The organism is Methanosarcina sp. 2.H.A.1B.4, assembly GCF_000979385.1.
Classification (GTDB): Archaea; Halobacteriota; Methanosarcinia; order Methanosarcinales; family Methanosarcinaceae; genus Methanosarcina.
The window spans coordinates 115,344-173,014 of the sequence record NZ_JJOV01000031.1; the positions used below are offsets into that span (position 1 = coordinate 115,344).

General features: G+C 44.7%; 56 protein-coding genes and 1 pseudogene (2 of these 57 cut by a window edge). 34 read left to right on the forward strand and 23 right to left on the reverse strand.

All coding sequences use genetic code 11. The features are described 5' to 3' along the window. The 4 genes from EO92_RS04910 to EO92_RS04925 form a co-directional block, all read left to right on the forward strand. Positions 1-34 carry the 3' portion of a translation initiation factor IF-2 subunit beta gene (locus EO92_RS04910; RefSeq protein WP_048169729.1) on the forward strand. It extends 578 nt beyond the left edge of the window, so only the last 34 of its 612 coding nucleotides appear in the window; its start codon lies off the left edge, out of view; its stop codon occupies positions 32-34. A 317-nt stretch (positions 35-351) separates the two neighbouring features. Next, positions 352-1,566: a radical SAM protein gene (locus EO92_RS04915; RefSeq protein ID WP_048169731.1), complete on the forward strand. Its 1,215-nt coding sequence runs from the start codon at positions 352-354 to the stop codon at positions 1,564-1,566. A 258-nt stretch (positions 1,567-1,824) separates the two neighbouring features. After that, entirely contained in the window at positions 1,825-3,138 is a 1,314-nt protein-coding gene (locus EO92_RS04920; RefSeq protein WP_200896736.1) for a tryptophan--tRNA ligase, read from the forward strand. A gap of 78 nt (positions 3,139-3,216) precedes the next feature. After that, positions 3,217-4,695: a phenylalanine--tRNA ligase subunit alpha gene (locus tag EO92_RS04925; RefSeq protein ID WP_048169734.1), complete on the forward strand. Its 1,479-nt coding sequence runs from the start codon at positions 3,217-3,219 to the stop codon at positions 4,693-4,695. Positions 4,696-4,943: 248 nt separating this feature from the next. On the opposite strand, the gene EO92_RS04930 is transcribed toward EO92_RS04925, so the two are convergent. After that, positions 4,944-5,810 (reverse strand): SAM-dependent methyltransferase, encoded by an 867-nt coding sequence (locus EO92_RS04930; RefSeq protein ID WP_048169735.1) that lies wholly within the window; start codon positions 5,808-5,810, stop codon positions 4,944-4,946. Positions 5,811-5,889: 79 nt separating this feature from the next. Between EO92_RS04930 and EO92_RS04935 the strand changes: the two genes are divergently transcribed. From EO92_RS04935 to EO92_RS04945, 3 genes are all read left to right on the forward strand, one after another. Then, positions 5,890-6,114, forward strand: a complete 225-nt coding sequence (locus EO92_RS04935) for a hypothetical protein (RefSeq protein ID WP_048134887.1) — start codon at positions 5,890-5,892, stop codon at positions 6,112-6,114. Between the two features lie 61 nt (positions 6,115-6,175). Beyond that, positions 6,176-7,522 (forward strand): MFS transporter, encoded by a 1,347-nt coding sequence (locus EO92_RS04940; RefSeq protein WP_048169833.1) that lies wholly within the window; start codon positions 6,176-6,178, stop codon positions 7,520-7,522. Positions 7,523-7,695: 173 nt separating this feature from the next. Further along, positions 7,696-7,914, forward strand: a complete 219-nt coding sequence (locus tag EO92_RS04945) for a PLDc N-terminal domain-containing protein (RefSeq protein ID WP_048134886.1) — start codon at positions 7,696-7,698, stop codon at positions 7,912-7,914. A gap of 131 nt (positions 7,915-8,045) precedes the next feature. Here the strand turns inward: EO92_RS04945 and EO92_RS04950 are convergent, their stop codons facing one another. After that, positions 8,046-8,582: a cytochrome c gene (locus EO92_RS04950; RefSeq protein ID WP_369793120.1), complete on the reverse strand. Its 537-nt coding sequence runs from the start codon at positions 8,580-8,582 to the stop codon at positions 8,046-8,048. A gap of 302 nt (positions 8,583-8,884) precedes the next feature. Next, entirely contained in the window at positions 8,885-11,215 is a 2,331-nt protein-coding gene (locus tag EO92_RS04955; protein ID WP_235283190.1) for a heavy metal translocating P-type ATPase, read from the reverse strand. 572 nt (positions 11,216-11,787) lie between these two features. Here EO92_RS04955 and EO92_RS04960 point away from each other — a divergent pair. After that, the gene (locus EO92_RS04960) at positions 11,788-12,492 is read left to right on the forward strand and encodes a hypothetical protein (protein WP_235283191.1); all 705 of its coding nucleotides are present in this window, start codon (positions 11,788-11,790) and stop codon (positions 12,490-12,492) included. Positions 12,493-12,590: 98 nt separating this feature from the next. Here the strand turns inward: EO92_RS04960 and EO92_RS18065 are convergent, their stop codons facing one another. Further along, the gene (locus tag EO92_RS18065; protein ID WP_082098587.1) at positions 12,591-12,827 is read right to left on the reverse strand and encodes a hypothetical protein; all 237 of its coding nucleotides are present in this window, start codon (positions 12,825-12,827) and stop codon (positions 12,591-12,593) included. Between the two features lie 318 nt (positions 12,828-13,145). Beyond that, the gene (locus EO92_RS04965; protein ID WP_048169737.1) at positions 13,146-13,373 is read right to left on the reverse strand and encodes a DUF2892 domain-containing protein; all 228 of its coding nucleotides are present in this window, start codon (positions 13,371-13,373) and stop codon (positions 13,146-13,148) included. Between the two features lie 218 nt (positions 13,374-13,591). Between EO92_RS04965 and EO92_RS04970 the strand changes: the two genes are divergently transcribed. Both EO92_RS04970 and EO92_RS04975 read left to right on the forward strand, forming a co-directional pair. Further along, on the forward strand, positions 13,592-14,866 hold the full coding sequence (locus EO92_RS04970; protein ID WP_048169738.1) for a YcaO-related McrA-glycine thioamidation protein: 1,275 nt from the start codon (positions 13,592-13,594) through the stop codon (positions 14,864-14,866). Beyond that, complete coding sequence (locus EO92_RS04975; protein ID WP_235283192.1) at positions 14,863-15,522, forward strand: TfuA-related McrA-glycine thioamidation protein; 660 nt, start codon at positions 14,863-14,865, stop codon at positions 15,520-15,522. The genes EO92_RS04970 and EO92_RS04975 overlap by 4 nt, the downstream gene beginning before the upstream one ends. A gap of 128 nt (positions 15,523-15,650) precedes the next feature. Here EO92_RS04975 and EO92_RS04980 read toward each other — a convergent pair whose 3' ends face one another. After that, positions 15,651-15,908, reverse strand: a complete 258-nt coding sequence (locus EO92_RS04980) for a hypothetical protein (protein ID WP_048169743.1) — start codon at positions 15,906-15,908, stop codon at positions 15,651-15,653. Then, positions 15,905-16,870: a hypothetical protein gene (locus tag EO92_RS04985; protein WP_235283193.1), complete on the reverse strand. Its 966-nt coding sequence runs from the start codon at positions 16,868-16,870 to the stop codon at positions 15,905-15,907. The genes EO92_RS04980 and EO92_RS04985 overlap by 4 nt, the downstream gene beginning before the upstream one ends. 151 nt (positions 16,871-17,021) lie before the next feature. On the opposite strand from EO92_RS04985, the gene EO92_RS04990 reads away from it, so the two are divergent. From EO92_RS04990 to EO92_RS05005, 4 genes are all read left to right on the forward strand, one after another. Beyond that, positions 17,022-17,474: a universal stress protein gene (locus tag EO92_RS04990; protein WP_048169746.1), complete on the forward strand. Its 453-nt coding sequence runs from the start codon at positions 17,022-17,024 to the stop codon at positions 17,472-17,474. Between the two features lie 138 nt (positions 17,475-17,612). Further along, complete coding sequence (locus EO92_RS04995; RefSeq protein ID WP_048169749.1) at positions 17,613-18,074, forward strand: universal stress protein; 462 nt, start codon at positions 17,613-17,615, stop codon at positions 18,072-18,074. Positions 18,075-18,108: 34 nt separating this feature from the next. Continuing rightward, positions 18,109-18,546 (forward strand): universal stress protein, encoded by a 438-nt coding sequence (locus EO92_RS05000; protein ID WP_048169750.1) that lies wholly within the window; start codon positions 18,109-18,111, stop codon positions 18,544-18,546. 55 nt (positions 18,547-18,601) lie between these two features. Next, a complete protein-coding gene (locus tag EO92_RS05005; protein WP_048169752.1) occupies positions 18,602-19,117 on the forward strand; it encodes a ferritin in 516 nt (171 codons plus the stop codon). Between the two features lie 237 nt (positions 19,118-19,354). On the opposite strand, the gene EO92_RS05010 is transcribed toward EO92_RS05005, so the two are convergent. The 3 genes from EO92_RS05010 to EO92_RS05020 all read right to left on the reverse strand — a co-directional run bounded on the left by EO92_RS05010 (position 19,355) and on the right by EO92_RS05020 (position 21,387). Next, on the reverse strand, positions 19,355-20,335 hold the full coding sequence (locus EO92_RS05010; RefSeq protein WP_048169754.1) for a radical SAM protein: 981 nt from the start codon (positions 20,333-20,335) through the stop codon (positions 19,355-19,357). Between the two features lie 71 nt (positions 20,336-20,406). Beyond that, positions 20,407-20,829, reverse strand: coding sequence for a DUF5320 domain-containing protein (locus EO92_RS16990; protein ID WP_048169756.1), 423 nt, complete (start codon positions 20,827-20,829; stop codon positions 20,407-20,409). 81 nt (positions 20,830-20,910) lie between these two features. Further along, positions 20,911-21,387, reverse strand: coding sequence for a DUF134 domain-containing protein (locus EO92_RS05020; protein ID WP_048169758.1), 477 nt, complete (start codon positions 21,385-21,387; stop codon positions 20,911-20,913). A 171-nt stretch (positions 21,388-21,558) separates the two neighbouring features. Between EO92_RS05020 and EO92_RS05025 the strand changes: the two genes are divergently transcribed. The 5 genes from EO92_RS05025 to pylD all read left to right on the forward strand — a co-directional run bounded on the left by EO92_RS05025 (position 21,559) and on the right by pylD (position 27,591). Beyond that, on the forward strand, positions 21,559-22,275 hold the full coding sequence (locus tag EO92_RS05025; protein WP_048169760.1) for a hypothetical protein: 717 nt from the start codon (positions 21,559-21,561) through the stop codon (positions 22,273-22,275). A 581-nt stretch (positions 22,276-22,856) separates the two neighbouring features. After that, entirely contained in the window at positions 22,857-24,449 is a 1,593-nt protein-coding gene (gene pylS, locus EO92_RS05030; protein ID WP_048169762.1) for a pyrrolysine--tRNA(Pyl) ligase, read from the forward strand. Between the two features lie 175 nt (positions 24,450-24,624). Beyond that, on the forward strand, positions 24,625-25,677 hold the full coding sequence (gene pylB, locus EO92_RS05035) for a methylornithine synthase PylB (protein WP_048169764.1): 1,053 nt from the start codon (positions 24,625-24,627) through the stop codon (positions 25,675-25,677). 1 nt (position 25,678) lies between these two features. Next, the gene (gene pylC, locus EO92_RS05040) at positions 25,679-26,770 is read left to right on the forward strand and encodes a 3-methylornithine--L-lysine ligase PylC (protein ID WP_048169765.1); all 1,092 of its coding nucleotides are present in this window, start codon (positions 25,679-25,681) and stop codon (positions 26,768-26,770) included. 41 nt (positions 26,771-26,811) lie between these two features. After that, positions 26,812-27,591, forward strand: a complete 780-nt coding sequence (pylD, locus tag EO92_RS05045) for a 3-methylornithyl-N6-L-lysine dehydrogenase PylD (protein ID WP_048134870.1) — start codon at positions 26,812-26,814, stop codon at positions 27,589-27,591. 361 nt (positions 27,592-27,952) lie between these two features. Here the strand turns inward: pylD and EO92_RS05050 are convergent, their stop codons facing one another. Further along, positions 27,953-29,578, reverse strand: coding sequence for a methylamine methyltransferase corrinoid protein reductive activase (locus EO92_RS05050; RefSeq protein WP_048169767.1), 1,626 nt, complete (start codon positions 29,576-29,578; stop codon positions 27,953-27,955). Between the two features lie 610 nt (positions 29,579-30,188). Here EO92_RS05050 and mtbA point away from each other — a divergent pair. The 6 genes and pseudogenes from mtbA to EO92_RS05085 all read left to right on the forward strand — a co-directional run bounded on the left by mtbA (position 30,189) and on the right by EO92_RS05085 (position 36,446). After that, the gene (gene mtbA / locus EO92_RS05055) at positions 30,189-31,208 is read left to right on the forward strand and encodes a methylcobamide:CoM methyltransferase MtbA (RefSeq protein WP_048169768.1); all 1,020 of its coding nucleotides are present in this window, start codon (positions 30,189-30,191) and stop codon (positions 31,206-31,208) included. Between the two features lie 982 nt (positions 31,209-32,190). Continuing rightward, positions 32,191-32,844 carry a methyltransferase cognate corrinoid protein gene (locus EO92_RS05060; RefSeq protein WP_048169770.1) on the forward strand — a complete coding sequence of 218 codons (654 nt, stop codon included), beginning with the start codon at positions 32,191-32,193 and terminating at the stop codon, positions 32,842-32,844. Positions 32,845-32,864: 20 nt separating this feature from the next. After that, a pseudogene (locus tag EO92_RS17520) lies at positions 32,865-34,241 on the forward strand (monomethylamine:corrinoid methyltransferase). Between the two features lie 292 nt (positions 34,242-34,533). After that, the gene (locus EO92_RS05075; protein ID WP_048169774.1) at positions 34,534-35,940 is read left to right on the forward strand and encodes an APC family permease; all 1,407 of its coding nucleotides are present in this window, start codon (positions 34,534-34,536) and stop codon (positions 35,938-35,940) included. Then, a complete protein-coding gene (locus EO92_RS05080; protein WP_235283194.1) occupies positions 35,924-36,196 on the forward strand; it encodes a monomethylamine permease in 273 nt (90 codons plus the stop codon). Before EO92_RS05075 ends, EO92_RS05080 begins: the two co-directional genes overlap by 17 nt. Positions 36,197-36,209: 13 nt before the next feature. Further along, positions 36,210-36,446 (forward strand): efflux RND transporter permease subunit, encoded by a 237-nt coding sequence (locus EO92_RS05085; RefSeq protein WP_048128719.1) that lies wholly within the window; start codon positions 36,210-36,212, stop codon positions 36,444-36,446. A 651-nt stretch (positions 36,447-37,097) separates the two neighbouring features. On the opposite strand, the gene EO92_RS05090 is transcribed toward EO92_RS05085, so the two are convergent. The 3 genes from EO92_RS05090 to EO92_RS05100 all read right to left on the reverse strand — a co-directional run bounded on the left by EO92_RS05090 (position 37,098) and on the right by EO92_RS05100 (position 40,810). Continuing rightward, the gene (locus EO92_RS05090; protein WP_048169777.1) at positions 37,098-38,123 is read right to left on the reverse strand and encodes an AAA family ATPase; all 1,026 of its coding nucleotides are present in this window, start codon (positions 38,121-38,123) and stop codon (positions 37,098-37,100) included. 66 nt (positions 38,124-38,189) lie between these two features. Next, on the reverse strand, positions 38,190-39,908 hold the full coding sequence (locus tag EO92_RS05095; protein WP_048169779.1) for a preprotein translocase subunit SecD: 1,719 nt from the start codon (positions 39,906-39,908) through the stop codon (positions 38,190-38,192). Next, on the reverse strand, positions 39,905-40,810 hold the full coding sequence (locus tag EO92_RS05100; protein ID WP_048132054.1) for a protein translocase subunit SecF: 906 nt from the start codon (positions 40,808-40,810) through the stop codon (positions 39,905-39,907). The genes EO92_RS05095 and EO92_RS05100 overlap by 4 nt, the downstream gene beginning before the upstream one ends. Before the next feature lie 394 nt (positions 40,811-41,204). On the opposite strand from EO92_RS05100, the gene EO92_RS05105 reads away from it, so the two are divergent. Further along, complete coding sequence (locus tag EO92_RS05105; RefSeq protein ID WP_048160477.1) at positions 41,205-41,684, forward strand: cytidine/deoxycytidylate deaminase family protein; 480 nt, start codon at positions 41,205-41,207, stop codon at positions 41,682-41,684. Between the two features lie 59 nt (positions 41,685-41,743). Here EO92_RS05105 and EO92_RS05110 read toward each other — a convergent pair whose 3' ends face one another. Further along, on the reverse strand, positions 41,744-42,508 hold the full coding sequence (locus tag EO92_RS05110) for a coenzyme F420-0:L-glutamate ligase (protein ID WP_048169781.1): 765 nt from the start codon (positions 42,506-42,508) through the stop codon (positions 41,744-41,746). Positions 42,509-42,979: 471 nt separating this feature from the next. Between EO92_RS05110 and EO92_RS05115 the strand changes: the two genes are divergently transcribed. Then, positions 42,980-43,372: a hypothetical protein gene (locus EO92_RS05115; protein ID WP_235283195.1), complete on the forward strand. Its 393-nt coding sequence runs from the start codon at positions 42,980-42,982 to the stop codon at positions 43,370-43,372. Positions 43,373-43,574: 202 nt separating this feature from the next. Here the strand turns inward: EO92_RS05115 and EO92_RS05120 are convergent, their stop codons facing one another. Continuing rightward, complete coding sequence (locus tag EO92_RS05120; protein ID WP_048132046.1) at positions 43,575-44,036, reverse strand: Hsp20/alpha crystallin family protein; 462 nt, start codon at positions 44,034-44,036, stop codon at positions 43,575-43,577. A gap of 330 nt (positions 44,037-44,366) precedes the next feature. Continuing rightward, positions 44,367-45,560: a cofactor-independent phosphoglycerate mutase gene (locus EO92_RS05125; protein ID WP_048169838.1), complete on the reverse strand. Its 1,194-nt coding sequence runs from the start codon at positions 45,558-45,560 to the stop codon at positions 44,367-44,369. A gap of 477 nt (positions 45,561-46,037) precedes the next feature. On the opposite strand from EO92_RS05125, the gene EO92_RS05130 reads away from it, so the two are divergent. Then, a complete protein-coding gene (locus tag EO92_RS05130) occupies positions 46,038-47,456 on the forward strand; it encodes an aspartate kinase (protein ID WP_048132072.1) in 1,419 nt (472 codons plus the stop codon). Positions 47,457-47,478: 22 nt separating this feature from the next. After that, positions 47,479-48,486, forward strand: a complete 1,008-nt coding sequence (purM, locus tag EO92_RS05135) for a phosphoribosylformylglycinamidine cyclo-ligase (protein ID WP_048169840.1) — start codon at positions 47,479-47,481, stop codon at positions 48,484-48,486. A 170-nt stretch (positions 48,487-48,656) separates the two neighbouring features. On the opposite strand, the gene EO92_RS05140 is transcribed toward purM, so the two are convergent. After that, a complete protein-coding gene (locus EO92_RS05140; protein ID WP_048169782.1) occupies positions 48,657-49,037 on the reverse strand; it encodes a DUF1894 domain-containing protein in 381 nt (126 codons plus the stop codon). Beyond that, positions 49,034-49,468 carry a DUF1890 domain-containing protein gene (locus tag EO92_RS05145; protein WP_235283196.1) on the reverse strand — a complete coding sequence of 145 codons (435 nt, stop codon included), beginning with the start codon at positions 49,466-49,468 and terminating at the stop codon, positions 49,034-49,036. The genes EO92_RS05140 and EO92_RS05145 overlap by 4 nt, the downstream gene beginning before the upstream one ends. Positions 49,469-50,009: 541 nt before the next feature. On the opposite strand from EO92_RS05145, the gene EO92_RS05150 reads away from it, so the two are divergent. Continuing rightward, positions 50,010-50,312: a DUF1894 domain-containing protein gene (locus EO92_RS05150; RefSeq protein ID WP_048169783.1), complete on the forward strand. Its 303-nt coding sequence runs from the start codon at positions 50,010-50,012 to the stop codon at positions 50,310-50,312. A gap of 215 nt (positions 50,313-50,527) precedes the next feature. Here the strand turns inward: EO92_RS05150 and EO92_RS05155 are convergent, their stop codons facing one another. From EO92_RS05155 to EO92_RS05170, 4 genes are all read right to left on the reverse strand, one after another. Further along, positions 50,528-51,094: a hypothetical protein gene (locus tag EO92_RS05155; RefSeq protein WP_048169785.1), complete on the reverse strand. Its 567-nt coding sequence runs from the start codon at positions 51,092-51,094 to the stop codon at positions 50,528-50,530. Positions 51,095-51,146: 52 nt separating this feature from the next. Beyond that, positions 51,147-52,334, reverse strand: coding sequence for a hypothetical protein (locus tag EO92_RS05160; protein WP_235283197.1), 1,188 nt, complete (start codon positions 52,332-52,334; stop codon positions 51,147-51,149). Positions 52,335-52,610: 276 nt separating this feature from the next. Continuing rightward, positions 52,611-53,663: a hypothetical protein gene (locus EO92_RS05165; protein ID WP_048169786.1), complete on the reverse strand. Its 1,053-nt coding sequence runs from the start codon at positions 53,661-53,663 to the stop codon at positions 52,611-52,613. A gap of 153 nt (positions 53,664-53,816) precedes the next feature. Beyond that, the gene (locus EO92_RS05170) at positions 53,817-54,899 is read right to left on the reverse strand and encodes a hypothetical protein (RefSeq protein WP_048169787.1); all 1,083 of its coding nucleotides are present in this window, start codon (positions 54,897-54,899) and stop codon (positions 53,817-53,819) included. Between the two features lie 331 nt (positions 54,900-55,230). On the opposite strand from EO92_RS05170, the gene EO92_RS05175 reads away from it, so the two are divergent. The 4 genes from EO92_RS05175 to EO92_RS05190 all read left to right on the forward strand — a co-directional run. After that, entirely contained in the window at positions 55,231-55,713 is a 483-nt protein-coding gene (locus tag EO92_RS05175) for a PUA domain-containing protein (protein ID WP_048169788.1), read from the forward strand. 417 nt (positions 55,714-56,130) lie between these two features. After that, a complete protein-coding gene (locus tag EO92_RS05180) occupies positions 56,131-57,117 on the forward strand; it encodes a hypothetical protein (protein WP_369793123.1) in 987 nt (328 codons plus the stop codon). Between the two features lie 138 nt (positions 57,118-57,255). Beyond that, positions 57,256-57,480 (forward strand): hypothetical protein, encoded by a 225-nt coding sequence (locus tag EO92_RS05185; protein WP_048169790.1) that lies wholly within the window; start codon positions 57,256-57,258, stop codon positions 57,478-57,480. Positions 57,481-57,654: 174 nt separating this feature from the next. Beyond that, positions 57,655-57,671, forward strand: partial view of an acetylornithine transaminase gene (locus tag EO92_RS05190; protein ID WP_048132067.1) — the 5' portion only. The gene runs 1,171 nt beyond the window's last position; 17 of the gene's 1,188 nt are visible here — the first part of the coding sequence; it begins with the start codon at positions 57,655-57,657; its stop codon lies off the right edge, out of view.

Consider the following 57,671-nt stretch of genomic DNA (forward strand, 5'->3'; position numbering starts at 1 on the left):
CGGAAACCTTGCCTTCTCAGAAAGGGCGGCATGAGGTTCAAGCTTTTTTAATAATTAAAGAGGCAATCCGGACCGACTACTAATTTTGTCCTCGCGTCCGGACAGCCGAAGTTCTCATTTTCAAGACTGAGATTCAACATAATTTCGTGTTCAGTATTACATTCAGGCACTGCCTATTTTTAAAGAGTTAATGGTTCTATGAGGCTGGTTTAAAGTATATTTTTTGAAAAAAACGCCTCCGTTTAGCCCGGTAAACCAGGAATGATTTAAACGAGCGGTTTAAACCAGAGACGATTTTAAATATTTTCCAGTCAAATCAGGAACCCGTAAGAAAATCACCTGTGAGGAAAAATGACTCCTGAAAAAAAGACTGTACTGGACCCTCCTGTAAGGGACAGAAATATAGAACTGTTCTCCATGCCAGGGCTGTCTGTGAACCTTCAGCAGTATGAAGGGAAAGCCCTGAAACTTACAGCAAGCGGGACCCTGAAAGCAGCCTGCGGCCCTATACTGAAAAAGATGAATTCACGCCTTCAGGAGGAGAAAGCGGCTCTTATACAGGAGGACAGGGTTGTTCCTTCAGCATGGCTGCCTCCCATTCCAGGCCCCGTTTTCAAGCGCCTCATTTTTGCAGAAATTCAGATAGCTCTGGGAAAATATATCCCTGAAACCGTCTCCATTGAGCTCACCCGCCAGACCAGTTCAAGGTACCCGCCAGGAACAGCCGCTGACGAACTGGATACCGGCACAATTAAAAGAATAATAGACGAAGCCCTGGAACTTGGGTCCCTAATTATCACTTTTACCGAGAATGACCCCCTGCTGAAGGAAGATGTCTTCGAGCTTATCGAGTATGTGGACAAAAACCGCGCTATAGTGAACTGTTCCACCTGGGGTACGGATTTTTCAAAAGAAACTGCCCTTAAACTGAAAGAAGCCGGACTTCATTCCCTCATGGTTGGCGTTTATTCAACTAATCCCGAAAAACACGATGCTGCCCGAAAATCCCCAGGAGCGTACGACCGGGCGGTCTCTGCCATAAAACTGGCTCTGGAAGCCGGGCTTCTGGTTGTAATGACAACTCACGCCTCCCCGTCAAACATGCAGGAACTTCCTGCCCTCTATACCCTTGCATCGGAACTCGGGGTACATGAGTTTTCAGTCTGGGAATCAATGCCAAAAAACAGAGACGAACCTGTGATTACAGACCGGGACCGGAGAATAATCCTTGAAATGTACCACAGGATTAACTCGGATCCGGAAGGCCCTCGCATGTTTTCAAACACTTATTTCGAAGGGCAGATGATGGGTGCAATGGCAGGCCGGCGCTGGATGCATGTAACCGCCGATGGTGATGTAAAACCAAGCCCTTACCCCCCTTTCAGATTCGGGAATGTAAAAGAAGTACCCTTAAAAGAGATCTGGCAGAGGATCAGGAGCTATCCGTATTTCCAGCGGCAGAAAAGTTTGAGCCCCATGCACGACCCCGAGTTTATGGAATTCGTTGACAAGATCCCTGAAGAGGCAAAACTGCCCTATCCTTTTGAAGAGATTTGCGAGAAATAACCGGGGCATATAAACAGAATTGCTCAGAATTTACTGGCAGCCGGATGAGAATATTAAAGGAACAAAAGCAGATAGATAACAGGTAGATGACAGTATCCAGGGCTGCCAGAAGATAAACATTTACATATGAGCAGGTATTTTTAAAGAGCAATTTAGCCGGAGCGGGGTTTACACCCTTATTTACGTCACCCTTATTTATGTAGCAAGAAAAAGCTGCCTGCGGCAACTTTCCGGAAAAGGCAGCCTATGAGGGACTTTATGAATACTAAACTTGACCCCTGGAATTCAAGCGAGATCACTGACTATTCCAAGTTATTCGAAGAATTCGGGATTTCTCCTTTTGAAAACGTACTTCCGGAAATCCCTTCCCCGCATATGTACATGCGGAGGAAAGTTATCTTCGGGCACCGTGATTACGAACAGATTGCAGAGGCCATGCGGACAGGTGCCCCATTTTCAGTCATGGACGGCTTTATGCCCTCCGGAAAGGTCCACCTTGGGCACAAGATGGTCATGGACCAGATAGTCTGGCACCAGGAAATGGGAGCTTCCGCCTTTGTCGGGATTGCAGACAGAGAAGCTTTTTCGGTACGCGGCTTTTCCTGGCAGAAGTGCAGGGAAATCGGGGTAGAAGAATACATATTAAGCCTGATTGCCTTCGGATTCAAACCCGACGGCCTTATCTATTTCCAGTCAGGCTGTGGAAGCGTCAAAGACCTGGCATTTGAACTCGGGGTCAAGGTTAATTTCTCGGAACTGAGCGCCATCTACGGTTTTTCAGGAGAGACAGGCCTCTCCCATATGATAAGCGTAGCAACCCAGGCTGCAGATATCCTCCAGCCCCAGTTAGAAGAATTTGGGGGACCAAAACCCATTGTAGTACCAGTGGGCCCGGACCAGGACCCTCACCTCCGCCTTACAAGGGGGCTTGCCGGCAAGATGAACATGTTCAGGGTAGAGAAACGGGCAGACGTAAAGACAGAAAGGAAATACCTGAGCGTCAGGGGAAAAGGAGCCCCGAAAGAGGCCCTTCAGGAGCTCAAGAAACGCATTCCCGGGAAAGTAAAACTCTATGAAGAGCACATTGACGTACTCGAATATCCCGATCTTGCAGGACTTGAAAAGCTTGTCAGGGACGTAGCAGTCGAGTTCGGAGGCTACGCTTTCATTCCTCCTGCATCCACCTACCACCGCTTCATGAGCGGGCTGCAGGGCGGAAAGATGTCCAGCAGCATTCCTGAAAGCCAGATCGCCCTTACGGACGACCCAAAGGAAGGGGCAAAAAAGGTAAAGAAGGCAAAGACCGGAGGCTGTGTAACCCTCGAAGAGCAGAAAAAGCTTGGCGGTAAGCCCGAAGAGTGTTCTGTCTTCGAACTGATGCTTTTCCATCTGCTTGATGATGACAAAGAACTGCTGGAAATCAGGCAGGAATGTGTCTCAGGAACAAGGATGTGCGGCTCATGCAAACAGCTTGCAGCCGAAAAGATGCATGATTTCCTTAAAGACCATCAGGAAAAGCGGGAACTTGCCAGGGAACAGCTTGACGAGTACAGAATTATTTACAAAAATTAAATTAAAAATATACTTATTAAATTCTTATAACCTATCAAATTCTTAATCATTTCAGGAAGATCAGGACGTGGTTACAATATGAGTGCTCAGGATAACCTCACAATCAACGAGAAAAAAGTCTTGCTCGCCCTTGAGGAACTGGGGTCGGCGGCCCCCGATAAACTGGAAGAGAAGTCCGGGCTTCAGGTGGATGCGGCAATGCAGGCAGCCTTCATGCTCCAGGAAAAAGAACTTGCATCCATTTCCGAAAAAGTGCTCGAACGCTACTCCCTTACAAAGGAAGGAGAAAAATATTCAAAAACAGGACTTCCGGAGCGCCAGATAATTGACGCCCTGAAAACTCCTACCTCCCTTGAAGAACTGAGGAGCCGTTTTTCCCCTCAGACCATGGGAATTGCAACCGGTTGGCTTGTAAAAAAAGGGTGGGCGAAGGTTGAAAACGGGATGATGGTGCCTTCGGGAAAAGCTCCTGCTGGCAAAGATGAAGAAGCCCTTACATCTTTCGCAGGCAAGATAAAGACTCTCGAAGAGCTTGCAGCCGATGAAGGGACTGTAAAGGACCTGCTCAAGCGCAAACTCGTCATAAAACACGAAGAGAAGTTCAGGACTGTTTCCATAACAGGTGCAGGAAGCGCCCTTGCAGCGCAGGGCATTGTCCTTGAAGAAGAAATTGCCCAGATCACATCCGAACTGCTGAAGAGTGGAGCCTGGAAAGGGAAAAAGTTCAGGCCTTACAGGCTCGACATCACTCCAAAGCCCCTCTACGGAGCAAAAATCCACCCTTACAGGCGCCTGATTGAACAGATGCGCCAGATCTTCCTGGAAATGGGCTTTACAGAGATCAAAGGCGGCATCATCCAGAGTTCTTTCTGGAACTTCGACGCCCTCTTCCAGCCCCAGGACCATCCGGCCAGGGATATGCAGGATACCTTCCACCTCGGCAGTACCTGCCAGCTCCCGGCTGAATATCCGGAGAAAGTGGCAGCAATGCACGAGAACGGAGGGGACATTGACTCCTGCGGCTGGGGCGGGATATGGGACAGGGAACTTGCCGGGCGCAATGTGCTCAGGACCCATACCACTTCAGTAACCATAAAGTACCTCGCAGACCATCCCGAACCGCCTGTAAAAGCCTTCTGTATTGACAGGGCTTACCGCAGGGAGACAATTGACCCGACCCATACCCCTGAATTCGAGCAGCTTGAAGGCGTGGTCATGGACAAGGACATGTCTTTTGCAGACCTGCTCGGGCTCCTGGCAGAATTCTACCACAGGATGGGATTCGAAGAAATCCGCTTCCGCCCCGGCTATTTCCCCTATACCGAACCGAGTGTGGAACCTGAGGTTTACGTGGAAGGCCTCGGCTGGGTTGAACTCGGAGGCGCAGGCGTCTTCAGGAAAGAAGTTACAGAACCTTTCGGGATCAAAGAACCCGTCCTTGCCTGGGGGCTCGGGGTAAGCCGGCTCGCCATGCTGAAACTTGGGCTTAAAGACCTGAGGCTCCTCTACCAGTCCGATATTGACTGGCTCAGGAAAAGCGAAGTATGCAAGATCTGAAAACTTAAAGCTAATTTCAAGCTTTAAAAACTTAAGTGACTCATGGGCTGTAAAAACTGCCTGTCCCAGCCCGCAGGCAACTTCTTTTTTTCACATTTATGATCTCACGTTATCAGACGGTTGACATTTTGAGATTCAATTTTACCGGCGCGACCGGAGATTGCTCATCAATTTGCTCAAAACAGGTTGGCTAAACCGTTCCGTGGAGTGAGAAGAAGTTAGTTGTGCATACGCGCAATAGGACTCGATTAGACTTTCTCTGCGTAGATTATCCTTTCAACCGGTGTAGAAGCAAGTTCCCGACCTGACGGCCTGATATACCACTCGGCAAGCTCCTCGTAACCGACATGCTCGACTACCTGCCAGCCGTACTCCTCAAGAAAATCCGGCCACTCTTCCGGGTTCATCCCGAAAAGCCAGATCTTATCCCTTACGTACTTTTTGTAGATATTCTCCCAGCCGTACATGACCCGGCCATCGAGAAAGTCTTTGCGAATATATGTGAAAACCAGAAGGCTGCCATGCTCGGCTTTGGCCAGAAAATCAAAAGTCGCTCTAATTCCGGTTTCAGTCAGATACTGCGTGACAGCCTCCCAGATGAAAAATGTCCGCCTGTCCTCGGAATAGCCATAAGACGCAAGAACAGGGCCCAGCTCTTCTCGATCGAAATCGATCGGCACAAGCCTTACATGGGCCGGGACTGCTCCGAATAACTTACACAGCCGGGTCTGCTTGGACTTAATGTTTTCAGGCTGATCGACCTCCCAGACTGGCATGTTAGATAGAGCTGGTAACCGGTATGCCCGGGTGTCAAAGCCAGCACCCAGATTCACGACCGCATTAACCTTATTGACCGACTCGATCAGCTTCTCGTCTATGTACCTTTTTCTGCACAACATACCAACCCGGAGACCGGGAGTGTCATTCCTGGTAACTCGGATCATCCAGGTTCTGAACAAATTAAACCGCATCAGCCATACAAGAGATCTCATGCCTAACGGAAGTATTCGATAGGCAAGGTCATCTTCGATGATGCGTTGCTCCGCAGGAAAATACTGTTCAATAGCAACCAGTGCTGTTGGACTCACGCCTGTTTTAGCTGCAGCTTTTGTCATAATTCTTCTCTATTTACTTTAGTGCAGCATATACGTTTAATTTTGTTACCATCGGATTTCATAGAAATATTAAGTAAATATGGAGCCTTATTTTTGGCATAAAACTTCAAAACAGAAAAACTGGAACGGGGTTATGAACGTAAAAAGTATCTCAAATGCCCGAAGTGCGGGAAGCGGGACTGGGCTGAGATCCTCAGGATTAAAAAATAAATTGTTCTCAGGGAGTAAACTGTTATCTGAAAAGCAACCTTTATTTGATAAGCCTGAAATATCGTTTGAAAAAGGGAGAGGGGAAGATTCCTGAAGATTCAAAGGAAAAGGCTTCCGGAAATAAGCCGGTAAATATGAAAACCAGCCCGGAAAATATGGAAACAGGTCAGGAAAGCAGGAATCAGGAAAATAGTCCTGACCCTCTGACAGGAGAGAGTGTTCACCTTCTCCCCCTCCTTACTGTCAATTTCATAGGTACACTCGGGTTCAGTATCGTTCTCCCCTTCCTTGTATTTCTCGTGAGCCGGCTTGGAGGCAATGCCTTCATTTACGGGCTTGCAAGTTCCATGTACCCTGCTTTCCAGCTCATAGGCGCCCCTATTCTTGGCAGGTGGTCTGACATTTACGGGCGTAAAAAGATCCTGCTTTTAAGCCAGCTTGGAACTCTGCTTTCCTGGATTATCTTTCTCGGAGCTCTTTTTCTTCCGGTTGTAACCCTTTTTAAAGTTGACTCCGAAATCCTGGGAGCTTTTACATTCACCCTGCCCCTTGCAGTGCTCTTCTTTGCCCGGGCTCTTGACGGGCTGACGGGGGGAAATGTGTCCGTAGCCAACGCTTACCTGGCAGACATTACCGAAGAAAAAGACAGGAACCGAAATTTCGGAAAAATGTCGATTTCCTCAAACCTCGGGTTCATAGTGGGCCCTGCCCTTGCCGGGCTTTTGAGCATAACAGCATACGGAGAAGCGGCTCCTGTACTGGGAGCAGTAGTAATATCACTTATAGGGACCGCACTTATCGTATTTTATATCCCTGAAAACAAAGAGTGTTCTCTTGAAGGACCTGCCGATGCTGAGGACATACGAAAAGTCTTTGGCTACGAGATAAAGGAATGCAGGACTACGCGGGAAACCGGGAAGCCTTCCTTTCGGGAAGTTTTAAAGCTTCCGAATATCCCTTATATGCTCGGCCTTTACTTTCTCATCTTTCTCGGCTTCAATATATTCTACACCGCTTTTCCACTGCATGCAATCGCAGCCCTTGACTGGGGCATCGCAAAAATGGGGGTCTACTTTACGGTCCTGAGCGGCCTTCTGATAATTGTGCAGGGTTCTATACTCCCAAAGCTTTCAAAAAGATATTCAGATGCCTCACTTATAATATTCGGAAGCCTGATGCTCGGCACAAACTTTCTGCTGCTTATCCCCGGAAACCTATTCCTGACCTATCTTGCAACAGGGTTTTTCGCACTGGGTGACGGGCTTATGTGGCCTTCTTTCCTTTCCCTTTTATCAAAAATTGCAGGGAAGAACTACCAGGGAACTATACAGGGGTTTGCCAGCAGTTTCGGGGGGCTTGCAAGCATAACCGGGCTGATCCTCGGCGGGCTTTTATATGAACTGCTTGCAGGAAGAGCTTTTTTACTCGCAGGTATGGTAATTTATACCGTATTTTTACTCAATTTCAGGCTCAGGCAATTTGAAAAAGAGCTGAAGTACTGAGAAAATAATTTGAAACCATAGAACGATGGAATGAAAAAAAGCGAAAAACCAAACTGTTTAAGTAAATAGGGCTGTATATTGAAAATAGAAAAGGGCTGAAAAAATCCAGACTAATAAAATCCAGATTAATAAAAACTCCGGACTAATAAAAAACCAAAACAGGAAACAGTAAAATGTACGGTAATTCCCTTATTCTCATTATCTTCGGATTTATGTTTCTTCTTTCTTTTATCCTCTGGGCCTGGACCCTTGTTGACTGCCTGCGAAAAGAAACGGATAAAGGGAATACGCGCCTTATCTGGGTTATTGTTATCGTTTTTACTTATATTGTAGGTGCTTTTCTTTATTACCTTATCAGACAACCTAAAAGAGTCAAAGAACTCGGCAGGTAATTCCAGAAAGAATCAAGGTGGTTCATGCGAGGTCGTTTAAAGATATGAAAGCATATTTGAAGGCCTGAAAAGATCTTATTTGAATGATTGGACCTCAAAATGTCCGGAGAAAAAGGAGAGGGAATTTCCCCTCAAAGTGTTTTAAGGTATTCAACAACATCGCCCACATCTTTATCGGTCATCTTCCACCTGGGCATGGTAAGGTCAAGAGGCTCACCTGAAGGATCAATTCCCTCCCTGATTGCCCTTTTGATGGTTTCATCCGTGTATGGAGGATGTTCTTCCTCTTCTTCGTGCTCTTCAGAAACAAGGCTTTCATACCTGATATCCGGAGGGACCTCAAAACCCATCATTACCGGATAGCCTCCTCTACCGTCAGTCCCATGGCAGTCAACGCAGCTCCCTCCGTGAACGTACAGCCAGTGAGGACCATACTCGGTTTCAATAAGCTCATCGCTTTCGTTAAATCCGGTATAATAGATTAACTCCCCGTTTGACTCAAAATCACTTCTGTTATAGGAAGTAGAAATCCTTCCCGGATACATTCCACTACCGGGATACATTCCGCCGCCTGGATACATACCTCTTCCAGGATAGGAAGTCCAGTTTTCCGAATAAATATCAGACCGCCCGTAGAAACCGTCCCCAGTACGATAAAGACCTCCCATAGCCCAAAACATAAAAATAAGGACAGCTATTCCTGCGACTACCAGAACCAGCAGAATAATCAGGAACGGATTGCTTTTGCTTTCCCCGTCTGCGATGCTTTAACCCCCTTTAAATCAGACCTGAGTTTATCTGTGAAAATAATCAGTCAAAATGATCAGTCAAAATGATCAGGCTTCCTGTTCACTGTTTATTATTTTATTCTTTTTCCCCTACATGCTTTAAGACGAATCTGACTCCTGCAGAAACCAGTGCTGCCAGAGCCAGCATTTTCATCAAACCACGAATTATTCCAAACATAAAATTACCCCATCTTTAAAGCTCTTGCATTTATAGCTACGATCACGGTACTCAAGCTCATGAGAACCGCACCCACGGCAGGGCTCAGTAAGATACCGTATCCATAGAGTACTCCTGCTGCGAGCGGAATTGCAAAAACATTATACCCGGTTGCCCAGAGAAGGTTCTGGTACATCTTGGAGTAAGTTTTTCTGGAAAGCTCAATAATGTACAGCACATCTCCGGGATCGTTTTTAACCAGCACGATATCGGCGGTTTCGATTGCAACGTCCGTGCCTGCTCCGATAGCGATTCCCACATCCGCCTGGGCAAGGGCAGGGGCGTCATTGACCCCATCTCCGACCATTCCGGTAACGTACTGCTTCTGGACTTCCATGACCTTTGCTGCCTTTTCGTGAGGAAGGACTTCCGCAAAGTAGTCATCAAGCTCCAGCTCCCGCGCTACCCAGGCAGCGACATAGCGGTTGTCCCCGGTGAGCATCAGGCATTTTATGCCCATTCCTTTGAGCTTTGAGATTGCTTCCCTTGACTCTTTCCTGATAATATCGGCAAGTGCAAGGGCTCCGAGCACTCTCTCTCCTTCAAGCAGAAATACAACGGTTTTTCCCTGCTCCTTAATTTCTTCAATTTTCTCAGATTCAATTTTCCCGCCATTCAGGCTGATTCCTTTTTCTTCAAGGTAGCCCGGGCTTACTAACAGGAATTTCTTGCCATCAATTATGCCCTCTATTCCTTTTCCTGGAATGGAACTGAACTTTTCGACATGAGAAGGCTCGATTCCTTTTTCCCTGGCACTCTCAAGGATTCCTCTTGCAATCGGGTGTTCTGAACTTGCTTCAAGGGAAGCTGCGAGGCTGAGGATCTTTTTATCATCCATTTTGTCATTCTTTTTGTCATTCTTTTTGTCATCTTCACCTGAGAGAGAAACTAAATCCGTTACTCCAAACCGGCCTTCAGTGAGTGTACCAGTTTTATCAAAGATTACAGCTTCAAGGCTGCGGGCTTTTTCAAACGCCTGCCGGTCCCTGATCAGAAGCCCGGATTTTGCGGCAATAGATGTTGAAACTGCAACCACCAGAGGAATTGCAAGCCCAAGGGCATGCGGGCAGGTAATAACCATTACAGTAACTGCCCTCTCCAGGGCAAAAACAAGTTCCTGACCGGAGAAGCTCCAGAGGATAAATGTGAGAGCTCCCGCAGTCAGGGCTATGATCGTAAGGTACATAGCAGCCCTGTTTGCCAGGTCCTGAGTTTTTGATTTGCTCTCCTGGGCTGTTCTGACAAGTTCGACAACCTGGTTGAGGTAGGTGTCCTTTCCTGTTTTTTTGACCTCCACAACAAAAGCCGCCTCCCCGTTAATCGAACCGCCTATGACCCCATTTCCCGGCTTTTTCGTGACAGGTTTTGACTCCCCGGTAAGCATTGATTCGTTGACGCTGCTTGTCCCTTCTACCACAGTCCCATCAACAGGAATCTTTTCCCCTGGCTTGACCAGCACCCAATCTCCAATTTTTAACTGGTCAACACTCACGTCAACAGTTTCGCCGTTTTTCTTCAGGTGGGCAACCGACGGCATTATTATAACCAGCTCTTCAAGGGCTCTTGAAGCCCCCATTACCGAACGCATCTCCAGCCAGTGCCCGAGCAGCATAACATCGATAAGGGTCACCAGTTCCCAGAAAAAGACTCCGCCGGGAAGCCCGAAAACCACAGCAGAGCTGTAAAAATAAGCCACACTGATAGCAACGGCTATGAGGGTCATCATTCCCGGAGATTTCTCTGCAAGCTCGTCTTTTATCCCCTTGAGAAAGGGGTACCCGCCGTAGAAATAAACGACCGATGACAGCAAAAAGGTAAGAATATCCGCAACGGGGACGCGAAGCTCAAAGCCAAAAAAACCCTGAATCATGGGAGAGAACAGCAAAACCGGGAAGGTCAGTATAAAAGAAACGATGAACCTTTTTCTGAAATCTGCAAGCATATGAGCATGATGATCTTCATGACCTTTTCCCCCGGACATTTCATGTCCCTCATGCTTCATTCCTTCGTGCTGGTCATGACCTTGAGGTTGAGGTTTCATTCCTTCAGGCTGCCCATGTTTCATCTCTTCGTGCTGCTCATGGGTTTGGGTTTTCTCTCCGGCATGCCCTGTTTTATCTTCCGGATGGTCCTCATGAATCATATTTTCAGCAGGCTTATTCCCATTTTCGTCGTGAAATTCATGGGAATTTCCTGACATTTCCCTTCCGGAGTTATGTTCTTTATTGGAAAGAGAAGGCTCATTTACCTGAATTTTAGAACTATCAGTGTCCAGTCCATTCCCTTCAGCCTGCATATCCCCAATGCCCCCGAATTTTAAAATTATTTAAAATATTATAATCTCTAATATATTTGAAAATAAAAGAATCAAATATCCTGAATCGAAAAATAATAGAATTGATTTCAAAAAGGTATATGGAAATAAAAGAAAACATAAAAATGTAATAAAAGAAAACTTTAGTGATTTTGTTTACTCTTAATACCCCGACGCACATTGAATATCAAAAAATAGAGCATAATGAAGCAAACGACCCCGAGGAAAACGGTAGACCAGAAAGCTACATTCGCAGGAATATAACTAATGGCCCCAAAGTCTTCAAACAACGTCGACATATTATAATATAGATACACAAATCTGATAAATATATCTGATCACCTTATAAAAGAAAAAGAAAGACGAGCGAGTTCATTAAGGCAGATAAAAATATAAAAATGCAGCATATGATACACCGAAACCGGGAGTCATACAGGACCTATTTTTCCAGAAACTTCTGAGACTTATTTTCACTTTATGGCCTGCTGCACACTAAGGATGAGCAGATAGAAAAACTAAACGAGAATAAGCATAAGCAAACGGTCTATATTCAAATGTTGATCCAGGAGAACAGCAGGTTAAACATTAAGCTGCTGTCGGAGATCCGAAAACAAAAAAACCATGGTGAAAGTTCTGGTGAGATCACAGAAATTGAAGATGTGTTGAAAATATTTAAGAATGTGCAGGTCGTTTATCTTAAGGGGCAGCACATGTTGGATAAACAAAAAGAAATTGAGTGCGAACTATTTGAAATATATAATAAAAATCTAGAGCGCTTTTTTTCACAAATAAAATTTATGTTTGTAATATTTGGATTCTATACTTTAACATTCTCTAACGTATACGGTAAACTCAATATACACGCATTCGACAACGTACCAATCATTTCAACTTATTCTCTTCTTGCGTGTTTACTATTCATCGGCATAGCACTTATTGTCCCATTTTCACAGCTGGTGCTGCCAAAGGAACGCAAATTCAAACAAATGGAGAGCTCGATTCAATTTAGAGAGGAAGACGAACTTAAGGCACATAATAAAAGATTATATATAATAGTCAAACAGCAAGAGAATTATTACATATTTTCATTTTTGCTAATTTTGCTTTCGCTTAGTTTTTTCTGTAGTTATTTTATACCTTTTGCAATTTGTATTTCAATTACGGTTTTCACAATCTCCATTTTATACTATCTTACATTTTCCGAATGGATTAAAAAAGAAAACGCGTGCATAAAAAGAATGCAACCTCGCGAAGGATGAATAAGCTTCGAGAGGCTGAAAATAAAGAAGTAAAAATATATCAGGCAATTCAGTTAAAATTAATGGAGATTTGTAATTTCGGAGGATTTCTACAGAGCTTAAAAATTATATATGCACCTGGTTTCTTTAATGACTTTACCACTACTATCTTTTTCTAAGAATCTCATGATTTCTTTGTCGTGAGAAACCATTGTATCACAGTATGGGCATGGTTCTGCATTTTTGTACAGTACAGCGTGCAGAAATGTTTCTGCCTCTTCAAACTGAACAATTTGTGAGCGGAACCATTTTCTACAATTTGTACACCTGACTTCACAGCTTTTTGTCTCGTTCATTTTTCCATCATCTTTTGAGTTAATTTCACATTGTACGGAATATTATTAAACATATATATAAAGCAACGTGGCCGAAATTATTCCCGTGTTCGTATAAAAAATATAGGCTTGCGCAATATATTTATAATGATTAAAAAACAACGGACTGATGCATAATATATACAATGTATCAAAGAAAAAAAAGATCAGGGAAAATCAAAGAGAAATCAGCCAGAGTTTAACAATTTAATTTTGAGCCGAAATATCTGCTGAAAAAGAAATCAGAGAATTAATTTCTCTGATGCACCGCTAATGAGGATAAACTCCTCAACTCTTTTTTTATTTTGTCTTTGCAGTATTGATCCCGAGAATAACATAGGGAGTGCAGTGCCTGGTTATCGAAGTGAAAAGTCCCGTAAAAGCTATCAGGGCAACGATCCATTTCAAAGGAGAACTTTTTACGAGATTCAGTGCCAGAGCAGTAATTCCAAGTACCCCGAGCAAGGTTCGGAGAATCAGATCAAAACCCCCTACATTTTCTTCCAGAAACAATTTTTTGAGATCCATCGGACAAAAACCCCTTATAAACCCTCTTACATACTTATAGATCCCTTCAATATATAGCGTTATTCTGTATGTATTCTGTTTGTATTCTGTTCATATTCTGTTAATATTCATTTGTCAAAAAAGTCCTGCACAGGGAAAGCTGAAAATCCCTGTAAATAGTCCGTAAATTCCCAAAAAAATCACAAAATATATAACAAGAGATGAGAAGGTTTCTAACTATGCCCGAGATAAAAATTGACAGGTCACTCTCATACCTCGAAGGCACACAGCGTGTGTATGATGAAGCCACGACCCTTGAAAACACCAAAGATCAGATAAAAAAGATAGGTGTCACCCGAATTGCAGATATTACAAACCTGGACAGGCTCGGAATTCCGATCTTCTCGGCAATCCGCCCCAGTGCCGCTTCGGGAGCGATAAGCATCTACTCAGGCAAGGGCTCAACCGAGCAAAGGGCCCGGATTTCGGCAATAATGGAGAGTTTTGAGCGCTGCCTGGCAGAAAGGCCCGGTATAAACGCAAACATTGGAGGCGGGATTTCTGCCCCGGCTCTTGTTGAATCTTACTTAAATGCCAGGGAAACCTGCAGCGTGCTTGACCCAAGTTCCCTGCTTCTGGCCCAGCCTTTTAATCCCAGCTCCCTTATAGAGTGGGTCGGAGCATATGATTTAATGAGCGGGGAAGAGGAATTCGTAAGCGCCAATGCGGTTTACCATCCCTACGATGCACCCGGGCAGTGCCAGAAACTTTTCCTGAGCAATACCAATGGGCTGGCTTCAGGAAACACCCTTGAGGAAGCTATCCTGCACGGGCTTCTTGAGGTTATAGAAAGAGATGCCATCAGCACAGCTCAGTTTTCCCGTGACCTTGGAAAGGAGATAGTGCTGACCGAAGAAGACGGGTACCTTTACGAGCTTGCCCAAAAATTCAAAGATGCCGGAGTCGAACTCAAGATCTGGCTTGTCCCGACTGACACCGGAATCCCGACAGTTATTGCAGCAACTGATGACGCAAAACTGAAAGACCCCGCTCTTCTGGTCATGGGAGCAGGCTCCCACCTTAAACCTGAGATCGCAGTTGCAAGAGCAATAACGGAAGCTGCACAGTCGAGGGTTGTCCAGATTCAGGGCGCAAGGGAAGACACGGACAGGGAGGGCTTTATCAGGAGCGTAGGTTATGACCGCATGAAGCGTCTGAACTGGTTCTGGTTCGAAGAAGGAGAAAAAATTTCCCTTTCCGAAGTGAAGGACCTCTCCGGAAAGAGCCCCTCAGAAAACATCGACGTAATACTTGAAAAGCTAAAGGGCCTTGTCGAAAAGGTGCTTGTCGTTGACCTCTCAAGAGAGGAAATTGCAGTACCTGTAGTCAGGGTAATCATTCCGGGCTTTGAACTTTTCACTATCGACCGTGACCGTAGAGGAAAAAGAATTACCGCCGGGAAGAAGAAAGAATTTTCCAGAAACAAAAACGAAAAGCCGTGGAAAAGAAGATGAAAGAAAGAGCAGTTATCTTTACCGGTAACAGCATAAGCCATGAGGATGCGAAAAAAATCCTCAGGGCAAACTACCAGCCCCCTGTACGCAGGTTCCAGCTTGAAAAATTTGTCCAGCAGGGGTATAAGGTCATGGGAATTATAGACGGGATTTTCTTTGACCGGGCTGCAGTAGGGCACAGAGAGATCATATCTGCCCTTAATGCAGGAGTAAAGGTTGTGGGTGGTGCCAGTATGGGAGCCCTGAGGGCTTCTGAACTGGACACACACGGCATGATAGGCGTTGGAAAGGTTTATGAGTGGTACAGGGACGGGGTTATCGAGTCTGACGACGAGGTGGCTGTAAGCACCAATCCTGATACGTTTGAACCCATCTCCGTCCCCCTGGTAAATATCCGGGAAACCCTTAAAGCAGCTCTCGCTACCGGGCTTATAAGTGAAAAAGAGCATGATAGCCTTCTGGAACTTGCAATCAACACTTACTATCCTGATCGGAGCTACCTCGGGCTTACAAAAGAAGGGGCAAAAAAAGGCCTGATACAGGAAGAAAAAAGGAAGAGCCTTCTTGATTTTTGCATTAACAGCGAAGTTGATTTAAAAAGGCAGGATGCGGTTCTTGTGCTGGAAACCGTAAAAAAATTAATTGAAGAGGCCTGAGACTTAAGGTCTCCTCAAATCAACGGTTTCGGCTCTTCAAACCTTTTTTTTCAGATATCTTCAATGGATCTCCTTTTATATTTCAGGGCTATTTTTTTCAGGGCTGTGTTCAGCTTTTCAGGCAAATTTCAGCGCTTTATTATGTACAGCCTAGTGATGTACAGGCTGACGAGCAGGACAATGAAATTATAAACAGCCGTGAAAATGGGGATATACTGATACTCGAACCAGATCTCGATTACCCGCGTTATGGAGAAATAGAGCTGGAAGGTTGCCACAAGCAGAAGCAGCATGGCAATCAAAAAAACTCCTTTCTTGAAGTTCTCCCCGAGGTCAGACCCCTTTGCATCTTTTGTCTCTGAGTTGAGCTCTTCTGTTTCACTCATCCAAACCGCCTCCTTAGAACTACTGCCGAACAGAGAAGGACTGCTGACAGGAACAGGCTGAATCCGGGAGTCGCTTCTTCTTCGGCGTATTCCTCTTCAGGGACCATTTCATTTTCATCGACAATTTCAAATTCGCTGGTCTGAATCTTCCTGGTTTCCGTGGAAGTCTTATCTTTAACCTCAATTTCCGTGTTGAGCTGGATATAATCTTCTCCGCGCCTGACAATAGTATCATTGTTCCAGATCAGCACTTCGACAACGTAGTTGTACTGGTCCGGCATGGTCAGATTGACACTCCGGATAACTGTTGTTTCGGGCTTGATTTTCCCTGTCCGGATCCAGACCTTATCTGCAAGGAGCCCCGCGTCCATTTCCCGGACCTTGACAAGCATACGGAGATCCTGACTGGTTTTCTTGCCCTCGTTTGTCAGATAGAGATCGCTTTCAATGAGGACTTTTCGGTCTTCCACCTTCCTGACCCTGAAATCCATTTCGGAAATTTCAAGCCCTATGTCCTGCACGTCAGCAGGCAGAAAATCCAGGTTGTAGACATTGATTTCTCCGCTGCCCTTCTGGGTATCTTCTTCGAAGAGAACTGAATGTATATTATATCCGCCGGTCTTAGGCAGGCTCAAGCTCTGGCTTACGGCTTTTGTTTCCCCTTTTTTCAGCTTCCCGAGCTTTACTTCCTCCTGTACTTCAAGCAGCCCGCTCTCCCTGCTGTAAACTTTCAGAAGAAGAGAGGCATTTTTCTCTGTACCTCCCTGGTATTTTTCTACGTATGTCGTAACATTGAGGTCTACAAAAGAAGTCCCTGCACGGTCTGCTGAGATGTCCATATCTTTGATGTTGTAATAGCTTTCCTCCTCAAAACTCCGGATGCAGCCGCTTCCTGAGGCAAAAAGGAGGATAATGGACATCAAAATTAGCATTTGGGTTAGTTTAATTCCCTGTTTTCCCAAGGTATATCCTCCTCTTCATTAATTGTATTGAGAAGTATATACTTTTTGTCTTTATGGCCAGCTATCCCTTTTCCTGAAAATTATTGGATGAAAATTATTAATATGAACGCACTTATATTCAGATAGGGGATAAAATATAGAGGGCTGGATTATGGAGAGCAGACTTTATAGAAAAATTATGATTGCAACCGATGGCTCTGAAAGTGCCAGAAAAGCTGCAGATACCGCAATTGAGCTCGCTCGCCTGAGCGGAGCGAAAATTTATGCTGTCTGCGTTATAGACAGATCGATTTATTCTTCGGCTCCTGAAGATATGGAGTGGGAAGAGGCAATGTATGACCGGTTCAGGGAGCTCGGAGAAGAAGCCGTTTCTTACGTGGAAAAAACTGCAAAAAACGCAGGCTTGCAGGTAGAACCCACCCTTCTCGAAGGGCATCCAGCAGAAGAAATTGTCAATTTTGCAGAAAAGAACGGAGTAGACCTGATCATCGTTGGTTCTCTTGGAAAAAGCGGAATAGAACGTTTCCTGATAGGGAGTGTATCCGAAAACGTATTCAGGAACGCAAAAGGCCCGGTCCTGGTTGTCCGGGGACGGGATACATGAGAAGAGAAATTCCAGAGAGGAATTCCAGAGAGGAAAACAGAGAAGAAAATAGAAAGAAAAAAGGACGGTCTGATGTCCATAGACCAGAAAGCAAAGTTAAAGCATTGAGGAAATGAGTTAAATGGGGGAGAAGAGGGAATGAAAAGCGATTTTTACAAAAAAATCCTGATAGCAACTGACGGCTCGGAAAACGGGGCGCAGGCAGTAAGTGCCGGGATGGAAATTACAAGGCTGAGCCAGGGAAAAGCGTATGCCCTGTATGTTATTGATAATACCTGCTATCCAGCCGGAAAATGGGACCCTAAATTGAAAACTGCAATGGAAGACCAGTTTAAGACTTTCGGGCTCGAAATGACCGCTGCAGTGGAGGAGGCTGCAGAAGCAGCAGGCGTTGATGTGGAATTTGCAATCATGGAAGGGCATCCGGCTGAAAAAATCCTTAATTTTGCAGAAAAACAGGGCGTTGATATGATTGTCGTGGGCTCGCTCGGGAAAACAGATGCTGAGCGCTTCCTGCTCGGGAGCGTCTCCGAAAAAGTCGTCAGGAACGCAAAAGTCCCGGTGCTTGTAGTACACGGGAAGGGACAGGGAAAAACCTGAGTCCACAATAAGGGAACTACACAGGGGGAGGCTTATGAAACGAAAACCCTACAGGAAAATTCTGCTTGCAACCGACGGCTCGGAAAACGCAAAAAGTGCAGCCTGCTCAGGGCTTGAAATTGCAAGGAATACCGGAGCTGAGATCTATGCCGTATATGTAGCCGGCATTTCCTGCTGTTCTCCTATTATGCCCGAAAGTTATGACTGGGAGATAGGAAAAGAAGGGAGTGAAGCTGTTGCTGAAATAGAGGAAATGGGAAGAGAAAACGGCGTTACGGTGAATTCGGTCCTGCTGCAGGGTAACCCTGCTCAGGAAATTCTGGATTTTGCGGAAAAGAATGACATTGATATGATTGTGATGGGAACACAGGGAAAAGCCGGAATTGACCGGTTCCTGCTCGGAGGAGTTACGGAAAAGGTCGTAAGGCATGCAAAAGCCGAGGTGCTGGTCGTGCGTGCGCCCTGCCCCTGAAAAGGATGACAGGCAAAACATAACACCGAATAGGATTCAAAGTGAGGGGAAAATATTGCTGAACGAAAAGATGGAAGAAGCACTGAATGAACAGATTAACAGGGAACTGTACTCGTCTTACCTTTACCTTGCTATGTCGGCATACAGCTCGTCCATTGGACTGCCAGGGTTTTCCCACTGGTTCAAGGTCCAGGTCCGGGAAGAGACCATCCATGGGATGAAACTCTTTGATTACATCAACAGGCAGGGAGGAAGAGTGAAGTTAAAGGAAATCAAGGAACCACCTATGGAATTTGGAACACCGATGGAAATGTTCCAGAAGACCCTGCAACACGAACAGTTCGTTACCCGCTCAATCAACGACCTGGTGGACCTTGCCCGTTCGGAAAAAGATGAAACAACAGTTTCTTTCCTGCAGTGGTATGTCAAAGAGCAGGTCGAAGAGGAAGAAAACGACAACGAGATTATTGATAAATTGAAAAATGCCGGTGAAAACAAAGAGGCTCTGTCAACACTTGATGCTGAACTGGCAAAGAGGCTCCCTCCAAATGATGAGGAAGAAAGTATCTGAGAACAAAAATCGGAGCAAAAAAGCAGGAGAAAAACTTAAGAAAATCTGAAAGATATCAAAGGTTAACATAAAATAGTCTGAGACATTCCTCGTTCTTAGATAACCTTAACAACGGTTCCGAATACGGTAGCTGCGATCGATTTTCCCGCAGCCAATCGCATTTTCCTTTTATCCACACTTCCCCAGTCCTCTTTACATGCAACTTATTGTATTCTGCAAATTATTTTGCCCGGAAAATTATTTTGCCCTGTAATACTCCCCGGTTTCAGAGGCTATTATCTCTATTTTGCCTTCAGCAAGCAATTTTTTGAGGACAGGATAAAGGCTTCCGGGACTCATACTTAGACCCTGCCATGTCTGTTCGAAGGTACAGGGTCTTCTAAGAAGAAGTGCATAAACCTCCGCCTCCGGATCCCGATGTAAAACTTTTCCCCTCTTATTTTTTCCCTTTAAAACCAGCCTTACTTTTTCGTCTCCAAACTCTGAAACAAAACGCTTCGCAATTTCCCTCAACCTCTCCTCAGAGACTGGCTTCACCCATTTTTCTGCAGGGGGGCGGCTGACTGTCAGAACCTCGATCTCATCAGGGCATATATACCTGATTGTTTGCACCAGTTTTTCGACCTCTTCATCAGTACTATTCAGAGGCTTACCGGTTTCACTTTCGAGAAACATGACCTCAAGGGCAAGCTTTTTTCCGGCACCGGTTTTTGCAAGTTCCCTCAGGCCCTCGATTATTTCCTGCAGGGCTATGTCGGGGGCAGGCCTGTGTATCCTTCTCCAGGTATTTTCATTTCCGGAAACCAGGGTTGCAACAACCAGATCTGCCTGAGCCAGGTTCTTCCGGACATCCTCTCTTCCCACAAGAGAAGAATTCGTAATTACGCAGACAGGGACACCACTTATTTTCCTGACGACCTGGATCATCTCCCCAAGAGAAAGGTTCAGGGAAGGTTCACATGTCCCGGAGAAGGTTACATAATCCAGGTTATCGATATCTTTATAGAAATTCTGGAAGCTTTCGGAGACTTCTTCGGGAGCCACTGCTTCCTTCACATCTTCAGGACTTCTGAGTTTTAGCTCAACGTGCCCGAGCTGGCAGTAGATACAATCGTAGTTGCAGTTCTTTTTCGAACCTGCATTCTTTATTACATCGACTCCCAGAGATCTTCCAAGCCTTCTTGAAAGAATTGGCCCATAAACGATTCTTGAGTTCATTTTTTAACTCTTCCTTTTTGCAAAATAAGGGAAGAAAGAAGTGAAAAATCCATCAGATTCTATCCTTAGAATTATTCTTCTACATTGCTTCCCTGAGGCAGAAGGGCCTTAAATTTCCAGGAAAGGGTTTTAAGTTCCTGTTTCAGCAGATTTCTCTTATTTTCAAGGAAATCGGTTTCAGACCAGGTCTTTGGCTGAGAAGGTGCGGAGTAATAGTATCCAGGAGATGTATCCAGAACAGCAGACTCCTCGGAATTCACAAACTCGGGGGCACTCCTGCACCTGAAACCCCTGCCCTTCCTGGCACACCCCATCCCACGGCCACCTCCAGATCCGGATTTGCGTCCTCCGGAATTATGTTCTCCAAAGTTCCTTCCTGCCCCTGAGGGAACTCCTTTTGTGTAGCCAGGGGAATCACTACCCTTAAAATAACCCAGGTTTCTTCCTGTCTTTGACCCGGAGCCCATGGGCCCTGTCCTATTTCCATTTGGCATTTACCTTCAACTCCTTTATATTACATTCACACATTCAAATTATTATAAAATCTTCATTAAATTCAAAACCATTATCATAGGTCACTTCCTGACCATTGGAGTTCCGCACTTCTCACATTTCATCTCAATACAGGGAACTCCTGGCTTGTGGGGCACCTCATATCCACACCCAGGGCATATGCATATCCCTTCCGGGCCACCAGTTCCTCCTCTACTCCTGCATTGCCCTCTACCTTCCCGGCTTCTGCCCACTCCGGGGCCTCTGCCAACCGGACCGTTACCGTCTCCTCCTGCCATCCTGTAATCTCCTCCTTCAATTTTGACTGATTTTCCATAAACAAGTGCTTCAGTCACTTTCTCAAGTGTTCTTTTAAGCATCCTCTGAAAAGTAGATTGGTGGACATCCATACAGGATGCGGCATCAATCTGGGATAAATTTTCCAGGAAACTGAGCCTCATGGCTTCAAGTTCATCAACTGTCAGGACTATTTCCGCAAAGGAACTCTCTTCAAAATTTCCAGGCTTGAAATGCCTTAACTGATGTTCAAAATTAACCATTTTTCGTTTCCTTGGGCGCACCATTATGCATTATTATGCAAAACTTTATACATATAATTTTCCATTGCCATTTTCGTCCTAAAAAACAGGTCAAGAACAGGAGAAATCAAGAAGAGGATAAAAACTCGTCCGGTCAGGTATTAATACATGAAGCCTGAAAAGCACCGTTAAATGTCAAGCAGCATGGAATTCGAAATCGTGAAAAAGGGCTTCGAATGGCTCTCAGCCCAGCAAATTCAGTCCGTAAAGGAACTTGCAAGTACAGTATCGGCTCATGCTTTATGGGGACTCCCGAACCCCTATATTACCCATCTAATCCGTAAAAAAGAAGGTGACTGCTGGAACTCCTCAATAAGAGATACGGCAAGGGCCTGTTCAGCCCTTTCTGCTGAAGGAATTATATTCAGGGCACCGGAAAAGTGGCTGCGTTCCATGGAAAAAGGAGGCTCATGGAACGAAGACGTCTATGATACTGCCTATAGTCTTAGGGCCCTTGCAGAGATGGAAATTTCTGACAGGGAAGGATGTAACTGGTTATATGAAAACTATGGTCCTGCCTGGGAGCAGGTTGGTACTACTTCCCTTATAATCACAGCCCTCAAAAAACAGGAAACCCTGACAGGAAACAGGGATTTTGAGGTTTTTATCCGGGAAAGGGCTGAGTGGGTCCTTTCAAAAAAAGGACAGGATGGAGGCTGGGAGCATATTTCCACAAGCAATCTGGCAATCCAGGCTCTCCTACTTACAGGTTTCAAAAAAGAAGTTGGAGATTCTATTAAATGGCTCCTTGGAAAAGCCCGTGAAAGCGGGGCCTGGGGAAACAAAGAAGACGACATAAACGCAACTGCCCTAACACTGAGCACACTAGGACTATACGAACGGTCCTGAACAGGAAAACTTGATTTATTTCTTTGTTCATTTTCCTTTTTATTCTGAGGTTTTATCAGTCTCTTTCATCCTGATTATTATATAGGACTTATTCTCTTTTCAGTCTTTTATAGGACCTGCTTACTGGAAGCTGTTTTCCAAAAACTATAAATTAGAGCTCGGATCTGGGCAGGTAATCACCAATAAACATATATATTAAATAATATTATTTTATCATATCAATTAAGATTGCTATAGAGAAAAAAACAACATATCAAATTTGTATTCTATTTTGTCGAGGAGGAAACCTGATCATGTAGATCGAATGGACTCTAAATCCGTTCAGCCGGGTTAGATTCCCGGGGTTTCCGCCACGTTTCTGAATCCCGGAATGGCACTTGCATAACATTCCACTGAAATTTTTTATAGAATCAGGAAACGCTTTCCAGAGTCTATAAACTATTCTATTGCTTGGGATTATCGATCTCTTTTCCGGGTAGCTGTCAGCAATTGCTGGCTCCACGCTTATATTCCGTAAGCCGGGATTCTGAATACTTGTTCTTGGAAATTATCCGGGTTTTAGTTCACCGAGGGGTAACACTATGGATAAAAAACCACTAAACACTCTGATATCTGCTACAGGGCTCTGGATGTCCAGGACCGGAAGGATTCACAAAATCAGGCATCATGAAGTCTCAAAAAGGAAAATCTACATCGAAATGGAATGTGGAGAAAGGCTTGTTGTGAATAATTCCCGGAGCTGCAGGACAGCACGGGCCCTAAGGCACCATAAGTACAGGAAAACCTGCAAAAACTGCAGGGTTTCGGATGAGGACATAAGCAAGTTCCTCACAAGACCAAGCGAAGACAAAAGCAACGTAAAAGTCACGGTGATTTCTGCTCCTAAAGTAAGAAAAGTAATGCCAAAATCAGTTGCTAGAGCCCCAAAACCACTTGAGAATATGGCATCGGAACAGGCTCTGCCTTCTGAGTCTCAACCTGCACCAGTTACACCAGTTTCTGCACCAACACCAGTTTCTGAACCAACACCGGCTTCCGCATCAACACCAGTTTCTGCACCAGTTACACCAGTTTCTGCACCAACACCAATTTCTGCACCAGTTACACCAGTTTCTGCACCAGTTACACCAGTTTCTGCACCAACACCAATTTCTGCACCAGTTACACCAGTTTCTGAACCAACACCAGTTTCTGAACCAACACCAGTTTCTGAACCAACACCAGTTTCTGAACCAGCTATACCAGTTTCTGAACCAACACCGGCTTCCGCATCAACAACAATCTCCGCTTCGGCAATATCTGCACCTACATCAGCACAGGGAATGGAAAGCTCAACTATGTCTCCGGCTACTCCTGTTCCAGCAAGTGCTCCTGCGTATACAAAGAGCCAGATTAACAGGCTTGAAGGTCTGTTAAGCCCGAAGGATGAGATTTCCCTGGACTCTGAAACACCTTTCAGGAAGCTTGAGTCCGAACTGCTGTCCCGGAGAAGAAAAGACCTGCAGCAGATCTATGCCGAAGAAAGGGAACATTACCTGGGAAAACTCGAACGCGAGATTACGAAATTCTTCGTGGACAGGGGTTTTCTGGAGATCAAATCCCCGATTCTGATACCTTCAGAGTATATTGAAAGGATGGGCATTAACAATGACACGGAGCTTTCAAAGCAGGTTTTCAGGGTTGATAAAAACTTCTGTTTAAGGCCAATGCTTGCCCCGAATCTCTACAACTACCTGCGCAAGCTTGATAGAACCCTACCTGACCCGATCAAAATCTTTGAGATCGGGCCCTGTTACAGGAAAGAGTCTGACGGCAAAGAACACCTGGAAGAGTTTACCATGCTGAACTTCTGCCAGATGGGGTCAGGCTGCACGCGCGAAAACCTTGAATCCATAATTAAAGATTTCCTGGACTACCTGGGGATCGACTTCGAGATTGTAGGAGACTCCTGTATGGTCTATGGCGATACCCTTGATGTCATGCACGGTGACATGGAACTCTCCTCAGCAGTTGTCGGACCCGTACCCATGGACCGGGACTGGGGAATTAACAAGCCCTGGATAGGTGCAGGTTTCGGACTTGAACGCCTGCTGAAGGTTATGCACGATTTCAAGAACATTAAAAGAGCTTCAAGGTCCGAATCATACTACAACGGGATTTCCACCAACCTGTGATCGGGAATCCCATAAAAATCACAAATAAAGACCCGGAGAACGTCGGGGAAGATATCAGAGCGGCAAATAGAGACTCAAAACGGGAAAAAGATCTTAAAATGGCAAACTGGCCCGAAAGGACCTGAAATGAAAAAGATCTGAAAGAATATCCGTAAATCTATGAGAGGGTGAAATATTGATCCAAAAAATGGCAACCAACGAACTTGACAGTTTCGGGGAGAAAATTATTGAAGGCTTTCACTTATCTGACGATGACCTGAGGGCTCTTCTCTCTCTTGAATCCGAAGAAGAGCTGGAAAAGCTGTACTATGTGGCTCGAAAGGTCAGAAACTATTATTTCGGCAACAGGGTGTTTCTTAACTGCTTTATCTATTTCTCCACTTACTGTAAGAACCAGTGCGCTTTTTGTTACTATAACTGCAAAAACGAAATCAACCGTTATCGCCTGACCAGAGAGGAAATCAAAGAGACCTGCAAAACCTTAAAAGGTGCAGGTTTCCACATGATTGACCTTACCATGGGAGAAGACCCATATTACTATGATGAGCCAGACCGCTTCGTGGAACTTGTCAGGATAGTTAAGGAGGAACTTGGTCTACCAATAATGATTTCTCCTGGAGTGATGGACAACACAACCCTTCTCAAAGCCAGGGAAGAAGGAGCAAACTTCTTTGCCCTTTACCAGGAAACCTATGACCGCGACCTCTACGAAAAACTCCGGGTAGGGCAGTCATTCGAAGGACGATTTAACGCTCGCCGTTTTGCAAAGGAACAGGGGTACTGTGTAGAAGACGGGATTCTCACAGGTGTTGGAAACGATGTTGAGTCGACAATAAAGTCCCTAAGGGGAATGAAAGCAAACGACCCCGATATGGTCAGAGTTATGACATTCCTGCCCCAGGAAGGGACTCCGCTTGAAGATTTCAAAGAGAACTCAAACCTTTCGGAACTAAAAATAATTGCAATTCTGAGGCTTTTGTTCCCGAAATGCTTGATACCGGCTTCCCTTGACCTGGAAGGTATCGATGGCATGGTTCACCGCTTAAACGCGGGGGCAAACATTGTTACCTCCATCCTTCCCTCAGATTCAAGGTTAGAAGGTGTTGCCAACTATGACCGCGACCTTGAAGAACGGGACAGAGACATAAAAAGCGTAATCAAGCGGCTTGAAACAATGGGGATGGAACCTGCCCTTCAGGCTGATTTCGAGAAAGTCCTGGGGTACTAGAATGAAAACGATCTGTCTTGTAGGGGGAAAGCTCCAGGGCTTTGAAGCTGCGTACCTCTCTAAGAAAGCCGGAATGAAAGTAGTTGTGATAGATAAAAACCCACAGGCCCTTATAAGGAATTACGCTGATGAGTTCCACTGTTTTAACGTAATAAATGAACCGGAAAAACTCTTAGAGATCTCAAAAAGTGTTGACGCTATATTACCGGTAAATGAAAACCTTGAATGTATAGAGTTCCTGAGTTCCATAAAAGAGGAATTCTCCTGCCCGGTACTCTTTGATTTTGAGGCTTACTGGATCAGCAGGGATAAGAAAAAATCAAAAGACTACTTTGCGTCCATAGGAGTCCCGACCCCCCAGGACAAACCATCGGAGCCGCCTTATTTTGTAAAACCTCCCTGTGAAAGCAGCAGTGTGGGAGCCAGGATCATCTATGATAAAGAGGAGCTTGGAGAGCTTGAGCCGGGCATGCTGATCGAAGAGTATGTGGAAGGGGAAGTGGTGTCCCTTGAAGTTATAGGAGACGGAACCCATTTTGCCGTTGTAAAGGAAACCCTGATCCATATTGACGGGACCTATGACTGTCATATGGTAACCCCTCTTCCTGCTGACCCTTCCTTCAGGGAGATATCCTATTCCCTTGCAGCAAACCTGTCCTTAAAAGGGATTATGGATGTGGAAGCAATCTCCGGCCCCCGGGGGCTGAAAGTAATCGAAATAGATGCCCGATTCCCGAGCCAGACCCCAACTGCGGTTTATTATTCTTCAGGGGTTAACCTCATAGAACTCCTGTTCCACGCCTTTGCAGAGGGTGTTGAAGAGATCAAAACCCTTCCTGAAGACAGATACTGCATTTACGAACATGTCATGCTTGCAGAAAATGGAGCCTTTGTCCCTGTGGGAGAACAGGTACTTTCCATGGGCAGTGATTACGGAAAATATTATGAAGAGCCTGGCATTGAGATTTTCCTGTGCAAAGGAGAGGACCCTGTATTCACCCTGGTCTTCTGGGGCAAGGATAAGGAAGAAGCTGAAACAAAAAAGAGAACAGGGCTTTTGATACTGAGAGACCGCTTCGGAGCGGCTGTGTAAAAGAGAAGAGTTTTTCAAAAACAGAAAAGGGAGATATAAAAATGGCACTTTTAACCCCAGAAGACCTGGATAACATTAAAAGACAGCTCCAGGAAGCTGATTCTGCTGTCAGGAGAGTTACAGGGCTTGACATAAAAGGAGTTTGTAAAGCCCTCTACGGCACAACCTCGGGTTTTGAAACCGTAGGTATTGTGCCCGTGACCTCGGGAAATGGGATCATAGGAAATTTCTCGGCATCTCTGCATGCAATTGTAGAGTATTTCGGATTTGATAGTTTTGTCACGGAAATGCCCGACGTAAGCGGCTACTATGAGGCGGTGCAAAACGGCGCAGAGATTATCCTGATGGCAGATGACCACACCTTCCTTGCCCATAACCTTACAAACGGAAAAATCGCAAACAATCAGCCCTGCACAGGCATGATTTATGCGGAGATTGCGTCCCTTTACACGAAAGCTGATTCAAGAGACGTGCTTGTTGTGGGCCTGGGAAAAGTCGGTTTTCCGGGAGCTGCACACCTTGTGCATAAAGGGTTCAATGTTTACGGATACGACGCTGACAAAAACCTCCTTAATAAAGCCATCTCCAAACTTGGGATTACTTCCTTCGACCCCGAAACTCCAAGAAAGTTCTCCATTATTTTCGAAGCTACCCCCTGTGCAGATACGATCCCCGAAGCCGTGCTTTCGGAGAAATGCATAATTTCTACCCCGGGAATTCCCTGTGCGATTTCGGCGGAACTTCAACAGAAATATGATGTGGAACTTGTAATGGAACCTCTCGGGATAGGAACGGCATCTATGCTGTATTCTATCCTGTAAAAAAGTTAAAGGAAAAGAGTGGGAAAAATAAATCCCACAACTTACTTTGCTCCGGTGATGCGGAGTTTAGTGATGTCGATTGCGTCTTCAGGGCAAACGCTGACACACCCGAATTGCGAGTCGGGAGCCCGCGGTCCTTTTCGCTACGCTCAAGAGGACTGAAAGTTAAAGAAAAAAGTGGGAAAATAATAAATCCCACGAATCTTACTTTGCTCCGGTGATGCGGAGTTTGGTGATGTCGATTGCGTCTTCAGGGCAGACGCTGACACACCCGAATTGCGAGTCGGGAGCCCGCGGTCCTTTTCGCTACGCTCAAGAGGACTAAAAGTAAAGGAAAAAGTGGGAAAATAAATCCCACAACTTACTTTGCTCCGGTGATGCGGAGTTTAGTGATGTCGATGGCGTCTTCAGGGCAGACGCTGACACAACGGCGGCAACTTGTGCCGAGGCATTTCTGGCTGTCGTATTTTGCGATTCTTTTGCCGTCGGTTTCGACGATTTCGAGGGCGTCTTCAGGGCATTCTTTTACGCATTTCTTGCAGTAGATGCACTTCTCTACAGGGACTTCGAGGATTATGCCTATTTCTTTGAGGATGGCAAGCCCGCCGACTCCTACCTGCTCTATATCCTTACTAACCCGCTTTTCGATGTCAGCGTGTTCGAGGGTTTTCGGGAGTTTGGGCAGACCGTAGAGTTCGAGCATCTGGTCGTACATTTCGAGGGGCATACCCTGGGTCCAGTAGGAGAGTTCGCAGAGATAGAAGTTATTGAAGGTCTCGCTGGTTGCCATCATGAGGTGGTCGGCAGTGATCTTTTTTGCAATCTCGATAACATCATCCAGCCTGGACCTGTTCAGTACAAGTTCCCTTGCAAGGGCAAGCGAGGTGTTTCCGAACTGCACGATTTTTTTGGCATAACCCGGTGCGGCTCCGAGCCTGCGGGCAGCTTCAGCGTCTACATAAGCTCCGGAAGCCCCTGACATGTATGCATACTCAAGGTCTTCATACTTTATTCCGGACTCTACGATAAGGGTCATGTGAGCTGCACGGATCGCCCCTATGGCTTTTCCGGCTTCTTCCACGTCCTTTTCAGTGATTTCAATTCCAGGGCCAAGAATCAGCTTCCCGTTGGGTAATTTAGGAGATTTTGTAATCAGCCCGCTTCTCATGGCCAGGGAAAAAGCCGAGATGACTCCGGTACCTGTGATGCCCACGGCCTCAACCCCATAGGACTCCTTAATCTCACCAGTGACCGGACTGATAAGGTAAGCGTCCTGCTTTTCCATCTCCTTATCAAGGACTATAATTTTCCAGTACTCACCCTCAGGTTTCACGTCACAGATTGCCCCTGGGCTCGCAAGCATTCCGGAACTTATACCCTGCCCTTCAATGGCAGGGCCTGCGGCAGCGCTTGCCGTGATAATCCTATCCCCGACCTTCAAAGCCATTTCGGCGTTTGTCCCGTAATCGGTAACCAATGCAGGTTCGGTCTGGATAAGGAAATCAGTTTCCAGCATCATGGCAAGGGCATCGGCTCCGATCTCATGCCTGATTGCGGGGGGCACGATGACTTCACAGTTAGGCAAATCCGTATCCCCGAAAAGCTCGGAGGCTGGAAACACGCGGGCATCTCTCTTTACATTCTGGACTCCGAGCATTTTCTGCTTGTTTTCCCCTGCGTATGCCAGATCCCTGATTTCTATGTTCTGGAAAAGGGAAAGCTGGATAGGGTTGCCGCAAACTGCAAGTCTTTCTACTTTCGAAAGGTCTGCATCGAATTTCAGGAACATTCTCCTGATGGTTTCGATAATTACTCCATGAGCCACATCCTCACCTGTTGTGATTGCAAAATCCAGGTGGTCCATGACATTTCCTCCGGGGAGAGGATGACCCATGGTTATGACTGTTTTTAAGGTTTCATTCGTTTCAAGATCAATAAGCTGGGCTCTAAAACCGCTGGTACCCAGGTCAAGTGCTATTCCGTACATTTTGTAGATCCTCCTGAATTATGCATCATCTTGAGGCATCCGGCACCATGGAATGCCCCGTTAAAGAATGGGATATAAAGATTAGCTTCTTCTAATTCGATAAAGGGAAGAGAATACAATATTTTTATAACTTATTCAATATATAAGCTATTGCTATCCCGAATTGCGCCTCGCCTGAATTGCGCATTGGGATTTCAGGAAATCGGAGATTTTCTGGGAGTTGCACTGCAAGTGCAACAGTACGCGGTCCTTTTCGCTTTCGCTCAAGAGGACTACTCAAAAAGATACTTGTACAGCCATTCCGTGCTTTCTATGCTTTTCGTGGTTCACCTTTTAGTTTGAGATTGGTGAAGGAATTTTAAACCTGGCCATACTTTAGAGAAGTTAACCTTAATTAAATCCACGAGCCTCTATTATACATTAAAGTTTCCCCAAGGACAGAGAAATAAAACAAATTTAGTTGTTTTGAAGGAATTTCCATCTAGTAATGACGTTTTAATTGATAACTTTTTATAATATAATATTTAATTAAGAGATAATAATACATATTTATATATAGTAGGCTTTTTGATAATTAGCGCTGTCTATATAACTTAGAGAGGGATTATAGATGACAGAATACACACCAAAAGAAAGATTATACCGTGCATTAAGGAAACAGCCAGTGGACAGGATGCCCGCAGTTTGTTTCACCCAGACCGGAACTGTCGAACAGATGGAAGCCTGCGGAGCCTTCTGGCCCGAAGCCCATGCAGATGCAACAAAAATGGCAACCCTTGCAGAAGCAGGACACACAGTAATTGGTTTTGAAGCCGTGAGAGTCCCCTTCGACATCACAGCTGAAGCAGAACTTTTTGGCTGCGGAATAAAGGCTGGCGACCTGAAGCAGCAGCCGTCTGTGATCAAACACGTTGTCAAGAACCTGGAAGACATGGACAAGCTCAGGGACTACAACCTGAATGAAGGCAGAATTGGACAGGTCCTCCAAGCCGTCAAGATCCTTTCCGAAAAATACGGAAAAGAACTTCCGATTATCGGCTCTATGATCGGCCCCTTCTCCCTTGCCCAGCACCTCAATGGAGACGCCTGGTTCGGAAACCTTTTCACCGGAGAAGAAGTTGTTCCCGCACTCCTTGACTTCTGCTCGGACTTCAACATAGCATACGCAAAAGCTATGGCTGAAAACGGAATGGACACCCTGGCCATCATCGACCCCACAGCAAGCTACGAACTCATCGGCGGGGAATTCTACGAAAAGTATGCTCTCCCCTACCAGAAGAAGATCGTTGATGCAATGAAGGAACTCGACATAGCTACAGTCCTCCACATCTGCGGAAACACCACCAATGGTCTTTCGATCATGGAAAAGACCGGTGTGGAAGGTATCAGTGTTGACCAGAGGGTTGACATCGCAACCGCAAAAGGTAATGTGGAAAACGCACTCATCGTTGGAAACCTCGACCCGGTAGCCGTACTCTGGAACGGAACCCTTGAGGACATCGCAGCAGCATCAAAGAAGGTACTCGATGCAGGAGTCGGACTACTCTCCCCAGGATGCGGGATTGTAAGCATGACCCCTACTGCCAACCTCCAGAAAATGGTTGAGTGTGCCAAAAACCACAAGTACTGAGTAGAGTACAAGTACGGGACTTAAGTACTGAACTTGAGTACCGGACTAAAAATAACAATAAGAAATAGAAATGCCGGCTCCAAAGCCGGCTTCACTTTTTTAGCTTCACTTTATAATAATTTACCTGTATTCGACCTGAAAAAAGGTTGCATTTTGCTTATTCAGCCCTCGAATTCTCAGGGAGATTGCCCCAATTCTGCTCCAATTCACATGTGCTGGACCAGAGTCAGTATTTAAGGTTTTCTTTTGAAACAATATGTTGCTAAATGTATTTGAAAGCCAGAGACCCCATTTATTGAGGCGGATTCGGAGGTTAACAAATACGTACTATATATAATTTTCTATTTGTAGTCCCGTTGTAAGCATTTCAGGAAAGAAAAGAGACGAAAAGTACAAATTTTGGGCGCTACAATCTGAAAAATCCTCACTTAAAATTTTCTATCATGATATATAATAAAGAAATATAGTGTTTATTTATATACTATAATTCCCATCTTTTATTCTAGGAAATTGTACCTGAATTCTCAGGACAATTCCATGCAGTTCCAGCAGGTACACTGTTGGGAAATTTGGGATATGAGTTGCTAATTCGACTGGGAAATAAGCAAATTTGCAGTCTCCAGCAAATAAATTCCCCGGTAACAATGTCAGGAGAAAAGAAATTATTCACGAAGAGTCTGGACTTTGTTCAGGCAAGAAATGGCAAATGACAGTGAATAATTTTGATTTTAGACAATAAGGAAAATACCGCAAAGGAATCACCTCACGCCTGATGGCTCAAATATAAGGCGTAAGGGATTTGCAATATCAATGAGAACCCCATGCAAACGCATATTTTGGTTAGCGTAGCTTGGGCTCATGATTGAGCATAAACACGTGTTCAAGTATATAAAGCTTTGCGATAAGATCAGTTGTCTACGAGGCATTGTACCCCCCAACGATACCGCACAGAACAGCGAGTTCAATGGAGGTTTAAACAAAAATGGCAAACCAAGAGATTTTTGACAAGTTACGCGATGCGATCGTAAATCAGAACATCGCAGGCACTGCACAGTTAGCCAAGGATGCCCTGGCTGCAGGAATCCCAGCCATTGATATTATTACAAAGGGCCTTTCCGTTGGAATGAAGATCATCGGAGAAAAGTTTGAAGCCGCCGAGATTTTCCTGCCCCAGATTATGATGTCTGCAAAAGCAATGAACAATGCAATGGAAGTTCTTACTCCTGAACTCGAAAAGACCAGGAAAGAAGGAGAAGAAACAGGACTTGCCATCACCTTTGTTGCAGAAGGAGATATCCACGACATCGGACACCGCCTTGTCACCACCATGCTCGGAGCAAACGGGTTTGAGATCCTTGACCTCGGAACCGATGTCCTTAATGAAACCGTTGTGGAAGAGGCTGCAAAGCACAAGGGCAAAAAGGTTATCCTTGTAGGCTCGGCCCTTATGACCACCTCGATGCTCGGCCAGAAAGACCTCATGGACAGACTCAAGGAAGAAAACCTCAGGGACAGCGTAAAGTGCATGTTCGGAGGAGCACCAGTATCCAAGAAATGGATCGAGGAAATCGGTGCGGACGCAACCGCAGAAAACGCTGCAGAAGCTGCAAAAGTTGCACTTGATGTAATGAAATAATCCTGAGGAGGCCGAAGAACATGACATTCAGAAAATCATTTGATTGCTACGAATTTTACGACAGGGCAAAAGTAGGGGAAAAGTGCACCCAGGACGACTGGGACCTTATGAAGATCCCCATGAAGACAATGGAGCTCAAGCAGAAGTACGGGCTTGACTTCAAAGGAGAGTTTATCCCAACAGACAAGGACATGATGGGAAAACTCTTCCAGGCAGGATTTGAGATGCTGCTTGAGTGTGGTATTTACTGTACAGACACCCACAGGATCGTAAAGTACACTGAAGACGAAATCTGGGACGCAATCAACAACGTCCAGAAGGAATTCACCCTCGGAACCGGCAGGGACTCAGTCCGTGTCTCCAAGAGAAGTGTCGGTGACAAGAAGAAGCCGATCATCCAGGGTGGTCCTACCGGGTCCCCGATCTCCGAAGAAGTCTTCATGCCTGTCCACATGAGCTACGCCCTGGAAAAGGAAGTAGACACCATTGTAGACGGTGTTATGACCTCGGTCCGTGGAAAGGCCCCTATACCCGGCAGCCCCTATGAAGTCCTGGCAGCAAAGACCGAAACCAGGCTCATCAAACAGGCAGCAGCAATGGCCGGCAGACCCGGCATGGGCATATAGGGCCCAGAGACTTCCCTGTCTGCTCAGGGAAACATTGCATCTGACTGCTATGGCGGCCAGATTGCCTCAGACAGCCACGAAGTCTCCCAGCTCAACGAACTCAAGATCGACCTCGATGCAATCGCAGTTATCGCCCACTACAAAGGCAACAGCGACATCATCATGGACGAACAGATGCCAATCTTCGGAGGATACGCAGGCGGCATCGAAGAGACCACCATCGTGGACATTGCAACTCACCTCAACGCCATCGTCATGAGCAGCGCAAGCTGGCACCTTGACGGGCCTGTCCACATCCGCTGGGGATCCACCAACACAAGGGAAACCCTCACAATCGCAGGTTGGGCATGCGCAACCATCTCCGAGTTCACAGACATCCTCTCCGGAAACCAGTACTACCCCTGCGCAGGACCATGTACCGAGATGTGCCTCCTCGAAGCCTCTGCTCAGTCCATGACTGACACCGCATCTGGCCGCGAAATTCTCTCAGGTGTCGCAGCCGCAAAAGGTGTCGTAACAGACAAGACCACAGGTATGGAAGCCAGGATGATGGGAGAAGTAGCAAGGGCAACCGCGGGAATGGAAATTTCCGAGGTCAACAAGATCATCAGCAAACTCGTGCCCCTCTACGAGAAGAACTACGCAAGCGCTCCGGCAGGAAAGACCTTCCAGGAATGCTACGACGTAAAGACCATTACTCCAACAGAAGAATACGTCCAGGTATACAACTCTGCAAGAAAGCAGCTTGAAGACCTCGGGCTTGTATTCTAAGCCGAAAGTTTACATTGAAAGATCCAGAAAGCCAGCGAGTTTCTCGCTGGCTAATTTTTTTTTAAAAACTCAGGCGAAACCCTTATATATATGCACAGCGAATCGTGCGGAAATTTTTTTTCACAAATAGGTGACCGAATGCAAAAAATCAGTGTATAAAAAAACATAGGGGGATATGAAAATGGATATGTGGACTATTATAAATGGACTGATATATCTCCTGGCTTTTGGATTGATGGGCTGGGTTCTGCTGGACGCCAGCAAGATTTCGAAAAAAAGGGGCTGAGACGACATGTCTGAAAACCATGAATCCGGCAGCTTAGTCAAGACTTTGCGGCCTTTCCATGTATGGGCCCTCGGAGTCGGGATCGTGCTGGTCGGGGAATATATGGGCTGGAACTTCACCGTCGCAAAAGGAGGAGTTCTGGGATCCCTGCTTGCCATGCTGGTTGCAGGAACCATGTATGTCATGATTGCCCTCTGCGCCAGTGAACTCGGATCATCAACCAAACTTGCAGGAGGCCCTTACGACTGGGCGAGACTATTTGTAGGACCGGGAGCAGCTGCCAGTGTAGGTCTTGCGGTGTACATGGAATATATCGCCCTTGAGGCGGCAGATGCCATTGTCGTCGCATTCATCGCACAAAGCATCTTTCCGGAGTTGCAGGTTTTCCCTGTAACACTGCTTGTTATTGCACTTTTGACCTTCATCAATTACCGGGGCGTCGTTGCAGCTCTAACCCTTAACTTCTTCCTGACCATGATCGCTTTCATTGCAATAGTGATCTTCTTCTTTGCAACCGCTTTTGGTGCAGTAGACATCCACCCCGAATACCTTTTCCAGGGGGCTTTGCCAAACGGCATGATAGGCCTCTTTGCAGCTCTGCAATTCGGGCCGTGGTTCTATCTGGGTATAGAAGGGGCTGCGATGTGTGCCGAAGAGTGCAAACACCCTTCAAGGGCAGTGCCTCTGGGACAACAGGCCGGAATGATCACCCTGCTCATAGGAGCAGCAATGACTCTCTACCTCTGTTCAGTGCTGATTCCTACAGATATGCTGGGCGTTTCCGTGTATCCGCTCTTTGAAGCAGCCCAGAACAGCGGTGTGTTTCTCTTCATTGCTGCCCTGGGACTTGGGACATTCCTGACATGTATTGCCAGTGCCAACGGCTGCGTTTGTGACTCATCACGCTCCTGGTTTGCACTTTCCAGGGACCACTATGTATCTTCCTGGTTCTCGGCAGTACACCCAAGGTACAACACTCCCTACAGGGCTGTGATCTTCACAATGCCTGTTGCAATCGGATTTGCCTTTAGCGGATTCCTGGACCAGGTTATTACCTTCTCCATTATCTCGGGACTGCTCTGTTATGTCCTGATCCCCTTCTCCCTGATCCGCTTCAGGAACCTCTTCCCGGAAACAACAAGCAAAGTGCGCCCCTTTGTGGGCCCTCTTCAGCCGTATATCGCCTACTTTGCAATTGCAATCGCGATTACGATTCTTTCAACGCTGTTCTGGGGCTACAAGTATAACCTGATCTTCGCCTTTGTGTTCTACGGTATTGCGTACTTCTATTTCAGCCACAGACACAAGAATTCAAACATAGAAAACAACTGGACTGAAATGGGCTGGCCCTCACCAAAAGGCTCGGAAATTGCGAGGATAGGAAAGGAGGTGGTTGGTGTTGGAGAAGAATAACACGGCTCTGGAAAGCAAATACCACAGCAAACTGAACGGAGACACCGCCCTTATCATGGGCATGCTTGCCCTGCTGATAGGTGTGGAAGGATTTGTCCTTTACAGGATTCTTTCCGAAACCTGGGAGATTGCTGGAAACTTTTTCTACCTCTATGTGATCTTCATAAGCCTGATGGTTGTAATCGAGGCAATCGGCTGCCTGAGTGTGCGTAAATCGATAAAGAACCACATGTTCGAGTTCAGGTACTACGATTGAGGAGGCAGAAAAAATGGCAGAAAAAAGCTTAGTTGCAGAGGTTTTTGACATCGTATTTATCTTTGTCCTGGCCTTCGCCTGCGTGGTTATCCCCACGGTGCTCCAGGGAGCGGTACTTGTTTCCTGGGGGGAAGGCGGAGCAGGGATAGGCTTTGTCTGGGACCCTGTAGGCTTCTTCAGTTTCTTGCTGGTAATAATTGCTTTCTTTGTTGTGATTCTATATCACTCGGTAAAGCATTACAAGTACTGAAAGAGACTGAAAATACAAAACGAGATTGCAAAAAAGATTCAATAAGAAGTCTGCCTGAAAGTGAAATCAGGCAGATTAATACTTTTTTTAAATCAGGCAGATTAATACTTTTTTTAAATCAGGCAGATTAATACTTTTTTTAAATCAGGCAGAATATTTCGTATTATAAAGCAACTGTAGTTCAATTCTGCCGCATGAGTATGATCTCCCTGAAAAGAGGGGTTATTCAGGGAGCAATGGAGGGATTTTTGTGGATTTATACCAGAAGACCCGAATCCAGCTTCTACTCGAGGGAGTACCGGCTCAGAACCCTCTATAGAGAATACAGCACACCACGCAGATGTATCCTGAAATCTCAGGTCTGTACCTCATTTAGAAAGTATACTCGAACCCCTAAACTCCTGAGAAGCATGAGTTTCTGGACATTTACAATAAAAGATAAAAACTTATCCTATATATAATTTGCTGATACGATTTCAATTAAAGGAATATAGTATATATAGTTTGGCATTTTGATAGAACATGCGACGGAATCATTTATATAACATATTGGTAAGAAGATTAAATGGAGGGAAAGTTATAAAAGAGGATGTTTCACATTTGAAACAAATTCAAAGGAAATAAGACAAAAGGTTTGATTTATAAAATAAATCAGGAGAATGTAGAAATTAGTTTTTCGAGCTGGATTCTCTCACTGCTAGCACCTGTAAGTCTGGCATCGGTTTCTGAGATTTTAACAATAAGGCGAGCAATATCCGCATCGTTTTCTCCTGAGTCTATAAGAGCTTCGGTAAGCCCTTCAAGGATATCGGTCCCCGAGAGACCTTTTTCAATAATTATTTCATCTATGAGCTGGCGCCCTCTGGAAAAGTCCCCTGCAAGAGCCGCATCAAGCAGTTCATCTACAGTTTCATCCCTGCCTTTCATAGTAGCTTCAAACACGATTTCTTCCGTAATTTCAGCATCCTCTACCCTGAGGGCAGCAAGCTGGAGAGTCTGGACAGCTCTTGCAACGTTTCCTTTAGCTAGATAAAGGATAGCTTCAAGTGCACCGCTGGAAAGTTCCAGTTTTTCAGCAAGGGTGATTTTCTTAAGATGGGTTTCCAGGAGAGAATCCGGAACATATGCAAAAAAGACCTGGAGACCCCTTGAGCGGAGGGGAGAAATGAGTTTTGAAGGTTTTGTAGTGGAAAGAATAAACCTGCAGGTTGCACTGTACTTTTCCATGATCCGCCTGAGAGCGTGCTGTGCATCTGAGCTAAGGGATTCTGCATTATCGATATAGATTATCTTGTAATCAGCATCAATAGAAGCCATCCCGGCATATTCGTTAATAATTTCCTTAAAAATATCTATTACACTTTTGTAGATTTTTTTCGGATCATCTGTACCCAGAATACGGACAAAACGTTTGTCCCGTACAAGATAACGTTTTCCCTGGTCAAAAAAGTCCGAGGCATTGAAATATACAAAGTTGTTTTTCCAGGTATCTCCATAGAGCTGTCTGGCAAGGGCAAGAGAAGCCGTTGTCTTCCCTGAGTTTTCAGGGCCGTAAAAAATAAGGTGGGGCAGGGTCCCTGACTGTGCCAGTTCGGAAAGCGTTCTTACAGCATGTTCGTTTCCGAGCAGTCCTTCAAGGGCATCTGCCCTGTATTTTAGAGTCCAGAGATCCTGCATTAATCCACCTTGCTTTTCAGTTTTTGAATACTCAGTTGTTCAGGGATTTTATCTTTTCCCAGGCACTCACTCAGTTAAGCCTTCGCTTTCCGAGGTGCCGTTTCCATCTGCCTCAAGAAGTTCCTTGATAACCACACCGTAAACAGGTCTTGCAATAACCACACCAATGAAAACACCAATGATAGTGGTGATGGCAAATCCCTTCAGAGCTCCGAAGCCCATGACTACCAGAGGAGACATGGCAATGATTGTTGTGGCGGCTGCTCCGAAAATGATTGCGAAGGCTTTTCCGATCCTGGAAAGGAAGACCTTTGTTGGTGGAAGTTTGCCTTCGTAAAGCACCTCGTCTGTGATAATCACAAGGTGGTCAATGCCTGTCCCTATTGCGGCAATTATACCTGCAATTGCTGCCAGGTCAAGCTGCCAGCCGATAGCTGCTGCAACTCCAAGGATCATAATGACTTCACTAACGGAAGTCCCGACCATTGGCACCAGGATTTCAGGCCTTCTGTACCTGCGGAAAACAACTGCAGCAACTGCTATCAGGGATAGCAACCCTGCTATGACTGCTTCGGTTTTGAACTGTTCTCCAAGGGATGCATCAACGTGCCCTGAACCTACAAGCACCACGTTTACAGGAAGAGCCCCCGCCCTGAGGTGAATCTGGAGCGTTTCGGCTTCAGTCTTGGCTACCTCATCAGTGCCTGTGGAAGCCTCCCAGGAATATATGGGAGTTTCTTTCAGCCGGGATGCTGCAGAGTAACTGAGGGGAGCTCCGTATATCTTGTTTTCATCCAGATACATGTTCAGGTAGTGAGCCTCCGGATTGTCAGCAGCCCCGGTCTCGATTGCAACTTTCTGGAGAGTCCTGGCTCCTTCTTCATTCAGGGTAAATGGAGTGTGCCACTGGTTATCGTGGAAAGTCGGAATCCCCACACTTACAATGGAATCTCCGTAAAGAACATGCTGGGTTTCATTTCCTGTAGTCTGTATGCGGATTTCAAATTTACCGGGCTTTTCAGCAATATCCTTTGCCGTTGCAAGGTCGATGCCTGCAAAATCAATGAGGATATAGTCTTCTCCGACAGTCCTGACAGGAATGTCTTTCAAGCCAAGCGAGTTAAGTTTGTCATTCAGGATATCTCTGGTCAGGTCCCTTGTGTCGGTGCTGACTCCTTCTGTATATGTTGAGGTCCCGTCTTTATTCTTGAGGATTGTCCCTCCGACTTTATCCATAAGGGCTGAGAGCTCTTCTTCTGAAGCTTCAGTCCGGATTTCATAGACAATACCATCTTCGGTACTGATCGGAAGCACTTCTGCATCAAAAGCTTGTGAGAGGTAAGCCTGGATGAGGGCTTCTTTACTGGTAGTGAGCGTTACCTGGGTCGTTTCCTGATTCAGCCTATCAACGCTTACACTGCCAAGATTCAGAAGCTCAAGTTGTGTTGCACTAACCGGAACGGACGTTGTGAATGTGATGGATCTTTCGGATGAACTCACTCCACCGACGTCCAGATTGCTATCTGTGATCTTGATAGGGGCACCAATGACAGGTTCTACCATTTGGCTGACTATCATTCCCGGATCTGCATCTACCTGGGCGAGAGCTCCCTGCAATTTAATCTGAAGCCAGGAACCACCTTCAAGGTCAAGCCCGTAGTTCAGGTTAGAGGTAACCCCTTCTTCAGAATTATAACCTGGGTGGATAACCACGATTGAGGCAAGTATGGCAAGTATGAAGATGATAACTCTTACATTTTTAAAGAGGCTTTTTTTATCGCTCATCTGTTATACCTCCCTCTGAATTCAGGTTTCGTCACATACCACCGCAGGACCCCGGTGTTGAGAAGCCAGGTGTTCATAATATCTGCAGCAAGCCCCACTATCAATACAATTGAGATTTGCGAAAGCAGGGTAATCTGTGTGAATGATGGAATTATCAGGTAAATGTAAGTTGAAACCACATACATAACCACAAGGGCTGCAAGGGTTGTTGTGGTCATGGTAATCCCTGTCTGCATCGCCCTTGAAACCTTTTCTTCCACAGTACCCCTGCGCTTGAGTACCCTGTTTGTTAGCAAAATGTCACTGTCTACGGAATAACCGATGAGCATCAGAAGAGCTGCAACCGTTCCGAGGGAAAGGTCGATCCCTGCAACCCGCATGAAAGCAGCGGCAATTATAATGTCCGAAAAGGCAGAGAGCACCACTGCAAAAGAAGGTATAACACTCCGGAAGATAAGGAAAACCACAATGGACATTCCTATAAAGGATATAATAATTGCCTGAAGAGCCTGAACCTGCAGTTCCTGGCCGTAAACGGGTCCTATCTGTTTGATTTCCACGTTAGAATAGCGGCCCATTACATCTTCTTCAAGCTGGCGCTGTTCTTCATTATCCATAACCCCGAACTGTATGATAACCCTGCTTCCGGCCTGCCGGGCATCCTTGAGGGGATAAGAAGAGTACATTTCTTCAAGCATAGCGGGGGAATCGGTTGTCTCTACCGAAATCTGGGTACCGCCCTGGAACTCCATTCCCAGGGTTACCGGCGACCCGCTGCTTGCAAAGGAAACCAGCAGTACAACTAAAGAAACTGCAAGTACTGCAAGGGGGATTGCCAGCAACTGGCGATTATCGTGCTTTTTCACGAAATTATCTAAAAATTCGGTCAAACCTGTTGCCATAATTAAATACTCCGGATGAATGCATCTATTTTTTCGAAATTATCCGAGCTTATTTTATCCGGATCTATAATCCGGAAAACATTCAGAGTCATAACACGGAAGTGTCCAGATTTACATTCCAGAACCATCCAGAATTATCGTCCGGAACGTGCCTGGTAACTTGAAATTATCAGCCCTTTTCGAACTATGGTTCCGGGAAGAAATGTTCCACATTCCATATAGTGTAAATAAGTTGATCCGTTTCAGTTCTATATACTATGCATTATATTAATTATTCCTCGAGAAACAATTCTTTCTCTATATAGCGTTAATTCATCATTTAAAATTTATTGTCAAAAGTTGTACAAGTTCTAACGTTACAACTATATATACCAGTTACTGTTCATTAAAAATAATGACGGAAAGACCTTCCCTTGACGAATATTTCCTTGAAATCGCCTTCGTGGTAGGCAAACGGGCAACCTGCCTCCGGAACAATGTAGGAGCAGTAATTGTCCGGGATAAGCGCATTCTTTCAACCGGATATAACGGAGCTCCGAGTGGCATGGAGCACTGCCTTGAGACGGGGTGTATCCGGGACCTTGAAAAGATCCCCTCGGGCACGCGGCATGAGAAGTGCCGGGCAGTGCATGCGGAGCAGAACGCCATTATCCAGGCCGCAATCCATGGGGTCAGTATTGCCGGAGGAACCATTTACTGTACGCACCAGCCCTGCATCCTGTGTGCAAAAATGATCATAAACTCAAACATCAAAAGAGTAGTATATTCAACACCTTATCCTGATACCGATTCCCTGGTTTTCTTCAGGAGCGCAGGGGTGGAAGTGGAATATATACCCTTTGAGCTGAAAAATGAGAATGTAAACGGGGAATAAAACCGCAGTCCCGAAAACATTTTCATTCAGATCATTTCAGATCATTTCAGATCTTTCTTTCAATTCATTTTCTGCAGGCAACGAAGCCCTTTTTTGATAATATCCATATCTTCAGGGCGGTATGTCTCATTTATAGACGTATTCCCTTCGCAGTAATAATCAAGCCCGCGAATGATTACAACAGGAATCCCACCTGCCCCTTCTCCCATCAAAAGGTTGGCAGCACCTGCAAGCTCATCAGCAACTGCTTCTTCTGTAATCTCCAGGTTTTTGCCGAAAAGGTCCTTTTCTCCGATCCAGCGTTTGATAGGTTTTATTTTGTGAATCCCTATAGCAACTCCGGTCTGTCCGATCTTGAAAGCTCTTCCGTTTGTGTCCGTAATAATGACACTTATCTCTTTCCCGCTAAGCCTTTCAAGCTTTTCTCCGAGTTTTGAGGCACTGGCGTCCGGATATTCAGGAGGGTAGAGCAAAAATCCGTGTTCAATATTGGACTCGTCGACTCCTGCATTTACACAGGTATGCCCTGCAAGGGTTGTCACAAGCATAAAAGGCGCCTCAACAAAGAGTTCCCTGCTCCTGGCAAGGACCGCCTGAATGAAACGTGCATCTTTCCCTGTCCGGGCTGCGACCTCAAGAGCCGGTTCTCCGGGGGTGATATCTTCGAGCCTGAAGATTTCCCCTTCAGCTTTTGCAACAATGGTTGAGGCAATAATAACAATGTCTCTGTCCTGAAGTTCAATCCTCTCACAGATAAGAGAGGGCAGGTCGTCCCCTTTCTGTATAAGGGGAATATTTTCTACAGCAATGGCTTCAAATTTCAAGAGGCTTCCTCAAGATTTTAAAATGATAAGATATGGAGTAATAAGATTTTTAATAAAATTTTGAATAGGATTTGTAATGTCGGGTCTGATTAGAATGATAAAATCTGAGTTCTTTGAGTCAGGTTGATTTCACCGAATTATGGAAACAATCCTGTAAACGAATAATTTACAGCAGTAAAGGCAGTAACCATAAATAAGACCACCGATATACAGAGTTTTGCGGCGATGATGAGAGTTACCCCAGCTGAGCAAAAGATGATGAGAACAATTTCCTGATGCCGCACTTTTCACTTTGTTTTCCGGTTTATTTTGATTTTCGGTTTATTTTGATTTTCGGATTGCCTTATCTTTCGATTCTTTTGCTTGTATTAATCGATTTTCAATCTTATCCTGCTTAAATATCACCCACTTTCAAGGCAAATTGATAATTTATATCTAGCTTGCAAACCAATTTCTTAAGGGGTGTTAAGTATGAGCCAGTACGACCTGAATGAAATCATACAGAAAATCAAAGAAAAAAGCCCTTTTGATTTTAAAGAAAGTCATCAGGGCAAACCTCGAGCCTTGAGAATTATTGTAAGTAAACTGCACTATTCCCTGGACTATGAAAACGAGCCTCAGGCAACCCGGGAAAAGATAACTCAACTTCTTCTTTACCACGGGCAGTTCAGCAGAGAAGAGATCGATGCAATCTTCCAATCGTCAGCGAAGGAAACCACTGCTTATTCAAGAGAATTCTTAAAAAAACACCCGGAGGTTGCAATAGCCGAAGCCAGGAAGAGTAAGGAGTTTCCGGATGAAGATGAGGGAGAAGAAGGAGAAAAACCCAGGGAAATAAAATACATCTTTCCGCACTATGCCTGAACCTCAATGAAAAAAAATCCTGAAAAAAGACAAAAAATAAGAAAAGTAAAACCAGAAGAAATCAACTGGAAAAAATAGAAAAATAACAGGCGGAACAACCATAAAGAAACAAAAGTAAAAGGCTGCGTGTTTTTTCGCAGTCCCTCTGAATTTGTCTCTTATTTTGTCTTATATTAGAGTTTACCTTCCTTTTTCGGAATGGTCACTCAATTTCGATCTTCTTTTTCGGCTCTTCAATTTTCGCTTTTGGAAGCGAAATTGTCAGGACACCGTTTTCCATTTTTGCAGTAGAGCCTTCCTCTTTGACATTGGCAGGCAGGCGGACAGCACGGTAAAATTGTGTATATGCTCTTTCCCTGCGCAGGTATCCTTCTTCTTCGGATTCCTTTTCCCTGCCGGATTTTGCGCTGATCTCAAGCATATCTTCTTTGAGATTAACCTCAACGTCTTCTTTATTAATCCCTGGCAGGTCTGTGGTGACCAGGAGTTTGTCTTCTTCCTCCTTTATGTCAATGGCTGGAGTGTATACTTTTCCGCCCCCCCATTCTTCCATTGGCATGAAGTCTTCAAACAGCTGGTTCAGACGCTCCTGTGTCCTTCTGATCTCTTCAAAAGGATCCCAGCGGGCGGGTCCTGAAAATGATCTTTTAGCAGGCCATTTCATCTTATATTCCCCCTTGAGTAAAAAAATAATGCAGATATGTAATGCTATTTTGAATATATTGAGAAAGGATATATACGTTTTCTTAGATAATTTCACCAAAATGTATGGAAAAAGAAGAACCTGAAAAATAAAATTAAATGAAATTAAATGAAATTAAATAAGATTGAATGAAATTAAATGAAATTAAATAAGATTGAATAAAAAATAATAGAAAAAAATCAAGAAAAAATCTCCGAAAACCCCGGGTTAAGCGGAATTTCCAGAGAAATTGAAAGACTTCAGGTCTGAAAACCAGTAACAAATATTACAAAGCGCCTGAATAAAGGGTTTTTAACCTTTTACAAGCATTTTTATCAGGTCTGAGGCTTTTACCAGACCCATTGAACCATTTTTGACCGATTCCTCATCAAAGGTTTCCACCCCATCCGGATCAGCTTTATCAGTTGTGTAAACCGCAAACGGGATAGGGTCCCTTGTATGGGTCTTTATTGAAACTGGAGTCGGATGGTCGGGCAGTACGAGAATCGTAAACGGTTCATCTGAAGCTTCGGCATGTTTGAGAATAGGACCAACTATCCGGCTATCAAAGTCTTCAATTGCCTGTAGTTTTTTATCAATGTTTCCTTCATGCCCTGCCTCGTCTGGAGCTTCAACGTGAACGAAGACAAGATCCCTGTTTTTCAGGGCTTCAATAGCTGCACTGGCTTTTCCTTCATAATTGGTATCCAGATAACCGGTTGCCCCAGGAACTTCAATTACATCCAGCCCTGCATAGATTCCAATGCCCTTGAGCAAATCCACTGCTGAAATAATAGCTCCTTTTTTCCCGTAAAGTTCCTGAAAAGATTTGAATTTTGGAGCATGTCCCTGTCCCCAGACCCAGATGGAATTTGCCGGATTTTTACCTTCCTGTGCTCTTTTCAGGTTAACAGGGTGCAGTTCCAGAACAACCGTAGATACCTCAATCAGTCCTGAAAAAAAATCTCCGTCTTTTCCTCTGGGAAGATAACTATCCTTTCTTTCTCCTGTGATATCATGCGGAGGCGTACATTCCGTTTCTGCTCCCAGGTTATTCCCGGCAACAATAAGGTGCCTGTAACTTATGCCCGGATAGAACCTGACTTTATCGGTTCTGAGTTCGGAATCAAGTGTGTCGATCAGGATCTTTGCTTCATCACTGCTTATATGCCCTGCACTGTAGTCTTTTATAGCCCCATTTTCTATGGTAATAAGATTGCACCTGAAAGCCACATCATCAGCTGCAAGAGCCACTCCCATGCTCGCAGCTTCCAGAGGAGCCCTTCCTGAGTAATAGACTGCCGGATCGTACCCGAGAATTGACATATTTGCAACATCGCTTCCGGGAGGAAAACCATCGGGTACGGTCTGTGCAAGTCCGGTTTTCCCGCGCGCGGCAATGGAATCCATCGCAGGTGTTCGAGCTGACTGTAGAATAGTCCTGCCACCCAGTTTCTCTATCGGGTAATCCGCCATTCCGTCTCCTATAAGTATGGCATATTTCATTGCGTCACCTTTTTCCAACTGCTTTACCCTTTCATCTTACAGATAAAATATATCACTTTCTACCGAATACCTGCTAAGGTATTTTTCTGGCATCTGCCAGCAAGCTTTTTCTGCCGTTCCTAACGCTTCAATTCTTATACCCATTTACACAAACATTATAATATAGTATCCATATCCTATACACGACAGGTTCTCAGCGCAAAAGATATTAAGCAGCAGGAGAGCCGGAGCATGCTGTTCTTTACAGGCAGGATTATATATGAAGAAGCGACCTGTAAGCGTAACAGGATTTATTTCAGAGTTTCTCAAAGTATATAATTAGTGCTAATGTCAGATTATAATTAATGCTAATGTCAGATTAGCTGAATACTGATCAGGATGGTCAAAATTAATTAACATCAAAATTGCTAAGAATCACATATAAGAAAAAAGAAAGATTTCGGAATATCCGACTTAATGCCAAAACGTGATCCGATCATGAAAATTATAATGAAATTTGGAGGAACTTCCGTTGGAGACGGAAAAAAGATCCGTCACGTTGCCCAGCTCCTTAAAAGATACTATGAGGAGGGCAACCAGATCGTGGTGGTAACCTCGGCACTCAGTGGAGTAACCGATAGGCTTCTGGAAAATGCTCGCCTTGCCTCAACAAAAGGTAAGGTTTCACTTGTAAAAGAGTTTAGAACAGAGCTTACAAACAAACACCACGAAGCCGTAAGGGATGCCATTGACGACCCCAATGTCGCAAAAGAAGTCCTCCAGACCCTTGACCTCCGGATTGAAGAGCTCGAAAAAGCCCTGATCGGGATCTGCTATCTGGGCGAACTTACCAACAGGTCAATCGACTATATCTCCTCCTATGGGGAGCGTCTGGCAGCTCCGATCGTTTCAGGTGCTGTCCGCTCCCTTGGAATCTCATCAATCGAATACACCGGAGGAGAAGCAGGGATTGTAACTACCTCGGATTACGGAAATGCCCGCCCTCTGGAAAAGACATACGAGCTTGTACCAAAGAGGCTGGGGTGCAGGCTTGAGTCCCATGTCCTTGTGGTCACAGGCTTTATAGGGGAAAATGAAGAAGGGATAATCACCACCCTTGGCAGAAGCGGATCTGATTTCTCGGCTTCCATCCTTGGTGCAGCCCTGAAAGCCGACGAGATCTGGCTCTGGAAAGAAGTTAACGGGATCATGACAACGGACCCGAGAATCGTCTCCGAAGCAAAGACCATCCCGCAGATCTCCTATGCAGAAGCCATGGAGCTCTCTTACTTTGGGGCAAACGTGCTGCACCCTCGCACCATTGAACCTGCAATGCGCGAACATATTCCAGTACGTGTCAAGAACACCTTTGACCCGGAGTTCCCGGGTACACTCGTGGTGGCAGAGAAATTCCAGTGCAAGCACGTGGTAAAAGCAGTAAGCCTGATCAAAAACGTAGCCCTTATTAACATCTCAGGTGCCGAAATGGCAGGGACAGTCGGGACTGTGGCAAGGCTCTTTACCGCACTTGCAAGGGCAGGAGTAAACATCGTTATGATCAGCCAGGGGTCTTCCGAGTCAAATCTCTCTTTTGTGGTCAGTGAGTCACATGTAGAGACTGCATTAAATGCCCTCCATGCCGAGTTCAACCGTGAAATCGTAAAGGAAATCACTTCGGATAAAAATGTCTGTGTGGTCGCGGTTGTGGGTGCCGGTATGGCAGGGACCCCCGGAGTGGCAAAAAGGGTATTCGGGGCACTTGGAAATTCAATGATTAATATTATTATGATCAGCCAGGGATCTTCCCAGTACAACATCTCTTTCGTGGTAAGGGAAGATGAGGCATTTGCCGCAGTCAAAACCCTGCATGACGAATTCAAACTCTACAATGGAAATGGAATTGAAAAACAGCTATGAAGCAGGCAGGAAGGGTAAGAGAGTGAGCGAAAAGCACCTAACATACGCGGATTCGGGCGTGGATATCACAGAAGAAGAAAAAACCGTCAAAACCCTGATCGACAAACTGAGTTATGTTCGAAAAGGAATTGGAGCCCCCCTTACAGGGATAGGTCACTATGCAGGGCTCCTGGACTTCGGGGAGTATGCCCTTGCCATGACAACGGACGGGGTTGGCTCAAAAGTTCTTATTGCAAACGAGATGCAGCGCTGGAACACTGTTGGAATAGACTGCATCGCAATGAACGTTAACGACCTCCTTGCAATAGGGGCTGAACCTGTAGCCTTTGTGGACTACCTGGCCCTGGAAAAGCATGAAGAGGGCTTTGCAGCACAGATAGGAGAAGGGCTGCTGAAAGGAGCCGAAATATCCAGGATGTCCATTGTAGGCGGGGAAACCGCAACCCTGCCTGATATCATCAAAGGTTTTGACCTTGCAGGCACCTGCCTTGGGTATGTCAAAAAAGAGGATGTTATTGAAGGAGGAAAGGTCCAGGTAGGGGATGTGATTGTCGGTATTCCGAGTACAGGAGTCCACAGTAACGGTTACACTCTGGTGAGAAAGATCATAGAGGAATCCGGATACTCTTACCATGACCCCTGCCCCTATGACAGTTCAAAGACCATAGGAGATGACCTCCTGGAACCTACCAGGATCTATATCGAAGTCCTTGATGTCCTTAAAGAATGTGAAGTACACGGGTTTGCCCATATAACAGGCAGCGGGCTTTTGAAACTTAGAAGGGTAACAAAGCTAGGCTTTGACTTTTATGACCCTCTGGAGCCCCAGGAGATTTTCAAACTCCTGCAGAAAGAAGGCGGAGTTGAAGATCTTGAGATGTACAGGACCTTCAATATGGGAATGGGCTTTTTGATCATCCTTCCGGAAAAAGATGCCGCAAAAGCTGCAGAGATTACCGGCGGAAAAATCGTAGGAAAAATCGTGGAAAGCGGGATCAGGGTCAAAGACCTGATAATAGAACAAGAATAATAAGTGTAAAACCCGATTTTGATGTCAATTTAGAGGAAAATGAGGTAAAACTCTCTTCCCCTATATTGAAATCCCTTTTCTGTGGTAATCCTTTTCTGTGAGAATCTTTTTCTGTGGTAATCCTTTTCTGTGATCTTGATCAGGGTAACCACTTGTAATTCAGTTACTTCTTATAAATCTTTTTTCCACATATCCAGGTAACCACCAGAGGGTGCCTTCGGGCTCTCAGGAGGCTTGCCCTTCTTCAGAGAAGCCTTTACTTTTTCCGTCTCCGTCTCCCTGAGCCGACCTATCTCCTTAATGCTGTCCTCGTTGTCTACGGTCAGGACAAAAGTTCCATAGCAGGGCTTTGTGTAGGTGAAGATCAGAGCGTTGCCTTTAGCCCCCAAAGCAATGGGAGGTACTCCTATTATGTGGTAGTCCTTGAAGATCTTGTAGCCGGGGGATACATAGTAAATCTCGTCCGAGTTATTCACAATGTACTCTCTGGCATCCTTGTAAGTTGTCCTATCCAGGAGGATCTCGTACTTCATCTGCTCAATACAGCTCATTTGACTATCTCCTCCATCACTTTGTCCAGCTTGTTCTTGAGACGAACGGGGTTGTGAACATCCTTTGAGACGATCTTTTCACAATCGAACTCGATGGTTTCGGCCAGAGCCTCGGCGTTCCTGCCAAAAACTATGGAGTACAGCCTGGACTGAGAAATGGCGCTCATAGTCGCAGCATAGGTCATTCCGGCATCGTTATGCATAAAGGCGAAGCAGATGTCGAAATCCGTTCTTTTCTCCATAATATCCTCCAGGGTATTATCGAGACTCGCCAGCTTTTTTGCATAATAGCCGTCGGAATCAGAGACCTTCAAAAGCTGGGTTGCTGCACCTGTCCCGGCAACGGTTACATCGAATCCCAATTTAGTCAGCTTATGGGAAAGATACAGAGCAATGCTGGTTTGAATTGGGACCTCCGGACATCCCATCATGAGGAGTACTTTTGCGCCGGTCATAACATTTCATCTCTCATGTATTTTATCTGATGTATTATATCTGATGTCTCTTATGATGTATTTTATCTATAAGAATGGGATATGGCTAACCCTGAATTTTAACCTTTGCAATTGATATTTGGGCGGAAATCCTTGAAATCGGGACAACTTTTTAATTCAACATGTTCATCAGAGTTCCGTGTTTCAATCCCCTAAGGTCTGATTAACCATTACATGTTACACCAGTTTATGTATTAAACTTGTTGAGATCGGTCTTAAAACGGTTCAATCTTCCCACACGCAAAAAGGTTGCAGAAATAATTTGGATTAAATTAAGGATTCCTATAGAGCTCTCTGCCTACAGAGCCCTCTGATTTCTACAGAGCCCTCTTTTACTCTTTTCAGAATGGACTATCTCTATATATCATCCCCCCGTAATTTTAATTTAGAGATTAATTAGCGATCATTTGAGGGCCGTGACAGCTACCAGAATCTTTCTTGCTTAATTTAAAAGAAAAAAATCATAAAAGGTACAAAAATGGTATGTTTAAGCGAATTTGACTATGAGATCCTCCTGAAAAACGCAACCCCCAAAGAGTGTGAAAAAGTTGTAAAGGAACATTCGGAGGATATGTACCTGGTACCCGGAGGGTACGATATAAAAGGTATTTTCCTTCTGGGTACAGCTATACCTGTTGGTTTTTCAGGAAATGACATTCTATTTCAATTCATAAAGCCCTGCTTCGGCCTCTTTGTAATCAGGATGAAAAATGAAGCAGAGGAGATCAAGAAACTTAGAGAGCAGTATAAAAAGGATAAAAATGTAAAGAAGATAAAATAAAGGTTGACAAAAAACTATTATCTATAGCTATTTGTTTTCCCTTTAAAGCTTTTTTTATGTTTATTATCAAGTTTTTACGCTGATTTTCCTGCATTTCTTAGTTTCAGATTACATTTTAGTACCAGGTCACATTTTATTTAAGGTTATATAATACAGAGCGAAGCTTTTGGTCTAAGTTTCACTTTTCAGACCTTCACTTTTCAAGGTTTTACTTTTCAAGGTTTTACTTTTTTCGTACATGAAGCCCTGCACTCAAAGAACCCGGCTGCAGGCAATTCGTGGATTGTGGTTGCAACAATCATGCCTTCTCCGATTTCTTTTACAACCATAACAGGCCTGTCTTTGTCATCCTCAAGAACAACTTCAGCATCGGTTTCTGAGAAATAGCCATCACATCCTGCAGGAGGAATAATGTTTTCGATAAGTTTCTGAGCTTCATGTTCGCCCACGGGATGAGGTGTGCAGGAGTTTTCTTCCATTACGTACTTCAGGGAGAAAGGCAGCCATTCATACTCGTATTCGGGGACAAGAGGGCTGAAGACAAGCAGGGTTCCGCCTTTTGCCACAAATCTTTCAAGGGAACGTTTGCCGCGTTCAAGCCCAACACCTGTTTTCGTATACTGCTTATTTGCAAATCCGGTAGGCAAAATAAGAATTTTACATGCAGGCAGATAAGGAGTACCCAGGGACGTTGAAAGTGCCCTACTGCACTCGAGCCCATATTCAATAAACAGTTTTTCAAAAAGAAGAGGGCTGTCCCAGAGTAGAATTACGTCACTCATGAAAAGTGATAGGAAACTCCCGCATATGAATTTATCCATCTGGGTAAAAAATTCATGGTGTAAAGGATGGCTCAGCCTCCGCATCCACGAGTCCGGATTCGGAGATGTGGCTGAAGTCCATGTTTTTGCTGAATTCGAAAACAATCATGTGGGGGCTTGAAGTGACTGTAAACAGATAACCAATAGAGGCGAAAATATTTGAGTAGTACCGTATGAAGCGTTCACAAACTTTTCTATCAGAGTAATCGTGAATCAATTTAACATATTCATTGCCTTTCTCAGTACAGACCTCAATATCGCTTCCTATACTGTCAGTAAGGTAAAGTTCTTTAAAAATCATTATGTGCTCTGCAAGGGTGAAAGTCTCCGGCGGTTTGCCTGCAAGCAATTCAAATTCTCTTGCCATGTCGTCAACTGAAGGAAGATTTCCTGAGACAAATGCTTCAAAAACTTTTTTGTTCATGTTGAGCCGCTGGTAGTTCTGCTGCCTGTAGATCTTGATAAGGTTTTTCCAGAGCTCCGGCCGTCTCTGAACCTCCCGGAAAGTACCTTCCATTGACCCGAAATGTTCTTCAAACCCTTTCGGGACTTTTTCATAATTAAGGAACTCGACCCGCCTAAAATAGATTTTAGTTACATTGGACCTGTTGAAGAGTCCCTGTACGTCCAGTTTCATCTGCTTTGCCAGATAGAGAGCAAGGCTCTGGGCAATTACTCCCCTGAAACAGGGGTTGCCGTTTGAAAGGGTCAGGATTACAGTTTCCGGTTCCGGGCTTCCAGTGCATTCAGCGTTAACTTTAATTCTCCAGCCCATTTTATCATTTAGTGCGTTTACGTAACTAACAAAATCAGGAACTTTTTTAATAGTACATGGGTTTATTAACTCATATACAGTCGATTCTTCAATAAGCAGGCCTGAGGTTTTCTTAATAAACCACTCAAGCATGGTATGATGGATAAGCAAAAATTCTTCTTCCTCAACCATTTTATTACGTGATTCAGCATTCTTTGAAGCATTACTTGAGTCTTTTTCTCCCCTCTCATTCTTATTTGTATCAAGAGCCTGAGAGGCGATTTCGATAGAATCCCTTATCGCTGCACTTAAGTTTCCATTGTTTTTGTCCAGAAAGGGCTTTAATTTGTCTATATAGCATTGATCAATCGAGATGTTTTTGCGGACTATCAAGCGGACTTCCTCTTTTCCCTTTTTGGAAGCACAGGAAATTGGGACTTTTCTCATCCCCCGTACTTTTCCATTTTTATGAATCAGTATTAGATTGTAGCTTCTACTTATTAATTTTTTTGCTAGAAGAAAGAACCGAAAATGTATATATGCAGAGGAAGAGTTCAAGAAGAAAAAAGACAAGAAAACAGTTACATACGAAATAAAAATAGCAAAAATAACAACAGACTAAAAGTTCCGTTTACGCGAACAAGTGAGCCAAATTATTTAGTTTGTAAGAGAAATCAGAAGGAAGAGAAATTTCAATATTTGCAGTTACGGGAAGGATAGACATTAACAGGTGTCTGCGAACTCGATAATAATAAGATTTGATACGGTCCTGACATCAATTATATAACCTGCTGTCTGAAATATATTTGAAAATAGCTTTACAAGTTTCGCAATAGCAATTTCTTCGGAAAATTGATGTCGAATTTTTAGAATTATTTTTCCTCTATCAACTGTCCTTTCAACATCATTTGCAAGATTGGTAACATAAATTAATTTTTTGAAAATGGCAAACAGTTCGTAAAGCGGAATTTCCTGAATAGGCTTGCCTGCAGATACCTCAAAAAAGCTTATCACATCAGGAATCTCCCCGGAAAGAAATATTTCAAAGACGTCCTTGTTAAGATTTATCCGCTGATATCTCTGCAGTTTGTATCTTTCCACCAGGGAGATCCAGAATTCCGGCTTGCTTCTAATTTCTTTAAGAGTATAGTCAAGAGTTCCGAAGTTCTTTCTGATCCCCGGAGGAACCTCCATGTCAGACCTGTATTCTTTGAGAAAAATTCTGATAGAATTGGATTTCCGATGGACAAAAGAAACATCCAGGTTCAGATAACGACCCAGAAAGATAGAGATTGCCTCAGCAATAAAAGCTCTTAAACTGGGATCTCCGTTTTCAAGCACTATTACCTCGGTTTTATCCTCCTCCCAGGTGTTGATGGAAACTTCAATTTCCCATCCCATATTCCGGCTACGTGTATTGAGATACTCCAGAAGATCAGAAACATTTTTTATCTGATACGGATTGAAAAATTCACTTACAAGTTCATCATCTATCAATATCCCATCAGTATTTTCAATAAACCACCTGAATGAAAGCTGGCTAATCAATATACACTCTCCGCTCTCGATCAGACTGTTGCGAATTTCAGGATACTTTGTTGAACCCTGTGTAAAATATTCCAGGGCGTTTTCTACTGACCCGTGTCCCTGAAGGGCAGCATCTGCAAGCTCTATTGCATCCCTGATTGCAGCACTCAGGTTCCCGTTGTTTTTGTCCAGAAAGGGCTGTAGTTTCTGGAGGTATTCATCTTCCATAGAAACGTTTTTGCGAATCAAAGGTCATCCCTGCTTTATAAAGAGTGCTTTTCAACAAACAACCTGACAGTGCCGGTACACTATGAGCTTAAAGACTACAAGCAAGTTTACAAGAGCCGTGCATATATATATAAAAGTTGTTATTTTATATTAAGAATCCATAACTTGGGAACCTTACACAACATCTCGTTTTGAAGTATCAGGAAGAGTGAAATCAAACATAATGAGTTCGGATACGTAACTCACACTGAAGTTGTGCCAGCCGGAATTAAATACATTGGAAAACAGCTGAATCAGTGTTAAAACCACGCTCTCTTCAGAATAATTATGCCGGATTTTTATATTCTCTTTTCCTTTCTCAGCACATATTTCCACGTCATCCACTAGCTGGGAGGCAACTACAAGGTATTTAAAGAGAGGGAGCAGTTCCGAAAGAGGAATCTCACGGAGGGGACGGTCGGCTTTAATCTCAAAATATTTTGTTATATCCGGAAGATTTCCTGCTACCAGGGCTTCAAAAAAGTTCTTATCCAGGTTTACCCTCTGATAATTGAATTTTTTGTAAAGATCCGCAAGCGTTACCCAGAAATCAGGTTTTCGTTCAATTTCCCTATACAGGAGATCTTTGGAACCGAAGTGTTTACTCAAGCCAGGAGCTTTTTCCTGCAGGTCATGCCGAAAAAAACTTTTCAGGTATATGGTAATTGAATTGGACTTCCGGTGTACAGCCTCAACGTCAAAATTCATCCAGCGCGCAAGGAAGATGCAGACTATCCCTACAAGAAACTCACGGAAGTCCCGATCTCCGCCGATGAAATCCATGGTGAAGGATTCGGGTTCGACTTCTTCCTTGAAGGAACACGAGACTTCTATTTTCCAGCCCATGCTTTTACTGCCGCAGTTAAGGAATTCCTTTAACTCGGGAACTGTAGTGAGGAGGTAAGGATTAAGCAGTTCGTGGACAACATCCTCATCCATAAGTTTGCCGGAACTGCTTTTAACAAGCCATTTCATAGTCTTCTGGCTCATCATTACACATTCGCCGCTCTGAATAAGCTGTTCCCTTATCTCAGGGAAACTTTTCCTTTTACTCAGGTTTTCAGCGATCTCATATGGAGTTCCATGGCTTTCAGGGCCAGGACTGGACAGGTCAATGACTTCACGTATAGCTGCGCTTAAATTTCCTCCATATTTTTCCAGCAGAGGCTGGAGTTTTAGGAGGTGAGCTTCATCTAAAGAAACGTTTTTTCGAATCAACAAAATCCTCGGGTTTTCGTTTTTAAAATGTGGTTGGTGCTGGAGAGATTCCGTTTGCAGGATTTCAGCACCTGAGGGTCCCTGAGAGTTATATTTATAGCCCTCTTTCAAATCAGGCAATTAATTACCTATTATTTACATTCAAGAATTACTTATTATTTACATCAGGACGAAATTTGTACTTCCAGACAGTTACTGGTTAAAATATACAAAATATAAATAATTAATTATTTCATATAGAAAATATAAATTTAATGATCTCCCGGAAGTTTATTTTTGGAAGTATGGATGACCGGAACGGCTTTAAGGTCTGCATATATTATTTACCCTCATGAACTGCAATGTAGAAAGACTTTCGAGGGTCCGTATGATTGCGGATTACCAGTTCGGAAAAGGTACAGGAAAAGAGCTTTTCCCTGACGGATCAACGTTCCAGTTATCAAGGACAAAAAGAGTACGCCAGGTCTTGCACTCAGGTAATAGAATTGCAACAGCCAGAGCAAAGGATGGCTTTTTCACGCTCAGTATTGAAGGAGCTTCCATAGTCCACAGGCTTCTTCCCGGGAAAAGGCTCAGGGTAGTTGTTTCGGAAGATGCTGTTCCTTTTGTGGAGGCAGGCAAAACCGCTTTTGCAAAGCATGTAATTGAGATTGATCCTGAACTCCGTGCAGGAGAAGAAGTACTTATTACAGATAAAGCAGACAGGTTGCTTGCAACAGGGCAGTTGCTCTTATCCCCTGCAGAGATCCTGTCTCTTGACAGCGGGGCAGCTGTAGATGTACGGGTAGGAACTGCTTCGAAAAAAGAAGAATGACCCATCCATGTCGGAAAAGGGGAAGCAAAAAGGTATTTTTACATTTTATACGAATTTTCATAGATCTAGATATAATATATAAGGAGTTATCTTTACTGCTCAAAAATGCCAGCATAAGCGGAAAAAATGGATAAGAATATATCATAGATAGTTATTTTTGAATGAATACTACTCGCAAAATAAATAATTGTGTTTTCAGCACCGTGGTTTTAAAAACCACACTCTGAAACCTACACCAGATAACAGAAAACAGTTTCCCCGGAGAGTGAAAGTATCTCAGAGCCCGAGCAGATCCTAAAGCATCTTCTGGTTCCCGATAATACCAGAATAGAAACAAACAGGATTATAGTTGAGGGAGACGTTATTATCGGCAACCACTCCAGTATCCAGTACGGCATATCTGGAGATATGGTCATTATGGGAGAAGGGGTTGCAGTTTCCGGAGACGTGATAGCGTGCTCTGATGCCAGGATTGACATGTGGTCAAAAATGGGGGGCAGGGTAGAAGTCGGCAGAAACGCCTATCTAGGAGAATTCGTTGCCATTGATGGAAAACTGACCGTCGAAGGGGACCTGGACGTAGGAAAGGAAGTCAAAATCAAAGGTGGGTTTGAAGCCAAAGGCTGGATAGTTGTCAGGAACCCGGTCCCTGTAATCATATTTTTGTTTCTGTACATCAGGGAGATGATGCGCCTTGGAAAGGGAGAGGAAGTAGAAAAAGCCCTTGAAGAGCTTTTTGACGACTCCGAAGAGGACCTGGAGTCTGATGGGAAGGAGCCCGCTGAAAAAATACTTATCATACCCACAGGCACAAAAATAGCTCCTGAAGCCATTGAAGTTGGTGGAGACGCGGTTATCGGAAGCAACTGTTATCTAATAGGAAATTTAAGGGCACAATCTGTCGAAACCGGAAAAGACCTGATCCTGAAGGGAAGCGTTTATTCCGAGGGTAAGATCAGCATAGGAGAAAGCAGCACTATCTATGGGAATCTATCTTCAAAAGGACAGGTACATATTGGCCGTAATACCAGAGTCTTTGGGGGAATAAAAGCCGAGTCCGTCTTGTTGCATGAAAATGCAAGGGTAGACGGTACGATAAAGGCACCATCGGGAGTATCTTTCTTACGGGAAGCCGGAGAAAAGCCAGTTCTTGCAGATGTTAACGCTTTAGGGAAAGTGATTCCAAGAGAAACAAAGGAAGCTTTACCTCAAGATGGGCTTCTGAAAGCTCTGGACATAATTGAGATAGACTCACTCATAAAAACCAGTGCAAAAGCTAAAAACGGCTTTGTACCAGGCAGGGGAGAAAATTCTGCCAGGACCACGGCGTTAGGAAGGACCCGGCGCACTGGAGGAGTGAGAAGATTAAGAAGAAGGCATGAAGCCGGAGAGCACCAGAGCTGATCATAATTCCGGCTTACATCCGGATCTCCTGAATCCAGAATTCTTCTACTCAGAATTTTTTCAGGGAGGCTGCTCCTGAAACATTGAATATTTCTGTGAATCCTGATTTTGTTATTATGCAGGAAAATTCCATAGAAAATGGAAAAAATAATGCAGAAAATTTTCTTTTTTCAGAGAGAGCAGCAAATAGTCAGTAATATTCTTAGGGGATCAGGGAATCTTAGGGAATCAGGGATTCTTAGGGAATCGGGGATTCTTAGGGAATCAGGGATTCTTAGGGGATCAGGGAATCTTAGGGAATCAGGGAATCTTAGGGAATCAGGGAATTATCTGGTTTTTGGTGAAGGTAGGGGAAAAATTTAAACTGAGAAATTAGTTAATCAGGAAATTATAAAATCCAGAGATAAAGTCCTTTAGAAATCAGCAGTCCATTAAGATAATAAATACCACTGAAACACTAATTAAATCCTCAGATAAATTTTCAAGGCTAAACTTTAAAATAAGCTTATGATCACAAATTCAAGGAAAGGAATTCACTTGACAGAAAACATTAT

What these genes read in the sequence shown, in the direction of transcription:
- EO92_RS04915 (WP_048169731.1), top strand. Translation starts at nt 352, where the DNA reads ATGACTCCTGAAAAAAAGACTGTACTGGACCCTCCTGTAAGGGACAGA.
- EO92_RS04920 (WP_200896736.1), top strand. Translation starts at nt 1,825, where the DNA reads ATGAATACTAAACTTGACCCCTGGAATTCAAGCGAGATCACTGACTAT.
- EO92_RS04925 (WP_048169734.1), top strand. Translation starts at nt 3,217, where the DNA reads ATGAGTGCTCAGGATAACCTCACAATCAACGAGAAAAAAGTCTTGCTC.
- EO92_RS04930 (WP_048169735.1), bottom strand. Translation starts at nt 5,810, where the DNA reads ATGACAAAAGCTGCAGCTAAAACAGGCGTGAGTCCAACAGCACTGGTT.
- EO92_RS04935 (WP_048134887.1), top strand. Translation starts at nt 5,890, where the DNA reads ATGGAGCCTTATTTTTGGCATAAAACTTCAAAACAGAAAAACTGGAAC.
- EO92_RS04940 (WP_048169833.1), top strand. Translation starts at nt 6,176, where the DNA reads ATGGAAACAGGTCAGGAAAGCAGGAATCAGGAAAATAGTCCTGACCCT.
- EO92_RS04945 (WP_048134886.1), top strand. Translation starts at nt 7,696, where the DNA reads ATGTACGGTAATTCCCTTATTCTCATTATCTTCGGATTTATGTTTCTT.
- EO92_RS04950 (WP_369793120.1), bottom strand. Translation starts at nt 8,582, where the DNA reads ATGGGAGGTCTTTATCGTACTGGGGACGGTTTCTACGGGCGGTCTGAT.
- EO92_RS04955 (WP_235283190.1), bottom strand. Translation starts at nt 11,215, where the DNA reads ATGCAGGCTGAAGGGAATGGACTGGACACTGATAGTTCTAAAATTCAG.
- EO92_RS04960 (WP_235283191.1), top strand. Translation starts at nt 11,788, where the DNA reads ATGTTGATCCAGGAGAACAGCAGGTTAAACATTAAGCTGCTGTCGGAG.
- EO92_RS18065 (WP_082098587.1), bottom strand. Translation starts at nt 12,827, where the DNA reads ATGAACGAGACAAAAAGCTGTGAAGTCAGGTGTACAAATTGTAGAAAA.
- EO92_RS04965 (WP_048169737.1), bottom strand. Translation starts at nt 13,373, where the DNA reads ATGGATCTCAAAAAATTGTTTCTGGAAGAAAATGTAGGGGGTTTTGAT.
- EO92_RS04970 (WP_048169738.1), top strand. Translation starts at nt 13,592, where the DNA reads ATGCCCGAGATAAAAATTGACAGGTCACTCTCATACCTCGAAGGCACA.
- EO92_RS04975 (WP_235283192.1), top strand. Translation starts at nt 14,863, where the DNA reads ATGAAAGAAAGAGCAGTTATCTTTACCGGTAACAGCATAAGCCATGAG.
- EO92_RS04980 (WP_048169743.1), bottom strand. Translation starts at nt 15,908, where the DNA reads ATGAGTGAAACAGAAGAGCTCAACTCAGAGACAAAAGATGCAAAGGGG.
- EO92_RS04990 (WP_048169746.1), top strand. Translation starts at nt 17,022, where the DNA reads ATGGAGAGCAGACTTTATAGAAAAATTATGATTGCAACCGATGGCTCT.
- EO92_RS04995 (WP_048169749.1), top strand. Translation starts at nt 17,613, where the DNA reads ATGAAAAGCGATTTTTACAAAAAAATCCTGATAGCAACTGACGGCTCG.
- EO92_RS05000 (WP_048169750.1), top strand. Translation starts at nt 18,109, where the DNA reads ATGAAACGAAAACCCTACAGGAAAATTCTGCTTGCAACCGACGGCTCG.
- EO92_RS05010 (WP_048169754.1), bottom strand. Translation starts at nt 20,335, where the DNA reads ATGAACTCAAGAATCGTTTATGGGCCAATTCTTTCAAGAAGGCTTGGA.
- EO92_RS16990 (WP_048169756.1), bottom strand. Translation starts at nt 20,829, where the DNA reads ATGCCAAATGGAAATAGGACAGGGCCCATGGGCTCCGGGTCAAAGACA.
- EO92_RS05020 (WP_048169758.1), bottom strand. Translation starts at nt 21,387, where the DNA reads ATGGTTAATTTTGAACATCAGTTAAGGCATTTCAAGCCTGGAAATTTT.
- EO92_RS05025 (WP_048169760.1), top strand. Translation starts at nt 21,559, where the DNA reads ATGTCAAGCAGCATGGAATTCGAAATCGTGAAAAAGGGCTTCGAATGG.
- pylS (WP_048169762.1), top strand. Translation starts at nt 22,857, where the DNA reads ATGGATAAAAAACCACTAAACACTCTGATATCTGCTACAGGGCTCTGG.
- pylC (WP_048169765.1), top strand. Translation starts at nt 25,679, where the DNA reads ATGAAAACGATCTGTCTTGTAGGGGGAAAGCTCCAGGGCTTTGAAGCT.
- pylD (WP_048134870.1), top strand. Translation starts at nt 26,812, where the DNA reads ATGGCACTTTTAACCCCAGAAGACCTGGATAACATTAAAAGACAGCTC.
- EO92_RS05050 (WP_048169767.1), bottom strand. Translation starts at nt 29,578, where the DNA reads ATGTACGGAATAGCACTTGACCTGGGTACCAGCGGTTTTAGAGCCCAG.
- mtbA (WP_048169768.1), top strand. Translation starts at nt 30,189, where the DNA reads ATGACAGAATACACACCAAAAGAAAGATTATACCGTGCATTAAGGAAA.
- EO92_RS05060 (WP_048169770.1), top strand. Translation starts at nt 32,191, where the DNA reads ATGGCAAACCAAGAGATTTTTGACAAGTTACGCGATGCGATCGTAAAT.
- EO92_RS05075 (WP_048169774.1), top strand. Translation starts at nt 34,534, where the DNA reads ATGTCTGAAAACCATGAATCCGGCAGCTTAGTCAAGACTTTGCGGCCT.
- EO92_RS05085 (WP_048128719.1), top strand. Translation starts at nt 36,210, where the DNA reads ATGGCAGAAAAAAGCTTAGTTGCAGAGGTTTTTGACATCGTATTTATC.
- EO92_RS05090 (WP_048169777.1), bottom strand. Translation starts at nt 38,123, where the DNA reads ATGCAGGATCTCTGGACTCTAAAATACAGGGCAGATGCCCTTGAAGGA.
- EO92_RS05095 (WP_048169779.1), bottom strand. Translation starts at nt 39,908, where the DNA reads ATGAGCGATAAAAAAAGCCTCTTTAAAAATGTAAGAGTTATCATCTTC.
- EO92_RS05100 (WP_048132054.1), bottom strand. Translation starts at nt 40,810, where the DNA reads ATGGCAACAGGTTTGACCGAATTTTTAGATAATTTCGTGAAAAAGCAC.
- EO92_RS05105 (WP_048160477.1), top strand. Translation starts at nt 41,205, where the DNA reads ATGACGGAAAGACCTTCCCTTGACGAATATTTCCTTGAAATCGCCTTC.
- EO92_RS05115 (WP_235283195.1), top strand. Translation starts at nt 42,980, where the DNA reads ATGAGCCAGTACGACCTGAATGAAATCATACAGAAAATCAAAGAAAAA.
- EO92_RS05120 (WP_048132046.1), bottom strand. Translation starts at nt 44,036, where the DNA reads ATGAAATGGCCTGCTAAAAGATCATTTTCAGGACCCGCCCGCTGGGAT.
- EO92_RS05125 (WP_048169838.1), bottom strand. Translation starts at nt 45,560, where the DNA reads ATGAAATATGCCATACTTATAGGAGACGGAATGGCGGATTACCCGATA.
- EO92_RS05130 (WP_048132072.1), top strand. Translation starts at nt 46,038, where the DNA reads ATGAAAATTATAATGAAATTTGGAGGAACTTCCGTTGGAGACGGAAAA.
- EO92_RS05140 (WP_048169782.1), bottom strand. Translation starts at nt 49,037, where the DNA reads ATGAGCTGTATTGAGCAGATGAAGTACGAGATCCTCCTGGATAGGACA.
- EO92_RS05145 (WP_235283196.1), bottom strand. Translation starts at nt 49,468, where the DNA reads ATGATGGGATGTCCGGAGGTCCCAATTCAAACCAGCATTGCTCTGTAT.
- EO92_RS05150 (WP_048169783.1), top strand. Translation starts at nt 50,010, where the DNA reads ATGGTATGTTTAAGCGAATTTGACTATGAGATCCTCCTGAAAAACGCA.
- EO92_RS05155 (WP_048169785.1), bottom strand. Translation starts at nt 51,094, where the DNA reads ATGAGTGACGTAATTCTACTCTGGGACAGCCCTCTTCTTTTTGAAAAA.
- EO92_RS05160 (WP_235283197.1), bottom strand. Translation starts at nt 52,334, where the DNA reads ATGAGAAAAGTCCCAATTTCCTGTGCTTCCAAAAAGGGAAAAGAGGAA.
- EO92_RS05175 (WP_048169788.1), top strand. Translation starts at nt 55,231, where the DNA reads ATGAACTGCAATGTAGAAAGACTTTCGAGGGTCCGTATGATTGCGGAT.
- EO92_RS05180 (WP_369793123.1), top strand. Translation starts at nt 56,131, where the DNA reads ATGGGAGAAGGGGTTGCAGTTTCCGGAGACGTGATAGCGTGCTCTGAT.
- EO92_RS05185 (WP_048169790.1), top strand. Translation starts at nt 57,256, where the DNA reads ATGGAAAAAATAATGCAGAAAATTTTCTTTTTTCAGAGAGAGCAGCAA.